Here is a 56,855-nt window from a genome sequence, read left to right on the forward strand (position 1 = left end):
GGGGGCATGGACAACGAGGTCGTGATCAAATCGATCGGCCCCGATACCGATTGGACGGCCGCGCTGGACGGCGTCGATGCCGTCGTTCACCTCGCCGCCCGCGTGCATCACAAGTACGAGGAGCACGCGGTCCAGCTCTACCGCAACGTCAACATCGCCGGCACGCTGCACCTGGCACGCTCCGCCGCGATGGCGGGCGTGCGCCACTTCATCTTCATCAGCACCGTTCTCGTCCATGGCCGGAGCAACGAGGGCCGGGCCCCGTTCAGCGAGGACGACATCCTGACGCCGCGCGGCCTCTATGGCATGTCCAAGGCCGCGGCCGAGGCGGGCCTGAGGACGCTGGCGCGCGACAGCAACATGAAGATCTCGGTGATCAGGCCGCCGCTGGTCTACGGCGCGGGTGCCAAGGGCAATTTCGCGTTGCTGTCCCGCGCGGTGAATTTGGGACTGCCGCTGCCCTTTGCCGCGATCCACAACCATCGTGCCTTCCTGGCCGTGCAGAACCTCTCGTCCTTCATCCAGCGCCGGCTCGCGCAAGGCGACCACGCGAGCAATTTCGAGATATTCCTGGTGGCCGACCGGGAGCAGGTCTCGACGCCGGAATTTGTCGAGCGTCTGGCGAGGGCGTCCGGCAAGAGTCCCCGTTTGTTCGGGATGTCGCCGAAGCTGCTGAGCTCCCTGCTCGTCATGCTCGGTCGGCAGGAAACGCATGACAGTCTGATCGGCTCGCTCGAGCTCGACGTCTCCAAGGCGATCGCAACGGGATGGCAGCCAGCGGTGTCGCTCGACGAGGGCTTGCAGCTGGCGCTGGCGGCTCAGGACGCCTGAGGGCGGGAGAACCGCCGCAGCACGACAGCGACGGCGATCGCGCCGGCGAGCAGGGCGAGCAGCGTGACCGTCGTCGAGCCGGCGTGAACGCTGAGGATGGCCAGCGCCGCCAGCAAGAGATTGAGCACGAACGCCTCGCCGATCACGCGCGGGACGCTGAAGCCGTTGTCGGTCGCGCGCTGGTAGAAGTGCGAGCGGTGCGCCGACCAGAATTGTTCGCGCCGTGCGATCCGGCGGAACAGCGTGATGGTGGAATCCGCGAGGTAGTAGGCCGGCAGCAGCAGCGCCGCGGCCGGTTGTCCCTGCCAGGCAAGCTCAAGCAGGCACCAGCCGAGCAGAAGGCCGATCGGCAGGCTGCCGACATCGCCGAGAAAGACTTTTGCGACCGGTTTGTTGAACGGCGCAAAGCCGAGCATTGCGCCGCAGAGTGCCGCTGCGAGCAGTACGGCCGGCCAGGACAAGTCCCCGAGCAGTCCGAGCAGCAACAGTGCGGCGCTGATTGGCACCATTTCGGCGACCGTCATCAGGTCCAGCCCGTCCATGAAGTTGACGAGGTTCACGAACCAGACACCGGCGAGCACGATCAGGCCGCGCTCCAGCGCCAGCGGCAGGGCAGGCACGATGCGCGCAGCGTCAGGCGCGGTGAACACGACAGCGCCGACGCAAGCGGCCTGCAGCACGAGCCGCACCAGCACCGGCAGCGAGACTATGTCGTCGGCGAACCCGACCAGCGCGATGATGATTGTTGCAATCACCAGCGCCGGCGGGATGGCAACGTTCGCCCATACCGCCCATCCGGAAGCGACGACGAGCGTCGCCGCGATCACCGCGATGCCCGCGCCTTGCGGGGTGGGGATACGATGCGAGGAACGCGCATTCGGCCGCGCCAATGCGTAGCGCTGCAGCAGGGGGCGGCTGATCCAGGTGATGAGCGCCGAGATCAGCGCGGCGATCGCGACGGCAAGCAGCGACGGCGCGATTGGAAGCGCGTTCACTCCGGGACCCCGAGCTGCGCCGAGCCCTGTGCGGCCTTCTCCGCGCTGAGGATCCAGACCAGGCCGCCGACGGCCCCGACGATGAAGAAAACCGCGCCGAATAGCAGGGAGACGTTGACGCCTTCGTTTGCGGCCAACCCGGCGAAGCCGAAGGCCAGGCCCATGCTCGCCTCGCGCACGCCCCAGCCGGCGATCGAGATCGGCATCAGCGTGATCAGCATCACGGGCGGCACCAGCAGGAAGACCTGCGCGAAGCTGACGGGCGCGTCGATCGACTTCACCACGCACCAGGCGATGACGACCGCGAGCACGTGAACCAGCAGCGACAGGATTGCGAGCATCGGTCCACGCCCGGGATTGAAGATCACGCGGTTGGCGATCACGGCGCAGGCGTGGAGGTGGTGAGTGGCCCACCACGTCTTCAGCCACCGCCACTTCAGCGCGCCGAAGATCAAGAAGCCGATGCCGCCCGCGAGTGCAGCGAAGTCGACGAGCAGCAGCGCCGAGCGGCCGCTGGAATCGGTGATGAGCTGATAGCTCCAGGGCAGGCTTGCGACGATCAGGACGGCGAGCGCGACGAGGCCGATCGCGCGATCGACGAAGATCGAATAGGTCGCCGCGCGCCACCCGGCGCCGGCACGCGCGACCAGCCACAGCCGGACCGCGTCGCCACCGATCGCGGACGGCAGGGTCTGGTTGAAGAAGGAACCGATCACGTTATAGCGCATGGCGCGGCCGAGCTCGAGCGGCGCTCCGCATGCGGCGCTGACCTCGCGCCACCGCAACACGCCGACGAAGATCTGCAGGAACGCCACCGCGATCGCCACGCCGATCCAGAACAGGCTGGTGGCCGTGAAGCGCGAGACCAGCTCGGTCAGGTCGACCTTGCGCAGCGCCAGATAGAGCAGCGCCGCAGAGATCAGGATTTTAGCCGTCGACAGCAGGATTCTGCGCATCTCGCCCGCATTGAACTGGGTTGGCGTAGGTTGAAGTTCACCCGACGCCGGGCGCCGAATTCGGCCGCTTTGGTATGGTTTTGGCGCCGATCTTGCAATAGCGCTGATGAAAATGGGCGCTGATGAAAATGGGCGCTGATGAAAAGGGCGCTGATGAAAGGGCGCCCATGGAAGCGGTTGTGAACGTCTGAGGGCTATTGCGCCCCCTCGATACCGGCTAAACTGGCCGCGGCGGGTCGGGCTTGGTGATCGCTTGGGAACAGGATGACGGATCAGGCGATTTTGGTCACGGGGGCGGCCGGTTTCATCGGCTTTCATGTTGCCCGCCAGCTGCTGGCGGAGGGGCGGGCGGTGGTCGGCCTCGACAATCTGAACAGCTATTACGATCCAGCGTTGAAACGGGCGCGTCTGGGGCTGCTCGGGAACGAGTCCCGCTTCTCCTTCGTGCAGGCTGATCTCGCCGACCGCGAGACGATGGCGGCGCTGTTTGCACGGCATCGCTTTGCGGAGGTCGTGCATCTCGCCGCCCAGGCCGGCGTGCGCTATTCGATCGAGCATCCGCAGAGTTACGTCGAATCCAATCTGCAGGGCTTTCTCAACGTGCTCGAAGGCTGCCGCAACAACGGCTGTCGTCATCTCGTCTACGCCTCGTCATCGTCCGTGTATGGCGCCAACACGAAACTGCCATTTTCCGAGCGGGACCGGACCGATCATCCCGTCAGCTTCTACGCCGCGAGCAAGAAGGCGAACGAGGTGATGGCGCAGTCCTACAGCCATCTGTACCGGCTGCCGGTGACGGGCTTGCGGTTTTTTACCATCTACGGTCCCTGGGGACGGCCTGATATGGCCATGTTTCTGTTCGTAAACGCCATCATGGCTGGCAAGCCGATCAGGCTTTTCAACCATGGCAGGATGCGCCGCGACTTCACCTATATCGACGACGTCACCCGTGTCGTATCCAAACTGATCGATCTCGTTCCTGTGGACGATCCGGCTGCCGCAAATGCGCCGTCTAAAGTCTACAATGTCGGAAATCACCGCCCCGAAGAGCTGATGCATGTCGTCGAGCTTCTGGAGCGGGAGCTGGGTCGGACGGCGATCAAAGAATTGCTGCCGATGCAGGCTGGAGATGTGGTGGAAACGTTCGCGGATGTCGAGGATTTGATGCGCGACACCGGCTTTGCACCGTCAACGCCGATCGAGCGCGGGGTCCACAATTTTGTCACCTGGTACCGCGACCACTACAAGGTTTGAAACGAAGATGGACAAACGCATTATCCCCCTGATCATGTGCGGCGGCGCCGGCACGCGGTTGTGGCCGGCTTCGCGTGAGGTGCGCCCGAAGCAGTTCCTGCCGCTGTTCGGGTCGCGCTCGACCTTCCAGGACGCGCTCTTGCGCGTCTCCGACGCCGCGCTGTTCGACCGCCCTGTCGTCATCACCAACGCCGCCTACCGCTTCATGGTGTTGGAGCAACTCGCCGAGATCGGTATCGAGGCCGACGTGATCCTCGAGCCGATGCGCCGCGACTCCGGTCCTGCGATCGGCGCTGGCGCGGCGTTTGCGCAAGCCCGCAGGAGTGAAGCGATCGTGCTCGCGCTCGCCGCCGACCACGTGGTCCGGGACAACGCCGCCTTCGTCGCGGCCTGCCGCGAAGGCCTCGCGGCCGCGAGCAAGGAACGCATCGTCACCTTCGGCGTCAAGCCGGAGCGGCCGGCGACGGAATACGGCTATATCAGCCCGGGCGAGGTGATATCAGGCGAGGTTCACGCCGTGGCGCGCTTCGTCGAGAAGCCGGATGCGGTGAAGGCCGCGGATTACGTCAATTCGGGCTATCTCTGGAACAGCGGCAACTTCATGTTTCCGGCCGCCTTGCTGCTCGACGAATATCGCAGGGTGGACGCGGCGAGCGTGGAGGCGGTGTCCAATGCGGTGACCAGCGCGGGGCGCGATCTCGGCTTCGTCACGCTGGAGCCTGAGGCGTTCGGCGCGGCCAAGGCGATCTCGATCGACTACGCCGTGATGGAAAAGACTTCGCGCGCGGCTGTCGTGCCGGTGTCCTGCGGTTGGTCCGACGTCGGCTCCTGGCGCGCGGTGTGGGAATTGTCCGACAAGGACGCGCAAGGCAATGCGGCGCACGGCGCCGCCGTGTTCGAGAATTCGCGCAACTGCAACGTCACGACCGATCACGCGCTGGTCGCGCTCGAAGGCGTCGACGATCTCGTCGTGGTCGCGACCGCGGATGCGGTTCTGGTCTCGCGCCAGCAGGATGCCGACGGCCTGAAGCGTCTCGTGACCAAGCTGAAGGCGGTCGCGCCCAAGGTCACCGAGGAGCATCTGAAGGTGCATCGCCCCTGGGGCAGCTACCAGTCGGTCGACAATGGCGAGCGCCACCAGGTCAAGCGCATCGTGGTGAAACCGGGCGGGCGATTGTCGTTGCAGAAGCACCACCACCGTGCCGAGCACTGGATCGTGGTCCGAGGTGCTGCGCGTGTCACCGTGAACGAGACCGTGAAGACCGTGCACGAGAACGAATCCATCTACATCCCGATGGGCGCGGTGCACCGGATGGAGAACCCCGGCAAGATCATGCTGGAACTGATCGAGGTCCAGACCGGATCCTATCTCGGGGAAGACGACATCATCCGGATTGAAGACGACTATCAAAGGTCGTAACCAGCAAACTCCGAATCACGCGATCCGGGCTCCAAAAACCCGCTTCTGGCGGCTAAGGCCCGGAGAACGTGTAATTTTTTGAATCAAATCGTGTCCGGTCAGTCAGGCCGACATTCGCCACATCTGTGGCACCCGTGCTAGAAGCGCCCGGGGATTTGCGTTGAATCGGGGTTCGATCAGATGAGTTCCATGGGATCACAGCCGGCAAGGGCCGGCTTGCGCGTCGGTGTGATCGGCGCCGGCGTGATGGGCAGCAACCACGCGCGCGTGCTGAGCGGCCTGCCCGGCGTCAGCCTGGTCGGCGTGGTCGATCCTTCGCCGGCTCATCGCGCGCGCGCGACCGAGCTTGCCGGATGCAACAGCTTTGAGACGCTCGACCAGCTCCTTGCCGAGGGCGTCGAAGCCGTCACCATCGCGGCGCCGACCCATCTGCATCACGAGGTCGCGCTCGCCTGTATCGCCAAGAATATCCACGTGCTGGTCGAGAAGCCGATCGCCTCGACGGTGGAAGAGGGCCGCGACATCGTCGCCGCCGCGCAAAAGGCCGGCGTCACGCTCATGGTCGGCCATGTCGAGCGCTTCAATCCGGCGGTCGCCGCCGTGAAGCAGGCGATCGCGGGCGAGGACATTCTCTCGATCGCGATCACGCGCGTCGGTCCGTTCCCCCCGCGCATGTCCAATGTCGGCGTCGTCATTGATCTGGCCGTGCACGACATCGACCTGATCCGCTGGTTCACCGAATCCGACATCGTCGACGTGCAGCCGCAGCTGTCGAGCGCGGTCGCCGAACGCGAGGACATCGCGCTGCTGCAATTCCGCACCGCCAGCGGTGTGCTCGCGCACATCAACACCAACTGGCTGACGCCGTTCAAGGCGCGCAGCGTCACGGTCGCGACCCGCGGCAAATACGTGATGGGCGATCTCCTGACGCGCCAGGTCACCGAATGCTTCGGCTTCAAGCCCGACGGCAGCTATTCGATGCGGCACCTGCCGGTCGGCCATGACGAGCCGCTGCGGGCCGAGCTGATCGCCTTCCTCAAGGCCGTGCGTAACGGCGAGACGCCGGCGGTCACCGGCGACGAGGGCGTCGCCAGCCTCGAGATCGCGACGCAATGCCTCGAGGCGCCCTCACGGCCCGCGGCCACATCGCCCGCCAGCAAGGCGCCGCGCCGCGTCGCCGGCTAAAACCCTTTCCATGTCGATCATTGAAGAAGGCGCCATGAACCAGCATCTTCGTTCCGAACCCATTCCCTTCATCGACGTCGCCTCGCAGCGCGTCCGGCTCGGCGCCTCGCTCGATGCAGCCGTCAAGCGCGTGATGGACCATTGCCAGTTCGTCAATGGCCCCGAGGTTTTCGAGCTTGAAAAGCAGCTTGCGGCCTATTGCGGCGCCAAGCATGTCGTCAGCTGCTCCAACGGCACCGATGCGCTTCTGATGGTGCTGATGGCGAAAAATGTCGGGCCAGGCGATGCCGTGCTGTGTCCCTCCTTCACCTTCATTGCGACTGCATCGCCGGCGGCACGCACCGGCGCGACGCCTGTGTATGTCGACGTCGACGAGACGACCTTCAACATGAGCCCGGAATCGCTCAGGCGCGGCATTGCGGCCGCGCGCAAGGCCGGATTGAAGCCGGTCGCGGTGATTCCGGTCGATCTGTTCGGCCAGCCCGCCGACCACGATGCCATCGCCGAGATCGCCGCGGACGAAGGCCTGTTCATCATCGATGACGCCGCGCAAGGTTTCGGCGCCAGCTACAAGGGTCGCAAGCTCGGCACCTTCGGGCTCGCCACCACGACCAGCTTCTTTCCCGCAAAGCCGCTCGGTTGCTTCGGCGACGGCGGTGCGATTCTGACCGATGACGACGAGCTCGCAGCGACGCTGCGCAGCATCCGCGTGCACGGGCAGGGCGTCGACAAATACGACAATGTCCGCCTCGGCCTGACCGGCCGGCTCGACACCATGCAGGCCGCGATCCTGATCGAGAAGCTGAAGATTTTCGACGACGAGATCGCCGCCCGCAACAAGGTCGCGGAGCGTTACGCACGCGGTCTGTCCAACGTGGTCACGGTGCCGCGCCTCAGCCCCGGCAATACCTCGGTCTGGGCGCAGTACACGATCCGCTTGCCCAAAGGCACCGACCGCGACGGCTTCGCCGCGGCGCTGAAGGCCCAGGGCGTGCCGACCGCGGTCTATTACGGCAAGTCGATGCATCAGCAGTCCGCCTACAAGCAATATCCAATCGCCGAGGGTGGCCTGCCTATTTGCGAGACCCTGTCGCAGGACGTCATCAGCCTGCCGATGCACGCTTATTTGACCGAAGCCGATCAGGAGCGGGTCATCGCCGCCGTCCGCGGCGCGCTCGCGGGGTGAGTTTGGTTCGCTCTCCCGCTTGCGGAGAGGTCGGATCCCGCAAGCGATCCGGGTGAGGGTTCTCTCCTCTGGGGGGATCTTCGTCGCCGAGACACCCTCTCCCCAACCCTCCCCCGCAAGCGGGGGAGGGAGCAAACCTCCGCCGTGGTTGGCACCTAGACCTAATCGCGCCATGCTCTAAAACAGACGCATGCTCGGACGCATCTTCACCGTTGGTGGTTACACGCTGCTCTCGCGGCTGACGGGATTTGCCCGCGACATCATGCTCGCGGCCATCCTCGGCGCGGGTCCGGTGGCCGATGCCTTTTTCGTGGCGCTGCGGCTGCCCAATCATTTCCGCGCGATCTTTGCCGAGGGCGCCTTCAACGCCGCCTGGGTGCCGGCCTATGCCCACGTCCATGGCGAGCGCGGGGAGGGGGCGGCACGGCTGTTCGCCGATCGCATCTTCACGCTGCTGCTGGCCTCCCAAGTGGTGCTGCTGATCGTCGCGTGGTTGTTCATGCCGCAGGCCATGAGCATTTTGGCGCCGGGCTTTAGTGAGGATGCCGAGCAGCGCAAGCTCGCGATCGAGCTGACCCGGATCACCTTTCCCTATCTGCTGCTGATCACGCTGGTGACGCTCTACGGCGGCATGCTCAACGTGATGCAGCGCTTTGCCAGCGCGGCTGCCGCGTCGATCTTCCTCAACGTCGCGATGATGATGACGCTGGCGCTTGCCGCCTGGTTTCCGACCGCGGGCCACGCCGCGGCCTGGGGCGTGCTGATCTCGGGCTTCCTGCAGTATTTCCTGCTCGCCGGCGATCTCGCGCGTCATGGCGGCCTGCCGCGCTTTGCGCCGCTCAAGCTCGACGAGGATGTCCGCGCTTTCTTTGGGGCGCTCGGGCCGGCGACGCTGGGTTCGATGGGCACGCAGGTCGCATTGTTCGCCGACACCATCATCGCGACCTTCCTGCCGGCCGGCGCGCTGTCGGCGCTGTACTACGCCGATCGTCTCAATCAATTGCCGATCGGCGTGATCGGCATCGCCATCGGCACGGTGCTGCTCCCGGAGATGTCGAAACGGATCACCGCCAACGACCATGACGGCGCGATGAAGGCGCAGCGCCGCGCCTTCGATTTCACGCTGCTGTTCTCGATCCCCTTCGTGGCCGCCTTCCTCACCGTGCCCGACGAGATCATGCGCGCGCTGTTCGCCCGCGGCGCGTTCTCCAAGGCCGATGCGGTTGCCGCCGGGGGCACGCTCGCGGCCTACGCCATCGGCCTGATCCCCTTCGTGCTGATCCGCAGCGCGGTCGCGACCTTCTATGCCCGCAAGGATACCGCGACGCCGGTTCGCGCGTCGCTGACCGGCATCGCCGTCAACGTCGCTCTGAAAGTTGCCTTGATGGGCTCGCTCGCCCAGATCGGCCTCGCGCTGGCAACCGCCGTCGGCGTCTGGACCAATCTGCTGCTGGTGCTGTTCTTCGCCGTGCGGCGCGGCTTTCTCGTGCTCGATCGCGCCTGGCTGATGTCGCTCGGCAAATTCCTGCTGACCGGGATCGTGCTCGCCGCCGCCTTTTGGCTGATCGCGCGCGTCAGCGGGGCATCGCTCGGCGCGATGCGCTTCCACGATGAGGTGACGCTGGTGCTGCTCGCCATCGGGGGCACGATCGTCTATGCCCTCGCCATCCTCGTGCTGTTCGGCCGTAGTTGGCTGGTCTCGCTGGTGCGCGGCTAGTCGCGAGCGAATGGCAAAGCGCCGGCCCGGGGCGTTTGGTCGCTGATCGGGCCGTTCTGCGCGATCAAGGATTGGCTGCCCCCGGTGGGTCAGTGCATCGAGGACGGCAAGGCGCCATCGACGCGCATTCTCGTCACGAAGGACGGGAAGGCCGCTTTCGTCGAGACGCAAGTTGCTCGGACTGAAGCCGAGTACAGCTACTCCTACAAGTTTCTGACGAGCCCTCTTCCCGTCTCGAACCACACCGCAACGATCAAGGTGACAAGCCAATGGCTCTTCCGCCGTGACCTGGAACGGCTATACTCCCGAGCGAGGGCAGGAGAAGGCCGCCAGCGATGCGTTGCTCGGGGTCTATGAAGCGGGCCTCGCTGAAATCCAGACAAGGTTCGCGAAACAGGGCCGAAGCTTCGGACGTCCAACCGATCGGATCAAGGAGATCGACATCATGACGATTTTCAGCGGCAAGTGCTTTTGTGGCGCGGTTGAAATCGAAGCGGAGGGAGCACCGGAGGCAATGGGATATTGCCATTGCTCGTCGTGCCGCTCCTGGTCGGCCGCCCCGGTGAACGCATTCACATTGTGGAAGCCGCAGAACGTGCGAGTGACCAAAGGCGCCGAACACGTCGCCACCTACGCACAATCGGAGCTGAGCCATCGGCAATACTGCAAGCGCTGCGGAGGGCATCTCATGTGCGACCATCCGCCGCTTGGGCTCGTCGACGTGTACGCAGCCACATTGCCGACGCTGAAGTTCGCGCCGGGCGTGCACGTCAACTATTCCGAGACGGTGTTGCCGATCAGGGACGGCCTCCCGAAACTGAAGGATTTTCCTGCCGAGTTCGGAGGCTCAGGTGTCGCCATTTCTGAATAGCGATCCTTCATGATCTCAGCTGAGCTCCTGCGCAAGAGCGGCCGTCTCGTCGGCTGGCGATCTCTTTTCCGCGGCGTGCGGCCGCGGAAAAGAGGCTTGCCTTGACCGGTCCCTGCAACGCCATTTTGGGTGCTCGCGAACACCTGTTGCGACTCGCCTCAAAGGAGTGCTTGGCTCCGATGCATCTCTTGATTTTGCACGGTTGCCGTGCTACTGGCAGCGCATGATTAAATGCTCGCGCAAAATGAACTTCTGGAACATGACCCGCTTCGGCCGGGCCGTGGAAGGAGTCGTGCGCTAGCATCTCGACGACGACATCTTTTCCACCAGGCCCCGCCGGCATCGGACGGGGCCTTTTGTTTGGCCACGCTCCCTGCCGGCACAACAGCAGGAGCGTACGATGCCACCACAACTAACGGATATTTCACCCGGACTTGAGGGCGCGGCCGCAAGGCGCGGCGTCAACCTTTCCATCGTGTCGGCCAAGAGCGCAGTCGACGCGGCGTTGGCGGCGCGCCTCGAGGCGTCCGCTGCGGCGCTGGACGACGCCCTGTCCGAAAAGAATGCTGCCCAACTACCGGCGCGAAGCGTCTTCAGCCTGCTCAAGCGGGCCTGGCTTGCGATTTGGGAGCGGCGCCGGGGCCGGCACCTCGGTTTGCAGGATTTGAGTGACAGGGAGCTGATGGATATCGGTCTGACGCGCAGCGAGGTTGACTACCTCTCGCCCCAGCGCGTGATCGATAATTTGAGGGACAGCACGCGCTATTTCTGGAATGGCGGTGGGATGTAGATGATCAGCCGCGAGATTTGGACGCGCATTCTGAGACCAAGCGGCGGTCAGCCCGGCGCTTGTTCTCAGGCGTGCCCGGCCCTGCGTGCTCGGCGACCATCCGGCTCGCCGGCGCGAGCGCATCCGACCAATCATCGATCTTCACAGGGAAATGACCGCGCCGGCTGCGACGCTCGAGGTCCTGGGCATTTTTTCGCGGGTCCCGCCTGCCTAAACCCGTTTGCCTTGCCAGTTTTTCCACGGCAATATGCCGCCAAAACAACCATGAGAAACGGGAAGATAGAATGGCAGCCCCCATCAAGTTCGGCGTTGGCCAAAGCGTGCTCCGCAAGGAGGACGACGCGCTGATCCGCGGCAAGGGCCGCTATACCGACGATTACGCGCCGCAGGCCGCGCTGCGCTGCCTGGTGCTGCGCTCGCCGCATGCCCATGCCAAGTTCACCATCGACGCGAGCCGCGCCCGCTCGCTTCCTGGTGTCGCGCTGATTCTGACCGCCGCCGAGGTCGCCGATCTCGGCAATCTGCCCTGCCTGTTCAATCTCGAGACCGATCCGTTCACCGGACCGCCGTACCCGATCCTGGCCAAGGACGAGGTGCGCCATGTCGGCGATTCCGTCGCCTTCGTCGTCGCCGAGACCATCGACCAGGGCCGCGACGCCATCGAGGCGATCGACGTCAAATGGAGCCCGCTGCCTGCCGTCACCGGCGTCGTCAACGCCGTCAAGACGGGCGCGCCGCAGGTCTGGCCGGACAAGCCGGGCAATGTGCTGTTCGACGTCTCGATCGGCGACAAGAAGGCGACTGAGGCTGCGTTCGCCAGGGCGCATGCGGTGGCCGAAATCTCCATCGTCAATCCGCGCGTGGTCGCGAGCTTCATGGAGACGCGCGCGGCGGTCTGCGAATACGATGCCAAGGCCGATCATCTGACGCTGACCGTCGGCAGCCAGGGCAGCCATCGGCTGCGCGACATCCTGTGCCAGAACGTGCTGAACATCCCGACAGACAAGATGCGGGTGATCTGCCCCGACGTCGGCGGCGGTTTCGGCACGAAGCTGTTTCCGTATCGCGAATACGCCCTGATGGCGGTCGCGGCGCGCAAGCTGAAGAAGGCGGTGAAGTGGTCGGCCGACCGCTCAGAGCATTTCATGGGCGACGCGCAGGGCCGCGACAACGTCACCACCGCGAAGATGGCGCTGGCCGAAGACGGAAAATTCCTCGCGATGGATTGCGACCTGATGGGCGACATGGGCGCATATCTGTCGACCTTCGGGCCCTACATTCCGCATGGCGGCGCCGGCATGCTGCCGGGCCTCTACGACATCCAGAACTTCCACTGCCGGGTGCGCACCATCTTCACCAACAGCGTGCCCGTCGATGCCTATCGCGGCGCGGGCCGGCCGGAGGCGGCTTACGTCATCGAGCGCCTGGTCGACGCGTGCGCGCGAAAACTGGAGATGACGCCGGACGCCATCCGCCGCAAGAACTTCATTCCGCCGAAGGCGCTCCCCTACAAGACGGCGACCGGCAAGGTCTATGATTCCGGCGATTTCGCCGCGCATCTCAAGCGCGCGATGGAGATCGCCGACTGGAAGGAGTTTTCGAAGCGCGCCAAGGCGGCCAAGAAAAACGGTCTGATCCGCGGCATTGGCCTAGCAAGCTACGTCGAGGTTTGCGGCACCATGGGAGAGGAAACCGCCAATGTGCGGATGGACCCCAATGGTGACATCACCGTCCTGATCGGCACGCAGTCGAGCGGGCAGGGCCACCAGACTGCCTATGCGCAGATCGTGGCCGAGCAGTTCGGCGTTGCGCCCGAGCGTGTACACGTCCACCAGGGCGACACCGCAATGATCGCCACCGGTCTTGGCACCGGCGGCTCGGCCTCGATCCCGTCGGGCGGGGTGAGCGTCGAGCGCGCCACGCGTGAGCTCGGCCAGAAGCTGAAAGAGATCGCGGCGCAGGCGCTGGAAGCCAGCGCCGGCGACCTCGAGATATCAGACGGCCTCGTGCGCATTGCCGGCACCGACCGTTCGATCTCGTTCGCCGATCTCGCCAAGCGCCCCGGCGCGGATCCATCCAAGCTGAACGCCAGCGCGACCTTTGCCAGCGCCGACGGCACCTATCCCAACGGCACGCATGTCGCCGAGGTCGAGATCGATCCGGCGACCGGCATCATCAGAATCGTCAATTACGTGATCGTCGACGATTTCGGCAAGACGCTCAATCCGCTGCTGCTGGCGGGCCAGGTGCATGGCGGCGCCATGCAAGGCATCGGCCAGGCGCTGATGGAGCAGGTGGTCTATGGCGCGACCGACGGCCAGCTCATCACCGCCACCTACATGGACTACGCCCTGCCGCGCGCCGCTGATGGTCCGTCCTTCGTGTTCGAGACCAACAACATTCCCTGCACGACCAACCCAATGGGCGTGAAGGGTGCGGGCGAGGCCGGCGCGATCGGCTCCTGTCCGGCCGTCGTCAACGCGATCGTTGACGGTCTCTGGCGCGAGTACAAGATCGATCATATCGACATGCCGGCGACGCCCGAGCGGGTATGGATCGCGATCAACGAGCACCATCGCCGCCACAGGCTGTGAGGCGGCGCATCGCCCGCGGGAATTAACGGCCCGCGGCCGGGTTCTATCCTCATGAGCATCCCCCAAAACCGACTTGCGAGCCGGAGTCACGAGCCGATGAAACGAACGTTGATTGTCGTGGGCACCCTTGTTCTGGGGGCAGGCGCCGTGATGGCGCAGCAGGAGATTGCCGTGCAGCAGGACAATCTGATGCGCTCGCAGGCCAAGAGCATGTACGGCGTCATCCTCAAGATGGCGAAGGGCGAGATTCCCTACAACCAGAAGGCCGCCGACGAGGCGATCGCCAATCTGGAGGCCGACGTCGCCAAGATCGCCAAGACTTTCGAGGTGAATCCCAAGCAGGCCGTCGTGAACGCGACCTATGGATCGTCGCCGAAAGTCTGGCAGAACAAGGCCGATTTCGATTCCAAGATCCCGCCGGTGCAGAAGGCGATCGCCGACGTCAAGGGCAAGATCCACGATGTGGCGAGCCTGAAGGCCGCCTACACCGCGATGAACGACCGTTGCAATGATTGCCACGAGACGTACCGGGTGAAGCTGAAGTAGGGCGGCACAGCCCGTTACTCCGTCTACGGGCATCATGCCTTTCTGATTCCATCAGCTAATTCTCCTCCATGGTCTGACGGATCGTCGTCAGAATGGTTATGTTTGCTTGCGCCGAGCGGCGTCGATGCCTCAGGTTCGGAGCTCCGACGCGCGGGCGGCGATCGCAGTCAACAGCGAGACAGGCCATGGCAAAACCGTTCCCGTCGAAAACCCATATTGGCAACCATATGCTGCATCCGGAAACGCTGATGCTGACCTATGGCTACGATCCGCAGCTGTCGGAAGGCGCCATCAAGCCGCCGGTGTTCCTGACCTCGACCTTCGTGTTCAAGACCGCCGAGGACGGCCAGGACTTCTTCGACTACGTCGCCGGCCGGCGCGAGCCGCCGGCGGGCATGGGCGCCGGCCTGGTCTATTCGCGCTTCAACCATCCCAACAGCGAGATCGTCGAGGACAGGCTCGCAGTCTACGAGCGCACCGAGGGCTGCGCGCTGTTCTCCTCAGGCATGGCGGCGATCTCGACCACGATTCTGGCGTTCGTGCGGCCCGGCGACGTCATCCTGCATTCACAGCCGCTTTATGGTGGCACCGAGACGCTGCTGACGAACACGCTGTCGCGGTTCTCGATCGGCGCGGTCGGCTTTGCCGATGGCATCGACGAAGCGACGGTCAATAGCGCCGCGGAGGAGGCGATGCGCAAGGGCCGGGTCTCGATGATTTTGGTCGAGACCCCCGCCAACCCGACCAACGGCCTCGTCGACATCGCGCTGATGCGCCGCGTCGCCGATGCCATCGGCAAGGCCCAGGGCCAGACGCCGATCATCGCCTGCGACAACACGCTGCTCGGCCCGGTGTTTCAGCGGCCGATCGAGCACGGCGCCGACATCTCGCTGTACTCGCTGACCAAATATGTCGGCGGGCACTCCGACCTGATCGCCGGCGCCGCGCTCGGCACCAAGGCGGTGATGAAGGGCGTCAAGGCGCTGCGCGGCGCCATCGGCACCCAGCTCGATCCGCATTCCTGCTGGATGATCAACCGCTCGCTCGAGACCTTGAGCCTGCGCATGGAGAAGGCCAACAGCAACGCGCGCCTCGTCGCGGATTATCTACGCGGTCACGCCAAGGTGGCGAAGGTCCATTATCTCGGTCACCACGAGGAGGACTCACCCTCGGGGCGCGTGTTCGCACGGCAATGCCTGGGGGCGGGATCGACATTCTCGTTCGACATCGTCGGCGGCCAGGCGGCGGCGGAGAAATTCCTCAACGGCTTGCAGATCTTCAAGCTCGCCGTGAGCCTTGGCGGAACGGAGTCGCTCGCCAGCCTCCCGGCGACGATGACCCATTCCGGTGTCCCCGCCGATATCAGGCACAAGATCGGCGTGCTCGATTGCACCATCCGGCTGTCGATCGGCATCGAAAATCCATCCGACCTGATCGCCGACCTCGAGCACGCATTGAGCGCGGCCTGAGCTACGGCAGATTCAGAATAGAAGGGGCCGAGCGCTGCTCGCGCCCGGCCCTCGCCGATGCGATTGCTATGAACTTACTTGGTCACCTGGCCGCGGATTTCGCCGCCCGGATTTGCCGCCGTGTGGACGTTGACATAGAGCTTGCCGGCGAGGAGATCGGAGGCCTGCGCGTCGGTCAGCGTCGCCGAGCCTTCGACCGGGCTGTTCGCGGCGCCGGGGATCGGCACCATGACGCCGGCGTTCTTGCCAGGCTCGGCCGGACCGTGGAAATGAGCGGCGGTGGCGGGGCCGGAGAGCCCGGAATAGGTCAGCTTCCAGGAGAGCTTCTTGCTGGCGGCGTCATAGTCGATGTCAGCCGTGCCGGTACCGGCGCTGGCATTGGCGGGGACTTCGGACTTGCCGTCCAGCGTCGCCTTCAATTTCTCCGCGCTGGCCGAGCCTGCGAATGCGACGGCGGCTCCGAGTGCCAGCGTGGCAAAAAGGGCTTTGTTCATGGGTCTCTCCCTGTTGACGCCTGATTGCGGTCAACCTGCAAACAGTGCGATTGCAAGTTTATTCCCGGATTCCGATCGAACCATCTAAATTATTCGTGGCTGGAGCGGCTGCGGGTTGATCCGTAAATTCGCCGGAGCACGATGGGATCCGCAATGCTGCGACGAACAATTTATGTCATTCTCGTCACGACCGTTGCAGCTGTTGCCGCTTATTGGTGGCTGACCGCGCCGACTGCGCTGGCCTTGCCGGCGCCGACGCGCGGGCCCGATCTCGCCAACGGGCAGGAGCTGTTCAACGCCGGGGGCTGCTCGTCCTGCCATGCCGTGCCCAACCAGCCGGATCGTCTGCGGCTCGGTGGCGGCCTGGCGCTCGGCTCGCCGTTCGGCACGTTCTATGTCCCGAACATTTCGCCCGATCCCAATGACGGCATCGGACGCTGGAGCGAGGCCGATTTCGTCAATGCGGTGACACGCGGCATTTCGCCAGAGGGCACACACTACTATCCGGCGTTTCCCTACACGTCCTACCACATCGCTGATATTAACGACGTCCGCGATCTCTTCGCTTACCTGAAGACGCTGCCGCAGGTCTCGGGCCGGGTGCGCGACCATGATCTGCCGTTTCCGTTCAACATCCGCCGCAATGTCGGCATCTGGAAATGGCTGTTCATGGATGTCAGGCCGTTCGTGCCAGATCCGGCACGTTCAGCGCAATGGAATCGCGGCGCCTATCTCGTCAACGGCTTTGGCCATTGCGCCGAGTGCCACAGCCCGCGCAATGTTCTCGGCGGCGTCATCGGCTCGCAGCGCTTCGCCGGCGGCCCCAATCCCGAAGGCGAGGGCTGGGTGCCGAACATCACTCAGAAGGGCTTGGGCAGCTGGAGTGAGAGCGACATCGCCGACTTCCTCGAGACCGGCGACATGCCCGAGGGCGACAGCGCATCGGGCTCGATGCGGCCGGTGATCAAGAACCTCGCGCAGCTCAAGCCTGAGGACCGCGCGGCGATGGCCGCCTATCTGAAGTCGCTGCCGCCCGTCGATGGCCCGACGCCGCCCAAGCGCAGGGAAGGTGGCGGCTAGCTGGCGCCGAACGCCTTGAAGGTGATGATGGTGAGGGTGTCCTGGATGCCCGGCAGCACCTGCACCTTCTCGTTCACGAAGTGGCCGATATCGGTGTCTTTGTCGACATAGAACTTCACCAGCAGATCGTATTGGCCTGCCGTGGAGTAGATCTCGGAGGCGATCTCGGCTTCGGCGAGCGCGTTGGCCACCGTATAGGACTGGCCGAGCTTGCATTTGATCTGGACGAAAAAAGGAACCATAGCAGTCACTCCGAAGGCCTGTTCCCGGCCAATAGGCCAAAACCGGCCCGATTTAGCAAGCCGCCAGCGGTCGCGACAAGTGCCACGAGGTCATCGACGCCGCGAGATTCGGCGGCTTGCTGGGGCTGTGGGAGGGCGCTAGGACAGGCGATGGCCGAGTTTTGTTCAAGCAAGCGTGTCCCGCGATGACGACATCAGTGGCGCTCACCATCGCCGGTTCCGATTCGAGCGGCGGCGCCGGCATCCAGGCCGACCTGAAGACCTTTGCCGCACTCGGCGTCTACGGCACCTCCGCGATCACCGCGTTGACCGCGCAAAACACCAAACGCGTCACCGGCATTCACCCGGTGCCCGCTGATTTCCTCACCGCGCAGATCGATGCGGTGTTCTCCGATCTCGACGTCGGCGCCGTCAAGATCGGCATGGTGGCGCAGGCAGGCAGCATCGATGCGATCGCCTCAGCGCTGTCGTACTGGAGGCCGCGCCATGTCGTGCTCGATCCCGTGATGGTCGCAAGTTCGGGCGATCGCTTGCTTGCCGCGGAGGCCGTCGAAGCGTTGCGCACGAAACTGATGCCGCTCGCGTCGGTGATCACGCCCAATCTGCCGGAGGCGGCTGCGCTGCTGGACGAGCCGGTCGCGCGAAGCGAGAGCGATGTCGAAAGCCAGGGGCGTCGCCTGCTTGGCCTCGGCTGCCGCGCCGTCCTGATCAAGGGCGGGCACGGCGAGGGAGCGGAGAGCACCGACTATCTGATCAGCGCCACCGCCATGATCGCGCTTGCTGCACCGCGCATCGCGACCCGCAACACGCACGGCACCGGCTGCTCGCTATCCTCAGCGGTTGCGGCAGGTCTTGCCAAGGGCGAAGATCTCGAAACGGCCGTGCGCAATGCCAAGAGCTGGATCAGCGCGGCGATCGCTTCTGCCGACCGCTTCAGCGTCGGTCACGGCCACGGGCCGATCCATCATTTCCACAGGTTTTACTGACGCTGATTTCGCGGCTCGCAAGCACCCGCCGGGACCATGGCTTCCCGGCATTTTGCGGGGCCCCATCGCGGGCCATGTCGCCTGTTTGTCGCATGCGGCTGATATTCGCGGGGAGGGCGAGGCAAGGTCCGATTCGTATCCGAGGGTGCCTCAAAGGTTCAATCGTCATCCCCCTGTCACGGGACATTGTTACAGGCTGTCGCATGGGAAGTTACGATGTGAGTGACGAAAGCCCGGAGCGGCGCTTTCGCACGTTGTTCATCTCCGACGTCCATCTCGGAGCCCGCGGCTCTCAAGCCGATCTTCTGCTGGACTTCCTGCGTTACCACGATGCCGATACGATCTATCTCGTCGGCGACATCGTGGATGGCTGGGCGTTGAAATCGAGCTGGCATTGGCCGCAATCGCATAACGACCTCGTCCAGAAGCTGCTGCGCAAGGCGCGCAAGGGTGCCAAGGTCGTCTACGTGCCCGGCAATCACGACGAGTTCCTGCGCAACTATTACGGCACGCATTTCGGCGGCATCGACGTCGTCGAGAACACCGTCCACACCGGCGTGGACGGCAAGCGATATCTCGTCATCCACGGCGACATCTTCGACCTCGTGGTGCAGAACGCGCGCTGGCTCGCCCATCTCGGCGACAAGGCCTACGACTTCGCGATCCAGATGAATCGCTTCGTCAACTTCTTCCGCCGCATGTTCAAGGTGCCCTATTGGTCGCTGTCGCAATGGGCCAAGCAGAAGGTCAAGAACGCGGTCAACTATATCGGCGCGTTCGAGCAGGCGCTCGCCGCCGAAGCACGGCGCCACGACGCGGATGGCGTGATCTGCGGCCACATCCACTACGCCGTGATCCGCGACGAGAACGGCATCCGCTACATGAACTGCGGCGACTGGGTCGAGAGCTGCACTGCGCTGGTCGAGCACGACGACGGCCGTTTCGAGATCATCACCTGGGCGGATCACCTGCAGAAGCCGGCAGAAGTGCCGCAGGTGGCAGCCAGAGCTGCTTGATGAGAGCTGCCTGATGCGCATCCTGGTCGCGACCGACGCCTGGCACCCGCAAGTCAACGGTGTGGTTCGGACGCTGACCAAGCTCGCTGACGCCGCGAAGGCGCTTCAAGTCGAAGGTCTTGGCGTCGAGTTCACGTTCCTGACGCCGCAATCGTTCCGCACCTTTGCGATGCCGAGCTATCGCGACGTGCGGCTGGCGATGCCGCGCCCGGCGCGCATTGCGAAGCTGATCGAGGAAGCCCGGCCCGACAGCATCCACATCGCGACGGAAGGACCGATCGGCGTGATGGTCCGCCGCTATTGCCGCCAGCGCAAGCTGCCGTTCACGACCAGCTTCCACACCCGCTTCCCCGAATATGTCCGCGCCCGCGTGCCGGTTCCGGGCTCGCTGATCTGGCGGGCGCTGCGCCGCTTCCACGGCCCGAGCCGGGCCGTGATGGCGGCGACGCCAGCGCTGGCCCGCGAACTCGGCGAGCGCGGTTTCGACAATGTCGTGCTGTGGCCACGCGGCGTCGATACGCATCTGTTCCACCCCCGCGCCATCGATCTTTGCCTGCCGGCCCCCGTCTTCCTTTCGGTCGGCCGCGTCGCGGTGGAGAAGAATCTCGAGGCGTTCCTCGATCTCGATCTGCCCGGCACCAAGGTCATCGTCGGCGACGGCCCGGCGCGCAACGCGCTGGAAGAGGCCTATCCCGATGCAATTTTCCTGGGCGAAAAGCACGGGGAGGAGCTGGCCGACATCTATGCGGCGGCCGATGTCTTCGTGTTTCCGAGCAAGACCGACACGTTCGGCCTGGTCCTGCTCGAGGCGCTCGCGAGCGGACTGCCGGTCGCGGCGTTCCCGCTGAAGGGGCCCCGCGACGTCATCGGCGATGCACCTGTCGGCGCGCTGGAGGATGATCTGCGTGACGCCTGCCTTGCGGCGCTCGACATCTCCAGGCAGGCCTGCGTCGAATTCGCCGCCGCCTATACCTGGGAGGCCTCGGCGCGGGCTTTTGTCGAGCGCATCCGCGCCGTTGGCGCCGTGCTGCCTGGCCGGGCTGGAGCGGAACGGCCGCGGTTCGTCGCCTGAGCGCAGAGGATCCTCGCCCGGAGGTGTCTTGCCCGCGGCTCGTCCGCCGCGATAAAATCACGCCATGTCCGAACAGCCCCTTCCGGTCGGCCCCGCCGATATCGACGCCGCAGCGCGCGTGCTCGCGCCCTTCGCCGTCCGCACCCCCTTGTTGTCCTTGCCCGTGCTCAACGAGCGCGTGGGTGCAAAAGTTTTCCTGAAGCCGGAGATGCTCCAGCGCACCGGCTCCTTCAAATTCCGCGGCGCCTTCAACAAGGTGTTCTCGATCCCGCAGGACAAGCGCCCGGGGGGCGTCGTCGCGTTCTCCTCCGGCAACCACGCCCAGGGCGTGGCGGCGGCAGCCAAGATCCTGGACATGCAGGCGACCATCGTGATGCCGGCGGACGCGCCGCTGTCGAAGCGCGAGCGCACCAAATCCTATGGCGCCGAAGTCGTGCTGTACGATCGCGACCGCGACGACCGCGAGGCGATCTCGCGCGGCATCGCCGAGAAGCGCGGCGCGACGCTGGTCCGGCCCTATGACGATCCGTTCGTGATCGCTGGCCAGGGCACCGCCGGCCGCGAGATCGCGGAAGACATGGCTGCGCTCGGCCTTGCGCCCGATGTCGTGGTGGCACCGGCCTCCGGCGGCGGCCTGATCGCGGGCGTCGCCACGGCGGTGAAGGCACGCTATCCGCAAGCCGAGATCGTGGTGGCCGAGCCCGAGGCGTTCGACGATCACGGCCTGTCGCTGACCGCAGGCCATCGCGAGCCGCATCCGCCCGCGGGCCGCACCATCTGCGACGCGCTGATGGCCTTGATCCCCGGTGAGTTGACGTTTGCGATCAACAGCAAGCTGCTCGCGCGCGGCGTGACGGCGTCCGACAAGGAGGTCGGCGCGGCGGTCGCCTTTGCCTATCGCGAGCTGAAGCTCGTGGTTGAACCCGGCGGCGCCGTGGGCCTCGCCGCGCTGCTCGCGGGGCGTCTCGATGTCGCCGGGAAGAACGTCGTCATCGTGCTCTCCGGCGGCAATGTCGATGCGGATCTGTTTGCCGAGCTGGTGGCGTGATTTTCCAATTTCGTGAGACAAACGAGGGGCAGAGCGTTTCCGCTCTGCCCCTTTGTACGTGTTGAGTTCGAGCTTGCCGCTTGCGCGGTGCAACCTCTCCCGCTTGCGGGGCAGGTCGGCGCGAAGCGCCGGGTGGGGGATGTCTCCTCTTGGGGATTGTCCCATTGTGGAGACACCCCACCCCGGCCCTCCCCGCAAGCGGGAGAGGGAGCGCACCTTTTTCGTGGCATCAGTGCATGAAGCCGCGGTGGTTGTTGCCGCCGTTCATGTTTGACTGGTTCATCGATTGACGGACATTGTTGCCGCCGCTCACGATCCGGTTGGTCGCGTTGAGCTGCGGGCGGGTGTTCTGCACCTGCACCTTGTTCACCGGGTTGTTGTTGAGCCCGACGCCGTTGTTGATATGGATCGGGTTGTTCTGCGTCGGGACGTTCGCGGGCTTCGCGCCGACCGTCGTGCCGGCCTTGCCGATCGTCACCGGCATGCTCAAGGCCTTGCCCGCCGCGCCGGTATTGGTGTTGGTCACCGGCAGCGTCACGATCTTGCCGATGCTGTTGTTGTTTGCTGCCGTGTTGGTCGGTGCGGGCAGGGTGACGATCTTGCCGAGGTTGCCCTCGACCGGCTTCTGCACGACAGGCAGGTTCACGTTGGTCTGCGCGCCATTGCCCTGCTGGATCAGCGGCATGTATTTGGGCTGGCCGAGATTGCCGATCTTGAGCGTCGGGGCAATGTTCTGCGGGGCGAGGAATTGCGTCGCCTGCATCAGGGGAATCAGCTTCGGCTGTGCCTCGAGCTTCAGCGCGACTTGCGCGTAGGGGCTGTTGCCGTAGCTGTCGTAGAAGGCCTTGTAGCCGAGCGGCGAGTTCGCCAGCACCGCCTGGTGCCAGGCCTGCGTGAGCAAGAGGTTCGCAAGCAGCCAGCGGATGTGATCGCACAGCGGGTCGTGCGGATACATCGCGACGAACTCCTGATAGTATTCAGGCTTGCCCTCCGACAGCACATAGTCATAGGCTTGGCGCGCCGTGCGGCTCGGCAGGTTGGATGCCATCTGCACGACAGGCGCATGCACCGGCGCGCGGTTGGCGGCGACGGCCGTGTCGCCGAAAAAGGTGAAGTCGGAGGTGAGCGAGGAACTCTCCCAGGGCACTTGCGCGCCGCTGGTGGTCTGGTTGACCGCCAGGCGCACGCGCTTGAACAACGGCTCGATCGGCACGTTGGGCTCGCGCGCGATGTTCAGGAAGGCCTGCGTGTAGGGGCTGTGGCCATTGGTGCCGTCGAGCGCCTCGGCGCCCGGCGCAGTCGAATAGCCGACGATCGAGCCGTTCGGCGCGTCAACGATGGCAAGGCCCCGGCCGGCGTCGTTGACGCCGGGGAACGGGTTGTTGCGGCAGGCATCGAGGATGACGATACGCATCCGGCTCGGGATCGTCTCGAGCGTTGACATGACGTCGACCAGGCGGACCGAGTCGTTGACGAGCTCGGTTGGCTTCGACACCTTCGCGTCGACAGGGACGAGGTAGTTCTCGCCGGCAAGCTGCACGCCATGACCGGCGTAATAGACCATCGCCACCGTGTTCGGGCCGCGCGCGGACACCTTGGCCGAGAAATCCTGCACGACGCGCAGCATGTCGCTCTGGCCGAGGTCGGTGGCCGAGATCACCTCGAAGCCGGCCGAGTTGAGGAATTGCGCCATCGACTGCGCGTCATTGTCGGGATTGGCGAGCTGCGGCGCGTTCTGGTAGTTCGAATTGCCGATCACCAGCGCCACGCGCTGTTCCGGGCCTTGCAGCGTGGTCGGGGCGGGTTCGACAGGGGCGACTTGCGCGGAAGCCGTGCCGCAGGCGAAGCCGAACAGGCTTCCCAGCAGGCCAGCCGTCATCAGGGCGGATGTCATGCGGAACATGGGGTGTGCTCCCTCGGGGCTGATCTCGATGCGAGATTGGTTGCGAGGAAGCTAGGTCGCGTTCGAATCCTGGTCCGTGATCGCAATCACGATGGCGCGCTGCGTGATCTGAATCACACTCGGGAGCCGGCATCTTCATTCAGTTTGGAAGCGCAGGCCCCCAACTTGCCGTGACGTTGCCGTCGAGACGTGGATTGGTCAGGGGCCTCCTGGCATTGAGGATGGGCAGCAGGCGCGGATCGTGAAAGCGGGCGTAGTACGGCTCCATCCAGGCGAGATCTCCCTGAAAGGTCCACGGGAAGAGCTGCTGTGGATCGTGAGTCGGCATGCTGAAACTTTGCTGGTTTTGAACCGCGCGAATGATCAATTCGGCGAGGCGCTGGATCGCCCTGTCGTTCTCCGCGTAGAGATCGATCTTCCGGCGGCTTGCCAGCTCGGCACAGAACACCAGCGGGATGAGTGCCGACGCTCCGGTGCGCTCCAAATCTGTTCCCACTCCGTCATGCGAGCGCAGCGAAGCAATCCAGAATCCCTCCGCGGAAAGACTCTGGATTGCTTCGGCGGAGAGCGCGTTCCCCTTACGAGAAGAACGCGATCTTCTCGGCCTGGGTCATGCGGCGGATCGGCGCCAGCGCATCGTTTGCGGCCGGGCGGGGCTTTTGCACGATGCCGCTGGCGAGGATGGTGGCGCCGAGCGAGGGCTCGGGAAGGGGGGACGGCATCGGCAGGTTCGCGGACGGCGCTGCGGCGAAGGTAGCCACGGCCGCCATCGCGGGCGCCGGCTGCTCCATCATTTCGGCGGCGGCTTCCGCGATGGCCTCGGTGAGGCGCGCGAGCGATTCCATCGCGATCGGGGCGTCGGTGACCGGCTGCTCGGCGACCGGCTCCTCAACGTGTGGCGCGGTGGGCGCCTCCATGGCGACCGGCTCCGCGACCTCCGCAATCATCGGCTCGGGAACGGCTGCTCCCACCTCCATGGGCTCGGCGATCGCGTCGAACTCCGGATCGGGCGCGGCCATCTCCAGCGCGATCGCCTCGAGGATGGCTTCGTCCTCGGCTTCCGCGGCAGCATCGAACGGGAATTCGTCGGTGACCCCGGCGACGCCCACGGGATCGGCGAGGCTGTCCTCGAGCGCAGCAAGACTCTCTTCCGCGACGGCGTGGCTGTCGGCGATCTCGGGCGCGCCGGCGACGTCCATCGTCTCCCCGGCGGTGCCGCTCAGGTCGGCGGCGGCCTCGGGCTCGGGTGCGATCTCCTGTGGCGCCTCCGTAAAAGCCACGGGCGCTTCACCCGCCATCGCAGCCGGCGCCTCGACAATTGGGGCTTCTGCCACCGGCGCTGTGGACTGGGCGGGCGCAGGTCGCGCCGCGGCCTGCGGCACCGTGACGCCATCTGCTTCGGTCTGCTCGATCCGGTCCTTGAGCAGATCGAAGGCAGCCTTGAGGTCGCCGCGCGGGTCGATCGCCGACACCTGGGCGCAGGCCGCCTCGATCGAGGCGAGCTGCGAATCAATCAGGTCGCAGATTCGCCCATCGGCGCCGATCTCGCGCCAGCGCCAGGAGATCTCCTTGATGATGCGCACGCCGCGCGTGACAGGTGCGAGGCCGGCTTCGATCGCGGCAGGATCGAACGCCTTGCCGGCGGCGCTTTCGGCGTCCTCGACCGCGCGGCGGATCGCGGCCAGGGCTTCGGGCAGGCGGTCCACCACGACGGGTTGTCGCTGTGCCGCAAGGGTTTCCTCGATTTTCGCGACCGCATCGAGCACCATGCGCGTGTCGGCGTTGCGGTTGCGCTTGGCGTATTCGCCGAGGAACCAGCGTCCGCGCGCGGTCTCCATGAAGGCTTCGCGGATCGCGTCGTAATCCTGCTCGTTCGGCTCGGCCGCGCGGGCAGACATAGGCGAAAGGGCGAATGCTTCAGAGGCCATGTCAATCTCGTCGCGCAAATCACTGCGCGTTACTGTAACGATCACCACGATATCGACCGAATCGCAATTGGTTTGATGCTACCCGAATCACAAATCCCCATCGCAGCCTCGGTCAAGCGGCGATTCGCCGTGCGGCTCGCGCTGTTCTATTCGGCAGTGTTCGCGGTATCAGGGACGCATCTGCCGTTCTTCCCGCTCTGGCTCAAGGCGATCGGCATCGACGCCTCCTGGATCGGCCTCATCAATGCGCTGCCGGCGCTCACGCGCTTCACCACGTTGCCGCAGGTCACCGCCATTGCCGAAAAGCGGCATGCCATTCGCGGCGGCATGATGATCTCGGTGCTGGGGACGGCAATCGGCTTTGCTGCCGTCGGCTTGCAGCAGCAGCCGTTGGAGCTGTTCGTGATCTACGCACTCACCTGCATGATGTGGACGCCGACGACGCCGCTCACCGATGCCTATGCGCTGCGGGGCGTTGCGCGTTACGGGCTCGACTACGGTCCCCTGAGGCTGTGGGGCTCGGCGGCGTTTGCGGCCGCGGCGCTCGCCTGCGGTTATCTCGTCGACATCATCGCGGCGCGCGATCTGATCTGGATCATCGTTGCGTGGGCCGTCGTCACGGTCCTGGTCAGCCTGCTGCTGCAACCGCTCGACGATGCCAGGCGCAAGACGACCGGGACGCAAGCCGATAATGCGCTGCTGCGCGATGGCGGCTTGTGGGCGGTGATCGCATCAGCTGCGCTGATCCAGGGCAGCCACGTCGCCTACTACACGTTCTCCGCCATCAACTGGCAACTCCACGGCTTGAGCGGGCTGACGATCGCGGGATTGTGGACGCTGGGCGTGATCGCCGAGATCATCGTGTTCGCGCTGTCGCCGCGCTTCTCGCTTCATCCATCATCGCTGATGGCGATCGGGGGCTTGAGCGCCGTTCTGCGCTGGATCGTGACCGCGAACGAGCCGCCGCTCGCACTGCTCGCGATCGCCCAGCTCGGTCATGGCCTCACGTTCGGCATGACCGTCGTCGGCACCATGAATCTGCTGGTGCAGCGCGTGCCGTCGCATCAGATCGCGCGCGGACAAGGCTATTACGCCGCATGCAGCGGATTGTTGAGCGCAACGACGTCGATCGCGTCAGGCGCGATCTATGCCCGCATCGGCGATGGCCTGTATTACGTCATGGCCGCGATGGCCGCCGCCGGCGCGCTCGTGATCTGGTCGGCGCGGCACCGGCTGGCCGCTCAGCCCCAGAGCGAAGCGTCCGGCGGATAGACCAGGCTCTCGTCATAACGCAGTCCATGATCGCGATCGCGCGCCAGTAGCAAGGGACCATCGAGATCGACGAAGCGTGCCTGCGGCGTCACCAGCATGGCGGGCGCCATCGACAGCGAGGTCGCGACCATGCAGCCGATCATGATCTCGAAGCCGAGCGCCTGCGCGGCATCGGCCATGGCTAGCGCCTCGGTGAGGCCGCCGGTCTTGTCGAGCTTGATGTTCACGGCGTCGTAGCGCGCACGCAGCGGTGCAAGGGACTTGCGGTCGTGGACGCTCTCGTCGGCACAGACGGTGAGCGGTCGCTTAATCCGCGCCAGCGCATCGTCCTTCCCCGCCGGCAGCGGTTGCTCCACCAGGGTGACGCCGACAGCGGCACAGGCGGCGAGGTTGGCTTCCAGATTGGCCTCGGTCCAGGCCTCGTTGGCATCGACGATCAGTTCGGACTCGGGCGCTGCCATGCGCACCGCGGTGATTCGCCGTGGATCGCCGTCGCCGCCGAGCTTGATCTTGAGGAGCGGCCGGTGTGCAGCCTTGGCGGTCGCCGCAGCCATGGCCTCGGGCGTGCCCAGCGAGATTGTATAGGCGGTGGTGCGCTCCCCGGGCACGGGGCGGTCCAGCAGGCTCCAGGCCCGCCGGCCTGATGCCTTGGCCTCGAGGTCGATCAGGGCGCAATCCAGCGCGTTGCGAGCGGCTCCGGGCGGCATGGCGGCCTGGAGGGCCTGCCGCGTCAGCCCATCCGCCATGGCCGCCTGCATGGCCTGGATCGCGGCCAGGGTCGCCTCGGGCGTCTCGCCGTAGCGGGGATAAGGCACGCATTCGCCGCGGCCGGTCAGGCCATTTTGCCTCACTTCGGCCACGACGGTGACCGCTTCCGTCTTGGCGCCCCGGCTGATCGTGAAACTGCCGGCGATGGGAAACCGCTCGATTCGCGCGGCGAGGACGGGAACTTTGCTGGAAGTCATTTTGAACTCTGGCGAAAACTGAACCTGCTGGTTACCTCTAACAACTAACATTAACCAGTTGGGGATACCTTTTCTGGGTAAGGGCGCGTGCGCAACGATCTGATTTCCTCCGCCCTGGTATGGGAGCGGATACCTTGAGCGGCGATCCGAAGCTGGAACGGATTGCCAAAGGCAACGCGCTGGCCCTCTGCGCCACCGGAACCTGGACCGCGAGCTTCGCGCCGGTCCTGGAGCGGATGGTGGCCGACGCCGAGAAACTTGCCGGCGGCCCGCAAAGCATTTTCATCGACGTCTCCGAGGTCGCCAAGCTCGACACGTTCGGCGCCTGGCTGATCGAGCGGCTGCGCCGCAGCCTGACCAAAGGCGCCGTCGAGGCCCAGATCGCCGGGCTGTCCGCGAACTATGCGAGCCTCGTCGACGAGGTGCGCCGGGTCCGGGCGACCCCGGTGGTCGAAACCTCCGCGATCACCATCACCGGCATGCTGGAACAGATCGGCCGCGGCGTCGCGGGCCTTGGCGGCACCATCGCGAGCCTGGTCGACATGCTGGGTGCGGTGCTCGCGGCGGGCGCACATGTGCTGATCCATCCGCGCTCGTTCCGCCTGACCTCGACCGTGCACCATCTGGAGCAGGTTTGCTGGCGCGCGGTGCCGATCATCGTGCTGATCACCTTCCTGATCGGCTGCATCATCGCCCAGCAGGGCATCTTCCATTTCCGCCGCTTCGGCGCCGACATCTTCGTCGTCGACATGCTCGGGGTGCTGGTCTTGCGCGAGATCGGCGTGCTCCTGGTCGCGATCATGGTCGCGGGCCGCTCGGGCAGTGCCTACACTGCCGAGCTCGGCTCGATGAAGATGCGTGAGGAGATCGACGCGCTGCGCACCATGGGCTTCGACCCGATCGAGGTGCTGGTGCTGCCGCGCATGCTGGCGCTGGTGCTGGCGCTGCCGATCCTCGCCTTTCTCGGCGCCATGGCCGCGCTCTATGGCGGCGGCCTCGTCGCCTGGCTCTATGGCGGCGTCGATCCCGAAGCGTTCCTGCTGCGCCTGCGCGATGCCATCTCGATCGACCATTTCATCGTCGGCATGGTGAAGGCGCCCGTGATGGCCGCGGTGATCGGCATCGTCGCCTGCGTCGAGGGACTTGCGGTGCAAGGCAGCGCGGAGTCGCTCGGACAGCACACCACGGCGTCCGTGGTGAAGGGCATCTTCTTCGTCATCGTCATGGACGGCGTGTTCGCGATCTTCTTCGCCTCGATCGGGATGTGACGATGGCGCAAGAAACTCAAAACGAAATTCAGAACCCCATCATCCGCGTTCGCGACATCACCGTGCAGTTCGGCGCGACACGTGTGCTCGATGGTCTCGACCTCGACGTCAAGCGCGGCGAGATTTTGGGCTTTGTCGGTCCTTCAGGCGCCGGCAAGTCGGTGCTGACCCGCACGATCATCGGCCTGGTGCCGAAGGTCGCAGGCTCGATCGAAGTGTTCGGCGTCGATCTGGATTCCTCCAATACGTCGCAGCGCCGCAACGTCGAGCGGCGCTGGGGCGTGCTGTTCCAGCAGGGCGCGCTGTTCTCCTCGCTCACCGTGCGGCAGAACATCCAGTTTCCGATGCGCGAATATCTGCGGGTGTCGCAGCGGCTGATGGACGAGATCACCATGGCCAAGCTCGCCATGGTCGGTCTCAAGCCCGAAGTGGCCGAGCGTTTTCCGTCGGAGCTCTCAGGCGGCATGATCAAACGTGTCGCGCTGGCCCGCGCGTTGTCGCTCGATCCCGATCTCGTCTTTCTCGACGAGCCGACCTCGGGCCTGGATCCGATCGGCGCCGGGGACTTCGACGAGCTGGTCAGGACGCTGCAGCGGACTTTGGGACTGACGGTTTTCATGGTAACCCACGACCTCGACAGCCTTTACACAGCTTGCGACCGCATCGCCGTTCTAGGGAACGGCAAGATCATTGCGGCAGGGTCGATTGCCGACATGCAGGCCTCGCAGCATCCCTGGCTGAGGCAATATTTCCATGGCAAGCGCGCCCGCGCGGTAATGAGTTGAGTAGCCGGAGCACCTGATGGAAACGCGGGCGAACTACGTATTGATCGGATCCTTCACGCTGGCGGTGATCGCAGCTGCGATCGGCTTCGTGCTGTGGTTCCAGTCGCTGCACACCACCAAGCAGCGGATGCCGTTCCGCGTCGTGTTCGAGGGACCGGCCGCGGGCCTGCGCAACGGCGGCAGCGTCAACTTCAACGGTATCCGGGTCGGCGAGGTGGTCTCGGTGAAGCTCGACAATCCGCGGCGGGTTGTCGCGCTCGCCATGATCGAGAACAACACGCCGCTGCGCAAGGACACTCTGGTCGGCCTCGAATTCCAGGGCCTGACCGGCGTCGCCGCGATCTCGCTCAAGGGCGGCGAGGAAGCCGCACCGCCGCCGCCGCTCGACGAGGACGGCATTCCGACGCTGACGGCCGATCCGAACAAGCTCCAGGACGTCACCGAGGCGATCCGCGGCACGCTGCAGAACATCAACAAGATCGTTGCCGACAATCAGGATTCGGTGAAGAACTCGCTGAAAAATCTGGAGACCTTCACCAACTCGCTCGCGCGCAACTCCGAGAAGATCGACGGCGTGATGGCCAAGGTCGACGGCGTGATTCTCAAGGCCGACGGTGTGATGCTCAAGGCCGACAACCTCATGCTCGGCCTCAACACCCTTGCCGGCGGCAAGGATGGCGGCGAGCTGTTCCTGACGGTCAAATCGATCCGCGAGCTCGCCGAGGATTTCGACAAGCGCTCCGGCGCGCTGATGACCGACGGCCGTCGCACCCTCGGCGACATCAGCCGCGCCGTGAACAATTTCGACCGCAACCCGACCCGCGTGCTGTTCGGCGCCAGCAACAGCAGCGCACAACCGGCGCCGCCGCCGGCCGAACCGGCGAAGCCGGCGCCGGCCGCGAGTGGCAGGCGGCAGTAGAGTTTCATCGGCGGACCTCGGGCCATGGACCCCAATCCGGGTTCTTTGCTCGCCTTGCAATGACGAGCTGAAACGAAAACGGAGGCCGTGAGGCCTCCGTTTGCATTCGCTATCGGCTGGGGGTCGCGTCTTACCCCAACCGTCCCGCCGCATGCGCGAGCAGGGTGTAGACCAGACCCGTCTCCGAGGTCAGGTGGCTGCGCAGCTCCTGCGGGCCACGACCATCGCTGGCGACCTCGTCGAGCAGGCGTTCGAACTCGCTGATGTAGCGGTCCACCGTGCCCTTGAAGTTGCGATCGGCGCGGTACTTGCGGGCGACCTCGTCGAAGGCCTTCTGGCCGGCGGGCGTGTACAGGCGCTTGGTGAAGGCCTTGTTCTCGCCGCGCTGGTAGCGGTCCCACATCTCGGCGGCGAGATTGCGGTCCATCAGCCGGCCGATGTCGAGCGACAGCGATTCCAGCGGATTGCCGCTGCTCTGCGCGGCCTGCGGCAGCGGAGCAGGCGCAGCCTGGCGGACGCGCGGAGCCTCACGGCCGGCCGGAGCAGGCGGGTTGGCATCGGTGCGGTTCAACAGGTCCGACAGCCAGCCGTCGCGGCCCTGGTCGTTGCCGCCGGGGGCGACCGGCGGAGCCTCGGCGCGGCGCGAGGCGGCGGGCATGCCGAGGTCCGGCGGCGGCAGCGTCGAGGCACTGCCGGTGTCGCGCATGCGGGTCTCCGTGCCGCGAGCTGCAGTCGCCATCACCGGCTCTTCCTGCCGCTGGACGGCGACGGACGCACGGCCCGTCGTGGTGACGTCGAGGCCGCGGCCGTGCTGGGCCACGATGCGGTTGAGCTCGGCGAGCGCCTCGATCTGGTCGACGATCACCTTGCGCATCTGCGCGGTGCTCTCGGCGGCCTCCTGTGGCATCTCGAGCACGCCGCGGCGCAGTTCGTTGCGGGTGGCCTCGAGCTCGTTGTGCATCTCCAAGGCCATCTGCTTCATGCTGGAGACGAGGTTGCTGAACTTCTCGGTCGACTGCTTGAACATCGCATCCGCCTCGTCGGTGGTTTGGCGGTAGATGTCGTGCATGGCCTCGAGGGTCTGCCGGTGCTCCTCTTCGGAGGCCGCCCGCACTGCCTCGAACTGGCGGGTGATCGCGGCCGAACCTGCGCCGGCGGTCTCGGCGACCACGCGGGCGATGTCGCGCGCACGCTCTTCGGCTGCAGCGAGCGACTCGTCGAGCAGCCCGGTGAAGCGCGACAGGCGCTGGTCGAGGTCGGCGGTCCGCAGGTCGATCGTGGTGACGAGCGATTCCAACGCCGCCTTGCGTTCGGCAAGCGAGGCAGTGGTATTCTTGTTGCTCTGCTCGACGACCTGAGCGGCATCGACCAGCGCCTTGCCGTGTGCGTCGAACTGGGTCGACAGCTCGCCGAGATCCTGCAGCGCCCGGGTGGTCTTGCTGTTGAACACGTTGAGCTGGTCTTCGAGGTTCTGCGTCGCAGCACCGTTGCGCGAGGTGACGTCGTTCATCGCCGACACGAAGTCGGCAACGCGCGTCACCAGCGCCCGCTCGAGCGAGTTCAGGTTGTCGTGCGCACCGGTCAGCACCTCCTGGAGCAGGATGTTGCCTTCGCGCAGGCGCTCGAACAGCGCGACCGTGTCGGTGCGCAGGATCTTGCTGGTCTCCTGCATCTCGGTGACGGCCGCGATCGAGACCTGACGCGACTGGTCGATCGCCGCGCGCGAGGCCGACTCGAGGTCCTTGAGCGACTTGCTGACCGCGCCGGTCGCGATCTCGCTCGCCGCGTTGATGGTGCGGGCGACTTCGTTGCCGTTGCCCATCATGGTCTGCGAGAAGGCCTGGCCGCGCGTCTCGATCGACTTCAGCGCGTCGGAGGTGACGCGGTCGATGTCGAGCGTGAGCTGGCTGGTCTTCGAGCCGATCGCGTCGACGAGCGAGCCGCGCTTGGCGTCGATCATGTTCGAGAGGCGGTCGGCCTGCTGCTGCACATAGGTGACGATCTCGTCCGTCTTGCCGGTCATGGCCTGGCCGAAGCTGGAACTGGCGGCGAGCACCGAGCGCTCGACGTCGGCCGAGCTCGACTTGACCCGCGAGCTCGCCTCGTTGGAGGCGGAGATCAGGGCGTTCTGGGCGTTGAGCGCGCTGGTCTGGATGTCGTTGGTCGCATTCGCCGTGGCCGTGCTCAGCGCGCGCTCGATCTCGGTCGAGATCATGCGGATCTGGCTTGCGGCGTCCGCCGAGGTCGAGGTCAGCGAGGTCTGGGCCTCGCGTGCGCTGTTGAGGATGGTGGAGGCGGTGTCGGCGCCGACCGAGGTCAGGGTACGCTCGATGTCCGTCGTCAGCGACTTGATCTGGCTCGCCGCGTCGGTCGAGGCGGTGATGAGCGTGCCCTGGGCCTCGCGCACGCCGCTGGTGAGCGCCTCGATGGTGGCTCCGCCGGCGGTCGCCAGCGCGCGCTGCATTTCGGCTGCGAGCGAGCGGACCTGGCCGGTCTGTTCCGCCGAAACCGCGAGCAGGGTGCTCTGGGCGTCGCGGGCGCTGGCCGTGATCGTCTCGGCCGTGGTCTGGCCGACCTGCGAAAGCGAGCGGTGCACTTCGGCCGCGAGCGACTTGACCTGGCTCGCCGCCTCCGCGGACGCGTTGACCAGGGTGCTCTGCGCCTCGCGGGCGCCGCCCAGGATGCTCTCTGCTGTCGATGTGCCAGCCATGGAGAGCGACCGCTGCACGTCGGCGGTAAGAGCCTTGACTTGGTTTGCCGCATCCGCAGATCCGGCGACGAGCGTGCTCTGGGCCTCGCGCGCGCCCGTCATGATGGTCTCGGCGGTCGAGGTGCCGGCCATCGAGAGCGAGCGCTGCACGTCGGAGGACAACGCCTTGATCTGGTTGGCGGTCTCGGTCGAGGCCGTGATCAGCATGCCCTGCGCGTCGCGGGCGCCGGCCGTGATCGCTTCCGCCGTGGAGGTGCCGGCCATCGACAGCGAGCGCTGCACGTCGGCGGTGAGCGACTTGACGTGGTTGGCCGCATCCGAGGAGGCGCTGACGAGCGTGGTCTGCACCTCGCGGGCGCCGGCCAGGATCGAGGCCGCGGTGGCCGAGCCGGCCGCGGACAGAGTGCGCTCGACGTCGGCCGCGAGCCCCTTGATCTGGTTGGCGGCATCGCCCGAGGCGGCGACGAGGGACGACTGCGCTTCGCGGGCGCTGGTCAGGATCGAGTTCGCGGCACCCGTGCCGACGGCGGTCAGCGCGCGCTCGACCTCGGCGGAGGTCATCTTGAGCTGGGCGTTGACGTCGGAGGAGACGGTCATGAGCGACTGTTGCGCGGTGCGCGCACCGGTCTGGATCGTCTCGCTGGTGTTGACCACGAGATTGGTGAGCGAACGCTCGGCGTCTTCGACATGCGAGCGGATCGCGGTCGAGATCATCTCGGCCCGGGACATCATGTCCTCGCTGGCCTGGCGGCCGCTGCTTTCGATGCGGCCGGCGACGGCCTCGACACGCGAGCCGAGCAGGTCCTCGAACTGCGCCACGCGGACGTCGATGTCGCTCGCGACCGAACCGACCTTGGTTTCGATCGCCTGCTGGATGTCCTGGAAGCGCGCCGTGACCGTGTCGGTCAGGTGCATGCTGCGGCCGTCGATGAGGTCGGCGACGCTGGTAATGCGGCGGTCGACTGCCTCGATCGCCTGCGCCGTGCCGTCCGTGAGCGTCGAGGTAAGCAGGGTGAGGCGGGTGTCGATCGACTGCACCGCCTGCGAGGCGCCGCTGGTCAAGGCGCTCGTCAGATAGCTGAGGCGGCTGTCCACGGACTCCAGCGCCTGCGATGCACCGCTGTTGAACGTCGTCGTCAGATGCGTCAGGCGCGTATCGATTGCCTGGATCGTCTGCGAGGCGCCCTCGGTCAGCGTCGTCGTGAGGTGGGTGAGGCGGCCATCGATGGATTCGAGCGCCTGCGCCGCGCCGCCGGTGAGCGTCGTCGTGAGATGCGTCAAGCGCGTATCAACCGACTGGATCGCCTGGGCCGCACCATCGGTCAGCGACGTCGAGAGCGTGTTGAGGCGTTCGTCGATGGTTTCGGTTACCGACTTCGCACGCGCGTCGAACGACTGCTCGAGCGCGCCGACGCGCCCGCCGAGCTGCTGGTCGAACGTCTTGATGTGGCCTTCGATGGTGCCGTCGAGGCTGGCGATCTTGTCATTCAGCGAGGCGTCCAGATTGGCGACGCGTTCGCCGATCGTGGTCTCGAACTGCACCAGGCGCTCGTCGAGCACGGCCGTGATGGCGCCGCCGTTCGAGGTGAAGCGAGTGTCGAAATTATCGACATAGGTCTTCAGCGACTCGTGGATGTCCTGGGTGCGCTGGCCCAAGCGCTCGACGATCTCGCCGCCGAAGGTCTTCACGGTGCGGTCGAATTCGGAGATGTGGCGCGTGATCAGGGCACCCAGGGTGCCGGAATCGCGGGCGAACTTCTCGATCAGCTCGGACCCCTGGTTCTTCACCAGCTCGTCGAACGCGCTCATCTGCAGCGACAGAGAATCGTGCGCGGTCTCGGTCTGGCTGACGACCTTGGCGACCAGCGTGTTGACGGTGGCGTCGAGCGCCTCGCTCGCCTTGTCGCCCGAGGTCATGATCTGGCCGGCGAGGCGGTTGCCGGCGTCGTCGATCTTGGCGGAGATGTCGTTGGAGCGCAGCTCGAGCTCGAGCAGCAGCGAGTCCGACGAGTTCTTCAGGCTGTCGTGCACCTGCTCGGTGCGCTCGGAGATGCCGTCGACGATCGCGGCGGAACGCTGCTCGAACTCGCCGGTGATGCGGTCGATGCGTTCGTTCAGCATCTCGTGGACGCGGTCGGCGAGGTCGACGAACTCGTCGTGGACGTGGCCGGTCTTGAAGTTGAGGCTGGTGGTCAGTCGCTCGCTGGCGTCGAGCACCGCGCGCGTGGTCTCGGCGCTGGCTTCCTCGAGCCGGTCGAGCAGGTCGCCGCCGCGCTCGCCCAGCGCGAGGATCATGTTGTCGCCGGCGTGGCTCAGGGCGCCCGTGATGTGAGCGCCGCGCTCTTCCAGCGCGCCGGTGATGGATTTCGCGACCTCGTCGACGCGAGAGGCGATCGCGTCCGAGATCAGCGCGATGTCGTGACGAAGGTCGATCTGCACGCCGGAAATGGCGCTGCGGACCTGCTCGGCCTGGCCGACCAGGTTGTCGCGCTGATGCGCGATGTCCTGGAGCAGGGCGCGGATGCGGACCTCGTTGTCGGAATAGGCGCGTTCGAGCGCGGCGACCTCGTTTGCGACGAGTGTTTCGAGTTCGCCTGCCCGCGCGATGGCGCGCTCGATGCCGTCGCCCATTGCCGCGACCTCGCGGCGGATGGCCTGGCCGACCGTGACCATGGAATCCGACGCCGAACCTTCCGGCTCGGAGAAGCGGATCGCAACCTGCGCCATCGCCTGCGCGACCTGGCTCATCTGCTGGCCGCGCCAGACCAGGCTGGCGAGGAAGTAGAACAGCATGATCGGCGCGAAGAACATGGTGACGAGGCCGGCGATCGCCAGCACGCCGCCGCTCTCGCCCATGGCGGCCCGGATCGAGGGCAGGAAGCCGACCGTCAGGGCGGCACAGGCGGCGAGCCAGATCACGGTGAAGATGGTCGCGCCGGTGTAGATGTTGCGCGCGGGGCGGCCCGTTTGCAGCGATTGGAGCAGCTGGCCGATGGTCGCGCGGTCGTCGTTGGCGGCGCGGCGCGAGGTGCGCGGTTCCTCGATCGGATCGAACACGGCGCGCTCGTTGGCGGCAGGCCGCGGCTCGAAGGCGGGCTCGCCGTCGAACACGGGGGGCGCGGGCGGTGGGACCGGCGGCGCCGTTTCGTTGCGCATCGCGGCGTTGCGGCTGGTATCGGCAGCCGTGTCGCTGATGTTGAGGGCTTCCTGGATCGCAGAAAGCGCAACTTCTGTGGGGTCTTTGACCTTTTTGGGAGTATTGGCCATGTTCAGTCCGAGCCCTCGTTACTTTTACGCGTTCCCCCGCGAGCCCTGCGCGCTACGCAAGCCCACAGACCGGATCATGCCGCTTGGGCGGATCTCCAAGCCGTCCCCACCCGGACGGCTTGTCCGCCAATTTCCGCAACATCCTATTGGCAGAGCGTCGCGAATGAAATGCCCGCGATTAAGACATTCTTAATCATCGTTAACAGGAAAAGGCCGTAACGCCTTAGCCCTAAATGAAATTCTCCACCGGACTCAGCCGATTGCGGCAACTTTTCGTCATTAAACGGGCGGTTTTGCGTAAATCGGCCGAAACGCTTCGTTAACCATTTCCATGCTTCGGTGGTCGGAACCGCCGGACCGGCGGACTATCGCGCGATGCCGGGGCCTGCGCCATGATGCCTGAACTGCAACGGATGGACTGGATGCCCTCGCCGCCGCTTGCGCCCTTCGACAGCCCTCTCGATCTCGACCATCTCTCGCGCATGACGCTGGGCGATTCCGAGCTCGAGCAGGAAGTGCTTGCAATGTTCGCAGAGCAGGCGGTCCGCCTGATCGCCGCGATGACGGCGTTGCCGGCCGAGACCGGGGCGCTTGCGCACAAGCTCAAGGGCTCGGCACGCGGGATCGGCGCCTTTGCGGTCGCCGATGCGGCCGCCAGCCTGGAGACCGCGATCCGGATCGGCCAGAACCAGCCCCACGCCCTCGCCGCGCTGAAAGAGGCGGTCGCCGAGGTTCGCGCGGCTATTGCCGCGATGCTCAAGCACTGAGCCGGATCTCGCCGGAGCCGGTCCGGGCTGCGCACACACCCGTCTTGTGTTTCGACGCATTTTCCGCCCGCGAACCGGTATCCACTTCGCTTGAAAACGCTATGGCGCGGTCCGGATCGACCCGTTATAGGACAACCCGAACCTCCTTTTCCCCAGATCGCGGCAGCACGAGCACAATGGCCAAAATTCACTTTGTCGACCACAAGGGCGAAACCCGCACGGTGGAAATCGAGAACGGCGCGACCGTGATGGAAGCCGCCATCCGTAACAGCATTCCCGGCATCGAGGCCGAGTGCGGCGGCGCCTGCGCCTGCGCGACCTGCCATGTCTATGTCGACGAAGCCTGGCGCGAGAAGGTCGGCAGCCCGACGCCGATGGAAGAGGACATGCTCGACTTCGGCTTCGACGTGCGCCCGAACTCGCGCCTGTCATGCCAGATCAAGGTCTCCGACGAACTCGACGGGCTCGTGGTGGGCACGCCGGAACGTCAGGCCTGATCCTTGCTGCTCAAGTGCGCGGCGGCGCGACCTCGATGCCGCGCTTGTGCCAGGGCCTGAATTTCTCGACCACTTCCGCAGTCAGCGGTGCTGGCCGGCGCGTCGCCTCGTCGAGCAAGACGCCGACCGAGGTCGCCGAAGCGATGCACTTCCCTTCCGAAAACACGACCTGCTCGAAGGTCACCGACGTGCGCCCGAGCTTCACCACGCCGAGGCCGAGCTCGATCGTGTTCGGCCAGTGCAGCTCGGCGCGGAAATGGATGTCGAGCCGCACCATGATCCAGGCGAGGCCCGGCGGTGTCAGCCCGTACTCCGGACTCTTCATCAGCGTGACGCGGCCGGTCTCGAAATAGGTGGCATAGACCGCGTTGTTGACGTGCTGGTTCGGGTCGAGATCGCCGAAGCGGACGTTGTCGCTGAGGCGAAACGGGAAGTCCTCGAGGCGTGGCGTCGTATCGAGGCGGCTTGGTGCGTTCACCTGATGATCTCCGTCATATCCAGCCTCGTTACAGCCCAGTTATTTTGACCCGGCAAGTGGGTGTGCTTGCGGGGCGCTCCCGCTTTTATGCCTTCCCTGATCCATTCCCGTTGGCTAGACAGGCAGGGTCACCTCGGCCCGCCGGGCGCCGTCCAACCGATAATGACCGATAAAGAGACGACATGAGCGACGTGATCAAAACCGACGTGCTGATTATTGGCGCCGGCCCTTGCGGTCTGTTCGCCGCCTTCGAGCTTGGCCTTCTCGACATGAAGGCGCACTTCATCGACATCCTCGACAAGGTCGGCGGCCAGTGCGCCGAGCTCTATCCGGAAAAGCCGATCTACGACATTCCCGGCATTCCGCAGGTATCGGGGCAAGGCCTCACCGACGCGCTGATGGAGCAGATCAAGCCGTTCCATCCGACCTTCCATCTCGGCGAGATGGTCGAGACCGTCGAAAAGATCGGCGATCCCCTGTTTCGCTGCACCACCGACGCGGGCAAGGTGTTCGAATGCAAGGTCGTGGTGATCGCGGCCGGCGGCGGCTCGTTCCAGCCCAAGCGTCCGCCGGTGCCGGGTATCGAAGCCTATGAAGGCACCTCGGTGCACTACGCCGTGCGCAAGATGGAATCGTTCCGCGACAAGAACGTGCTGATCGTCGGGGGCGGCGATTCCGCGCTCGACTGGACGCTCAATCTGCATCCGGTCGCCAAGCGCATCACGCTCTTGCACCGTCGTGACGATTTTCGCGCTGCCCCTCACAGCGTCGAGCAGATGCGCGCGCTGGTCGCCGACGGCAAGATGGATCTGCGGCTCGGTCAGGTCACCGCGCTCTCCGGCGCCGACGGCAAGCTGACCGGCGCCACCGTCAAGGGCAACGACAATGCCGTCAGCGATATTGCCTGCGACGCCATGCTGCCGTTCTTCGGCCTGACCATGAAGCTCGGTCCGGTCGCGAATTGGGGCATTGCGCTCGAGAACAATCTGGTGCCGGTCGAGACGTCGGCATTCGAAACCAACGTGCCGGGCATCTTCGCCATCGGCGACATCAACACCTATCCGGGCAAGATCAAGCTGATCCTGTGCGGCTTCCACGAAGGCGCGCTGATGTCGCAAAAAGCCCACCGCTACGTCTATCCGGAGAAGCGGCTCGTGTTCCAGTACACGACCTCATCCTCGAGCCTGCAAAAGAAACTCGGTGTCAACTGACCGCGGCGCGAACGGGGCCGAGCGTCCCATGTTTCTGGTGCTGGAACCGTTCGCGAAATCGCCGTAGTCTGCGGCCATTGCAGTGGCGGCTTAGCAAGGTGATCATAATGCGGAATCTCGTTTCCAGCTTTCGGCTGCTCTCGCTGCTTACGCTGGGTCTCGTGCTGTCGCTCGGCGCAACAGGAAAGGCTGCCGCACAACAGCCGACCGCTGCGGGCTTGTGGCAGAAGGTCGAGGACGGCAAGCCCGTGGGCTGGTTCCTCTTCATCGACCATAACGGCATTTTCGAAGGCGTGATTGCCAAGACGTTTCCGCGCCCCGGCGACAATCCGAGCGAGGTTTGCGCGAAGTGCACGGACGATCGCAAGAATCAGCCGGTGCTCGGGCTCTCTTTCATCCGCGACATGAAGCGTGACGGGTTGAAATATGAAGGCGGCAACGTCGTCAATCCGCGCGACGGCAACATCTGGAAGGCCAAGATGACGGTGAGTCCGGACGGTCAGGTCCTGACCATGCGCGGCTTCCTCGGCATCTCTCTGTTCGGCAAGGACGAGACCTGGCAGCGCCTGCCGGATTCCAGCATGGCCGAGGTCGATCCCGCGATCATCGCCAAATATCTCCCCGCGCAGGCCGCCGCGCCCGCGCCGAAGGCCGCACCCGCGGTCAAGAAGGGCGGCGCGATGATGATGGCGCCAGCGGCGAAGAAGTAGGCCGCCCGGCCGGGCCTTCGAGGCACCTGTTCCCCTGGACGGACGCGGTGTCGGGCGCTCAGGTCACCGGCGCCGGATTGAACAGCGTGAGGTCGTTGTGGATGCCCCAGCGATCCGACCACGGCTTGGTGCGGCCGGAGGCAACCTCGAGGATCAGGCGGAAGAGGTCCCAGCCGGTTTCCTCGATGGTCTTTGCGCCGGTGGCGATGCCGCCTGCGTCGAAATCGATCAAATCCTTCCAGCGGCGCGCCAGCTCGGTGCGGGTTGCGACCTTGATCACGGGCGCGGCCGCCAGGCCATAGGGCGTGCCGCGGCCGGTGGTGAACACCTGCAAGGTCATGCCGGAGGCGAGCTGGAGCGTGCCGCAGATGAAGTCTGACGCCGGCGTTGCCGCGAACAGCATGCCCTTCTGCGTCGCCTTCTGGCCGGGCGAGAGCACGCCGGTGATCGCTGATGAGCCTGATTTGACGATCGAGCCGAGAGATTTTTCGACGATGTTGGCGAGGCCGCCCTTCTTGTTGCCGGGGGTTGTGTTGGCGCTGCGATCGGCGCCGCCACGGGCGAGATATGAATCGTACCAGGCCATCTCGCGCACCAGCGCCCGGCCGACGTCTTCGTTGATGGCGCGGCGGGTGAGGAGCTGGATGGCGTCGCGCACCTCCGTCACTTCCGAGAACATCACGGTGGCGCCGGCGCGCACCAAGAGGTCGGCGGCAAAGCCAAGCGCGGGGTTCGCAGTGACGCCCGAGAAAGCGTCGCTGCCGCCGCATTGCAGGCCGACCACGAGATCGGACGCGGGGCAGGTCTCGCGGGTGCGTTTGTCGAGGATCTTCAGGCGGGCCTCGGCTTGCGTCATGATGGCATCGACGATCGCGCCAAATCCGTCGAAGGCTTCGTCCTGCATGCGGACGATGGCATCGCTGACGCCCTCCGGCACCAGCCGTTCGGGCGCGAGTTTTTCACATCCCAAGCTGATGACCAGAATCTCGCCGCCGAAATTCGGATTGAGCGCGAGGTTTTGCAGCGTGCGGATCGGCACGACGGCATCGGGCGCGGTGATGGCGACGCCGCAGCCATAAGCATGCGTCAATGGCACGACGTCGTCGACGTTCGGATAGTTCGGCAGCAGCTCGGCGCGGATGCGTTTCACCGCATATTCCATCGTGCCCTTGACGCATTGCACCGAGGAGGAGATGCCGAGGATGTTCTTGGTGCCGACGGATCCGTCCGGATTGCGAAAGCCCTCGAAGGTGAAACCTTCGAGCGGCGGCAGCGGTGCGGGAACGGCGGTGGAGATTTCGAGCTTGTCGAGGGCAGGGGCCTCAGGCATGCGGATGCGCGCCTCATCCACCCACTCACCGGCCAGAATCGGCGAGAGCGCGTAGCCGATCACCTCACCGTAGCGGATGATCGGCGCGTCCTGCGCGATGTCGACCAGAGCGGTCTTGTGCCCTTGCGGCACAAAGGCACGCAGCGTCAGCCCGCACGCAAAGCGGGAGCCGGCAGGGAGCCCGAAATCATTGACGACGATCGCGACATTGTCGCGCTCGTTGAGCTTGATGTAGCGGGGCTGCTCTTTCGCTGCGACGTCCTGGTCCATGGAGGACTCCAAAGTGTAGGGTGGCTAGCCCTGCGATTGCGCGGAGCGCAATCGCAGGGCGTAACCCACCAAGGTCTCTGTCCGCGGAAGCAGAAGAGGTCGGTTACGCCGGCGGACCGCGCTTTGCGCAGCCGCTGCGCCAACCCACCCTGCGATCGTGGCCCGTCAACCCGGATAGGTATAGGCGGTCTTCACCGTCGTATAGAACTCGCGTGCGTAGGAGCCCTGCTCGCGGGCGCCGTAGCTCGAGCCCTTCCGGCCGCCGAACGGCACGTGATAGTCGACGCCGGCGGTGGGCAGATTGACCATCACCATGCCGGACTCGCTGTTGCGCTTGTAGTGCGAGGCGTATTTCAGGCTTGATGTGCAGATGCCGGAGGCGAGGCCGAACTCGGTGTCGTTGGAGATCGCCAGCGCTTCCTCGTAGTTCTTGGCGCGGATGACGGCGGCGACGGGCCCGAATATCTCCTCGCGCGCGATGCGCATGTTGTTGTTGGCTTCGGTGAACAGCGCCGGTTGCAGGTAGTGGCCGGGGTTGTCGCGCTTGAGCAGCTCGCCGCCGAAGGCGAGCCTGGCGCCCTCGTCCTGACCGATCTTGATGTAGCGCAGGTCCTGGTCCAGCTGGCTCTGGTCGACCACGGGGCCGATATGCACGCCGGCCTTGAGCGCGTCGTCCACCGAGAGGCTGTTCAGGCGCTCGGCCACCGCGGCAACGAAGCGGTCATGGATGCCTTCGGTGACGATCAGCCGAGACGATGCCGTGCAGCGCTGACCGGTCGAGAAGTAGGCGCCGTTGACGGCGACTTCGACAGCGGTCTTCAGGTCGGCGTCATCGAGCACGACCAGCGGATTCTTGCCGCCCATCTCCAGCTGGAATTTCTTCATCGGGTTGGAGAGCACGCAGGCCTGCGCGATCTTGCGGCCGGTTTGCACCGAGCCGGTGAAGGAGATCGCGGCCACATCGGGATGATCGAGCAGGGTCTGGCCGACCACGGAGCCGGAGCCGACCACGAGGTTGAACACGCCGGCCGGAAGGCCTGAGCGGGAGATGATCTCGGCGAGCGCGTGTCCCGAGCCGGGCACCAACTCGGCCGGCTTGAACACCACCGTGTTGCCGTAGCAGAGCGCGGGCGCAATCTTCCAGGCCGGGATGGCGATCGGAAAATTCCAGGGCGTGATCATGCCGATGACGCCGACCGGCTCTCGCGTGAGCTCGACGTCGATGCCGGGACGGACGGACGCGCCCTTCTCGCCGATCAGACGAAGGGCTTCGCCGGCGAAGAACGCGAAGATCTGGCCGGCGCGGGCGACCTCGCCGATACCCTCGGGCAGCGTCTTGCCTTCCTCGCGGGCGAGCAGGCGGCCGAGCTCTTCCTTGCGGGCGAGGATTTCGGTGGAGATCTTGTTCAGTGCATCGTAGCGCACTTGCGGCGTCGACTGCGCCCAGGCGGGGAAGGCGGCTTTCGCTGCCGCGATCGCCTTCTCGGTCTGCGCCTTGTCGGCCTTGGCATATTCGCCGACGAGGTCGTTGGTGTTGGAGGGGTTGATGTTCTTGGTGACGCCGGAGCCGTCGACCCATTCACCGCCGATGAAGTTTTTCAGGATCGCAGTCATCTCTTCCTCCAGAGTTATTTAACGCACGAGGCAGGGCCGCTTGTCGTCAAACGTCCAGCCGGGGATCAGGTCCTGCATGGCCATGGCATCATCTCGGGCGCCGAGTCCATGCTGCTTGTAGAGTTCATGCGCGGCCTCGATGGCCGCACGGTCGATCTCGATGCCGAGGCCCGGACGATCCGGGACCGCGATCCTGCCGCCCTTGATCCGGAGCGGCTCCTTCGTCAGTGCCTGGCCATCCTGCCAGATCCAGTGGGTGTCGATCGCGGTGACCTTGCCGGGGGCGGCCGCGCCGACATGGGTGAACATCGCGAGCGAGATGTCGAAATGGTTGTTGGAGTGCGAGCCCCAAGTCAAGCCGTTGTCACGGCAGGTCTGGGCAACGCGCACTGAGCCTTGCATGGTCCAGAAATGGGGGTCGGCGAGCGGAATGTCCACCGCACCGAGCCGCAGCGCATGGCTGAGCTGACGCCAGTCGGTCGCGATCATGTTGGTCGCAGTGGGCAGGCCGGTGGCGCGGCGGAACTCGGCCATGATCTCCCGACCGGAGAAGCCGGCCTCGGCGCCGCAGGGATCCTCGGCATAGGCGAGGATGCCGTGCATGTTCTTGCAGAGGCCGATGGCCTCGTCGAGCGACCAGGCGCCGTTCGGATCCAGTGTGACGCGGGCATTGGGGAAGCGCCTGGCGATGGCCGTGACCGCCTCGATCTCCTGCTCGCCGCGGAGCACGCCGCCCTTGAGCTTGAAATCGGCAAAGCCGTAATGGTCCTGCGTGGCTTCCGCGAGCCGTACCACCGCCTCCGGCGTCATTGCCTCCTGATGGCGAAGGTTGAACCAGTCGGGCTTGCCGGTCTCGCCCTTGACGTAGTCGAGCTTGGACTTGTTCCGGTCACCGACGAAGAAGAGATAGCCGAGCGTCTCGACGCTCTTGCGCTGCTGGCCTTCGCCGAGGAGCGCTGCGACCGGCAGATTGAGATGCTGGCCGAGCAGATCGAGCAGGGCGGATTCGATCGCAGTGACGGCGTGGATCATCACGCGCAGATCGAAGGTCTGCTTGCCGCGGCCGCCGACATCCCGGTCGGCAAAGGTCGTCCTGACGTCGGCGAGGATGTTGTTCATCGCGCCGACGGTCTTGCCGATCACGAGATCCCTGGCGTCCTGCAGCGTCTGCCAGATCTTCTGCCCGCCTGGCACCTCGCCGACGCCGGTGTGGCCGGCATTGTCGGTGAGGATGACGATGTTACGGGTGAAGAACGGTGCATGCGCCCCGCTCAAATTGAGGAGCATGCTGTCGCGGCCTGCGACCGGGATCACCTGCATCGTTGTGACGACCGGCGCGCCGGGGATCGGCACCCCGGAGATCTCAGTCTGGGCCATTGCACGCTCCTCCCTGCATCCTCGAGTTATTCTGCGGCCTGTTGTGTCGATCCTGCGGCAGGCAGGTTCCTCACCAGCGCGGCCAGTTCCGCCATCTCCTGCTCGGTGAGATCGGTCAGCGGCGAGCGGACCGGGCCGGAATCGCGGCCGATCACCTTCATGCCGGCCTTGATGATCGAGACCGCATAGCCCTTCTTGCGGTTGCGGATCTCGATCAGCGGCAGGATGAAATTCTTCAAGCCGGCGCGGATGGTCGCGTGATCGCGGCTGCGCACCGCGGCGTAGAACTTGGTGGCGAACTCAGGCACGAAGTTGAATACGGCCGACGAGTACGTCGTCACGCCCATGTCGAGATAGGGCAGCGCGAAGGTCTCGGCGGTCGGCAGGCCGCCGACATAAGTGAGGCGGTCGCCGAGCTTGGTGTAAACGCGAGTCATCAGCTCGATGTCGCCGATGCCGTCCTTGTAGCCGACGAGGTTCGGGCAGCGCTCGGCGAGGCGGGCGAGCGTGTCGGGCTGGAGGATGGCATTGTCGCGGTTATAGACGATGACGCCGATCTTCACGGAGGCGCAGACGGCCTCGACGTGGGCGGCAAGGCCTTCCTGCTCGGAATGGGTCAGATAAGGCGGCAGCAGCAGCAGGCCGTCGGCGCCGGCCTTTTCCGCGCCGATTGCGATCTCGCGGGCGATGGCAGTGCCATAGCCGGTGCCGGCGAGCACGGGCACGCGGCCCTTGGTCTCGTCGACGGCGACCTTGACGACGGCGGGCACTTCGGTCGGGGTCAGCGAGAAGAACTCGCCGGTGCCGCCGGCGGCGAACAGGCCTGCAACGTCATAGCCGCACAGCCAATCCATGTTGGCGCGGTAGGTCGCTTCGTCGAACGAATAGTCTGCCTTGAACGGCGTGACGGGGAAGGACAGGAGGCCGGAACCGATCTTCTGGGCCATTTCCTGCGGGGTCATCTTGCTCACGGGCGCTGCTCCCTGCTCTCGTGTTGTCGGGGACGCAAGTGAAATCCGCGCGTCCATGCGCTGGTGTTTAGGAGACGGTTCGATGCGCGTCCAAGCCAAAGCCTATATCAACTGATACGGATTCAGCATCAATCTTCCATGACGTCCGCGGAGGACAATTCGCTCGCGATTTTGACCAGCGCGGACAGCAGCGGATTCTCGTCGTCGCGGCGCCACACCATGAAAAGCTCGACCGGAACGCGGGTGCGCAGCTTCAGGGGACGCAGCCGGACATCGGAGATTTTCAGCCCGGCGGCGGCGGCCGGCACGATGGCGAGGCCAAGGCCGGCGCGCACCATCGCGAGGATCGAGTGGATCTGGCTGAGGTGCTGGACGTAGCGCGGCAGGATGTCGGCGCGGGTGAACAGCGCCACCAGCAGATCGTGGAAATAGCGGCTCTCATAGGGCGAATACATCACGAAGGGCTGGCCGTCGAAATCCTTGATCGTGATGCTGTCGGCATTGGCCAGCGGATGCTTCTTCGGGATCGCGGCGAGCAGGGGCTCGGCGACGACGCGGCGGCTGGCAACCTCGGGCCGCGCGATCGGCGGCCGCAGCAGGCCGGCGTCGATCTGGCCCGAGGTCAGCGCCTCGAACTGGTCGCCGGAGACCATTTCCTTCAGCGAGAAATCGACCTCCGGCAGCTTGGCACGGCAGGCCGCGACCAGTTCGGGCAGGAAGCCGTAGGCGGCGGCCGCGGTAAAGCCGATCTTGAGCGAGCCGGTCTTGCCGAGCGCGATGCGGCGGGCAACCTGCGAGGCGCTTTCCGCAAGCTTCAGGATGCGGCGGGCCTCGGGGAGGAAGCTGCGGCCGGCCGGGGTCAGGCGCACCGAGCGGCTGGTGCGCTCCAGCAGCGGCGCGTCGATGATGTGCTCGAGCACCTGGATTTGCCGCGACAGCGGCGGCTGAGTCATGTTCAGCCGCGCGGCGGCGCGGCCGAAATGCAGTTCTTCCGCCACCGTGACGAACACAGCGGAGCTGGTTGAGGTCGAACATCGATACATGTCTTAGATGAATAAGGCGTTTCCCCAGCACTTCTAGCATCGATCATCCCCAAAACAAAGACGGCGGCCTTTTAGAGCCGCCGTTGAGTTGCCTGACCCACTCCGATGACTCGGAGCGCTCAGGAGGAGCGTTTGAGCACCACCCGCTCGATCTTGCCGACGACCACGAGATAGGCGACCGCAGCCACCAGCGCGTTGATGCCGACGAACACCAGAGCCCCGTTGAACGAGCCGGTCGCGGCCACGATGTAGCCGATCACGATGGGCGTGGTGATGGAGGAGAGGTTGCCGAAGGAGTTGAACAGGCCGCCGGAGACGCCGCCGGCCTCCTTGGGCGAGGTGTCGGAGACCACAGCCCAGCCGAGCGCGCCGATGCCCTTGCCGAAGAAGGCGAGCGCCATGAAGCCGACCACCAGCGCCTGGCCGTCGACATAGTTGCAGGCGATGATCGACATCGACAGCAGCATTCCTCCGACGATCGGGATCTTGCGCGCCATGGTCAGCGAACCGGACTTGCGCAGGATGGCGTCGGAAATGACCCCGCCGAGCACGCCGCCGATGAAGCCGCAGAGCGCCGGCAGTGTCGCCACGAAGCCGGCCTGCAGGATCGACAGGCCGCGCTCCTTGACCAGGTACACCGGAAACCAGGTCAGGAAGAAGTAAGTCAGCGTGTTGATGCAGTACTGGCCGAGATAGACGCCGATCATCATGCGATTGGAGAGCAATTGGCGGATATGGTCCCATTTCGGGCCGGAGTTCGCCGCACGCGCGTCCTTCAGATCGTTCTTGGGCGCATCGAGATCGACCAGCGCGCCACCTTCCTTGATGTAATCGAACTCGGCCTCGTTGATCGAGGGATGCTCCTTCGGACTGTAGACGGTCTTGATCCAGACGAGGCCCATGATGATGCCGAGCCCGCCCATCACTGAGAACACGTAGCGCCAGCCGTAGTCATGGGCGATCCAGCCCATCAGCGGTGCGAAGATCACGGTGGCGAAATATTGCCCCGAATTGAAGAAGGCCGATGCGGTGCCGCGCTCGTTGCCGGGAAACCAGGCCGCGACGATGCGGGCGTTGGCAGGGAAGGACGGCGCTTCCGCGACGCCGACGAGAAGCCGAAGCGCAAACAGCACGACGACGGCAGCGCCGGCGCTGAGGAAGCCGATCCAGCCCTGCATCATCGTGAACAGGGACCAGACGATGATGCTGAAGGCATAGACGAGGCGTGAGCCGTAACGGTCGAGCAGCCAGCCGCCTGGTACCTGCGCGACGACATAGGACCAGCCGAACGCCGAGAAGATCCAGCCCATGGCGACGGGATCGAGACGGAGCTCCTTGGACAGCGCGGAGCCGGCGATCGAGAGCGTGGCGCGGTCGGCGTAATTGACGGTCGTGACCAGGAACAGCATGGTCACGATGAACAGCCTGACGCGAGACCTCCTCACGTCCGTCGCGGACACCACTGCGCTCATCGTGCGCCTCCTTGGACCTTGAAATGTTTCCTCACGGCGACTCCTAGAGGCGCGCGCGGGAAAGTGTCCAAGTTCAAGGGAGTATCGATTGATGCCGTTTTTAAATTGATGGAACGGCAGGCCGGTGGCCGCGAGCACGCCGAATGGGTCTCGTCCGGGCTGGCTATACCAATGCCAGGTTCGTCGGGTGCACGCCGGTGAAGATGCGCTGGATGCTGTCGTTGCCGAGACCGAAGACGTGGCCGAACAGATCTGCAAACAGCGCGCGATAGTCGGTCAGAACCGGATAGTCGCGGTTCTGGAACAGATGCGGCTGCTCGACCTTGACCTGCTCGCCGAGAATGCGGCCGCCGTTGATGCCGCCACCGAGCACCCAATAGACGCTGCCATGACCGTGATCGGTGCCGCGGTCCCCGTTTTCCCGGAAGGTGCGGCCGAATTCGGAGATGACGACCACCACCGTATCGCGCCACGCCGTCGGCCCGACCTCCTCGGAGAAGCCGACGAGGGCGCGTCCGAGTTCGCCGAGCCGGTCGGCGAGATAGCCGTTGGCGGCGCCCTGGTTGACATGCGTGTCCCAGCCGCCAACGTCGACGAAACCAAGATTGAACTGCTCGCGCATCAATCGGCCGATGCGCCGTGCCGATAATTCGAAACCGCGCGGCGAGACGGCGCCGCGGTTGGCCGCATTCATCTCTTCGGAGACCGAGCGATAGACGTCGTCGCGTACGCGAAAACCCTCCGACACCGAGGCCGCCAGGTTGGACTGGACGTACATCTTCTTGATCAGATCGGCCTGACGATCGTCGACGCCGGGCTTGCCGACGTTGCTGATCCCAGTGTTCGGCACCTGCGACTTGCCTCGGAAGATGAGCGGAAGCTGTTCGGTGAACGCAATCGGCTTGACCCGCGTCAGCTCGCCTGCGAGCCGGCTCATGAAGCCGGAACGATAGTCGCGCGTCCCCCCCGCGGACTGGCCGAGTTCGATCGTGTCCTGGGTCTCGAAATGGCTCCGGGTCAGATCGTCGCTGGTCCCGGCGAACGGAATGAAGGCGATCTCGCGCCTGGCCCAGAGCGGATAGATGCTGTCGCGCAGGGCCGGATGCAGTCCCCAATCGGCGTCGAGCGCCAGCGCCGCGTTGGGGTTGCCGACCTCGGGCCTGGCGATGGCGAGCGTTGGTCGCGAGACACGGTAGAAATCACTCGAAACCGGCACGACGACATTCGCCGCGTCATAGGCGCCGCGCAAGAACACGACCAGCATGCGGGCATCGGTCGCGGGCGCTGCCCAGACGCGGCCTGCCACGGTGAGCGGAGCGAGGGCGGCAAAGGTCTTGATCAGCTCGCGACGGTTCATGGCAATCTTCCGTGCTCAGTGCATGAATTCCGGTGACGACAGGAACAGCGTGTTCCAGTCCTGCGGTGAGATCGCCCTGTCGAGCGATGCCAGCGTTGCGGGGCCGAGAGTGTTGCGAAGGCCGTTGAAGTAGAGCGCGTTCTGCAGTTGCGGGAACGCGGGCAACTCGACCGGATTCGGCCCGTCGGATTTGAACAGGCCGGACGATCCGGATCCGATCTGGCGTGCGATCTCGAAGCGAACCATCATCTGACCGGGGCCGTTCCACGACGCCGAGGTCAGCGGGTAGCCGTCCGGCGTCTCTTGGTTGAACAGGCCTTCGCCGAGGCGATTGATCCAGCCCTGGATCGGCGCCGTGTTCAATATGACCCGGTCGTCATAGGCGAGACGGACCGCCGAGAGCACGTATTGCACGGGATCCTTGAAGCGCGTGCCCGGCTTCAGCGCGGCCTCGAATTCGGGTGAATGGACCATCGTGGCGAGTATCGCGGCAATGTCGCCACCAGTGGATTTGAAGGTCTGCGCCATCCGCTGTACCAGCGCTTCCGGCGGATTGTCGGAGACGAAATAGGTCGCGATCTTGCGCGATACATGATTTGCGGTCGCGGGATGGTGGACCAGGATGTCAATGGCCTCGTCGACCTCGGCGAGCCCACGGCCCTTGATGGTGTGACCGAGGAAGGCCTTGTCGCTGTAATCGTGACGGGACGGGTTGAACTCGAAGGCGCCCTCGCGCACGAGCTGGGATTGCAATTCCGGCTTGAGCTTCGGGTCTTCCGGCTTGGTGTCGATGCCGACGCCCGTGAGGATCTTCGCCAGCGCTTCCACGTCGGCCTGGGTGTAGCCGGAGCCGACGCCCATGGTGTGCAGCTCCATGATCTCGCGGGCGTAGTTCTCGTTCAGATGGCCCGCCGCGTTGTCGGCATTGTCGAGATAGCGCAGCATCGCGGGATGACGAACGGTCGCCGCGAGCAGGTCGTGAAACTTGCCCAGCGAGTTGGGACGAAGGGCATGATCGACGTAGTCGCCGACCAGCACGCGCAGATTCGATTTGTACTGGTGGACGTTGAAATGATTGAACCAGAACCAGACCATGCGCTCACGCAGCTGGTCGGGCGCGTAGAGCGCGCGCAGGATGGTGCGCGCCGCCGCCTGCTTGGCGCGATCGTTCATCGCCTGCTGGAACACCTGCTGCGCGGCTTTCTTCTGCTCGGGGTCGATGACCTGGCTGGCGCTCTTGGACTGCTGCTCGAAGGCGACCGCAATGTCGAACGGGAAGCTGTGGACGTCGGGCATCGCTTCGATCTGCGCCTTGGCCGCGTCGGGCAAGGGAGGGTTGCCGGCCGGGTGCAATTGCTCCTGCAGCCAGCGTTCCGCACCCATCCCCTGCATGTGTGCGGCACTCGAGGTGCTGACACCGAAGCTCAGCCGATCGAGCAGAGCGAGATCGTGCGGATTGAGATCGTCGGCACGGGAGATGTTCGGTGTCAGGCCTGTGGCTAACGCCACGAGCGCCGCGATGCGCGACCATTGCAGCCGACGATATGCGCTTCTGCTATCCACGATAGGTCCCGTCCCATGACGCGGGCATATCATGCGCGGTGCGGCTGAACCTGCCCTGAATGGAATGGACTCAATTCACGGTAGTGCCATCAAATTCCAGCGAGCGGCGACAGTGCGCTGTTTCCGGTTTCCTACTTCTGCGCGCCCGGCAGGAGCGGAGCCAAGAGGCTGCGCGTGAAGCCGGGCGGCACGGCGTCCAGCCCCAGCACGGAGCTTGCGGCCGGGAGAGTGGCATCCGCCATCGCGGCATGGCCTTCGGCACTCGGATGCACGGCGCCGCCATAGACGGCCGAGAGCACGCCCCAGGTCGCGTCGTGGATGTCGGTCGGCTGGCTCGCCGCCGGCAACCCCTGCGGATAGGTCATCGCCGCGAAATAGCTGTCGTTGGCGTCGCGAATCCAGCGTGCGCGCGGCAGATAGGCGCGGTACTCCGACGCGCCGCGGCCGCACAGCATCGGCTGGCTCGCCGCGCTGACGATGTCAGGGTTGAAGCTCTCTCCGTTCTCGGCAAAGCAAGTGCGGTCGAACTCGGGATCGTTGCCGGAGTGAGCACAAAATCCGTGATCGGCGAATGCGGACTGGTGCGCATCGACGAAGGTCATACGGTCGGCCTCGGGATCACGGCACAGCGCGCCCCGCGTGCAGGTGGCCAGCCCCTTCAGCTGCGGCAGGAACTCGGTGTCGACGAAAGTCGAGACGCGGGCGAGGCGCTGTGGGTCGGCGTTGAAGGCGGGATGGATGTCGAAACCGGCGCGGCCGCCGCGGCAGGGCACGCCGCCGTCGGCAAGGGCCGGGTTGGCGTAGGAGACGTAGACCACGTGCGAGAGATCGCCGCCGACCAGCGGTTTCAGCGCCTCGCGCAGCTTGACGAAATTCTGCGGCAGCTCGCGTTGTAGCGCGTCGCGGGATTCGTCGACGCTCGCCATCACGCCGGAGCGGCGGAACAGCGCGCGCTCGGTCGCGGTCTCGACGATGACGTCGGCGACGAGGCCGGAAAAGTAGACGTCATTGGCCCCGATCGAGAGCAGCACGAGATCGAGATTGCGATCCGGCTGCCGCTTCTTCGCCGCGGTCAGCGCTTCGCGCAGCTCGGCGACCTGGGCATTCACGCTGGTGTTGCAGACGCCGCTCTTGCCGGGCGGGCATTCGCGGGCGCGCTGCGAGCCGAGCAGCCCGTCGCTGATGCTGGCGCCGGTGCAGGCGAGCGGCAGATAGGTCACGGCGATATGGGTGTAGCGCACCGCGAGCGCGAGCGCCGTGCGGGCCTGATAGCTGTAGAGGGAGCGGTGGCAGGGCGAGTTGAACCACAGCGCGCCGAAACGTTGCCAGTTGCCGAGCGTGTCCGGTGCCTCGCAGGCGCGGCCGCCCTTGAAGCCGGCGCGGCTCGGCCGGTAATATTGTGTGCCAGCGGTGCCGAGATAGGAGCGGAAGCAGAAACCCTCGTCGGATAGCGCCAGCGGTCGGTCCGGATTGCCTTCGCCGGAGGCGATGCTGTCGCCAAGGCCGGCGATAAGGATGTCGCGGACCTGGATCTCGGTCTGGATGCGCTGGGTCGGATCGGAGCCGGAGGAAACGTCGACGGTCGCGACCGTCTGCTTGCCGTAGCGGACGCGCAGATTGACCGGCTCGGCGCAGTCGAAAGTCGAGGCCTGCGGCCCGTCGCCGTCGTCGAACGACCAGGCGCAAGTGGCCCCGACCGGCACCGCGCCGGCCAGGCGTACGGTGATGGGGTGGTCGATCGGCGTGAGGTAGTTCTCTTTGACGTTGTCGCGGGTACAGGGCTGGTTAACCCGGCCCTGCAGGTCGATGCAGAGGCGGTTGACCATGTTCCGGGCCCAGCCGCGGCCCTCGCTCTGCAGCTCGAGAGACTGCTCGGCGGCGAGGATGCTGCGGTTACGCGCATTCTCGACATGCAACAGGAAATCGCGCTCCTCGCGGAACAGGCGGAAGCGGTTGCGGACCTCCCAATTGATCTGCATGGCCCCCGCATCCTGCGCGACTGCGCGTTGGGGCGGCAAAACGGCGAGGGACCCGGCCAGCAGCAGGGCGGCTAGAAGAAAAGTACGAAGGGAAACAGGGATCATGGCCCGCGTCTTCAACGGCAAAGTTGAGGCGGAAATAAGAGAGATCGCTGCGCCGCCCGCAACCTCTTGTCTGCAGAGCTCCCGGAACGTAAGCGTCGGCCGGCCTTAACGCTTGCTGGCCTGACGCACCAGCCGCTCGCGCTCCATCGGCGTCACCTCCTTGGGCAGATTGGCCTGCGCGCAGGCTTCCGCCAGCCGACGGCGCTCCTGCCAGGGCCGGACCACATTCATCCAGAGCTCGCGGGTGCCCATGATGGAGATGGCGAGACCAAACGGGATCACGAAATAGAGGATGCGGAAGACCAGCAGCGTCGCCAGCAGCTGCTCGCGCCCGAATTCGGGCAACGCCACCAGCATGGCGGCGTCGAACACGCCGATCGAGCCGGGGGCATGGCTGGCGAAGCCCAGGAGCGTCGCCAGGATGAACACCACGGCGAGGGACAGGAAGTCGATCGGCGGATTGGCCGGAACCAACAGGTACATCGCCAACGCGCAAAATCCGAGGTCGACCACGCCGATCAGGATCTGCACCAGCGTCAGCGGCGCCGACGGCAGCACCACCTTCCAGCCCTTCTGGCCGAGCTCGCGGCGCTTCTCGCCCATGCAAAGCCAGACCAGATAGGCGCCGATCGAGGCGAGGCCGCCGATCGCGATCAGACGATTGATCGACGATGGCAGCTGATCCATGTAGGAAGCTGCATCCGGATGGATCGACATGCCGATCGAGAGCACGAAGATGTTACCGAGCCAGAAGGTCAGGCCGGAGAGGAAGCAGATTTTTGCGACGTCGATCGCGTTCAGCCCATAGTCCGAATAAATCCGGAAACGGATCGCACCGCCCGTGAACACGGTGGCGCCGATGTTGTGGCCGATCGAATAGGACGTGAAGCTGGAGAGTGCTGCGATGCGATAGGGTACGTGTTTCTTGCCTATCGTTCGCAGCGCAAAAAAATCGTAGAAGGTCAGCGTACAGAACGCCAAGAACACACAGAGCGCAGCCAGGCCGATATTGCCACGAGGGATATCGGCAAGCCCCGTGAGGATGGCGTTCCGATCGATCCCATGGAGCGTTCGCACGAGCGTGGTGACCGCGAAGGCGATGATCATCACGCTCGCGGCAATGCCCAGCCGTCGCCAGCCGATCCATCTCGTGAAGCCGCGTTTCAGCGCGGGCAGCAGTCCGTGCATTCATCCTCCCGGCAGGGGGCAAGGCCGACCGGGCCAGACATTGGACGGTCGGTTGCGATCACTGCCCGAACTGGGCGTCGATCGCTAGGCATGATGTAGCTCATTTAAGGCAAAAACAGAGACTTGTGCAGCCCTTGACAAGGACGGGATCCGCACGGAAGCGGCTCGTTTTGTCATATCTGCTTCACATGGGGCGCACGTTAAGCATATGAGTCGAGCGTCAGGCTTCGATTGCGCGTCGGTATGTTCAGATGGTTTTCACATCCCCCCGCTGCAAGCATTGTTCCGGCGCAAAAGGCTGAGGGTTTCCTTTGGAACGACGGCGCCGTCGACAGGTTAGCGCCCCATCAGCAACCGAACACGGCGAAACAAGCGGCTTTCGTGCAAGCCTGTGCCCGTCGTGTTCCCGAGACCCGCGAGGATCAGAACGATGGGACTGTTCACAAAAGACATCAAGACCATGAACGACCTGTTCGTGCATCAGCTACAGGACATCTATTACGCCGAGCAACAGCTCACCAAGGCGCTGCCGAAAATGGCAGATAAGGCGACGGATCCGCAGCTGAAGCAGGGCTTTTTGACGCACCTTGAAGAAACCAAGCAGCACGTCACGCGGCTCGAGGAAGTATTCAAGATGCACGGCGCCCAACTGAAGGCGGTCGATTGTCCGGCCATCGACGGCATCATCGAGGAGGCTGATGAAACCGCGGGCGACGTCGCCGACAAGGCGGTGCTCGATGCGGCCCTGATCAATGCGGCGCAGGCCGCCGAACATTACGAGATCGTTCGCTATGGCAGCCTGATCGCCTGGGCCAAGCAGCTCGGCCGCACCGACTGCGCCGCTGTGCTCGCCAAGACACTCGAGGAAGAGAAGGCGACGGACAAGAAATTGACATCGCTGGCCGAGAGCAAGGTGAACCTGAGGGCAGCGAGCTAACAGCGAGATAGCTTCCGCCTGGAGACGCCGTGCATTCCGCACGGCGTCGCTTTTTTCGGCTGCGCCTAGCCGGCCTGGTATTTCAGGCCGAACACCAGCGCGACCAGCGCGAACATCGCAATGGTCACGGCGAAGACCAGGCTCGCCACAGTCGAGCTGATCAGGGTCGCGAGGACGCCGATACCGATCACCGGAAGCGCGTTGCCGAGAAAGCAGCAGATGAAATAGGCCGAAACCACTTCGGCGCGGCGGTCATCCGGTGCGATCTGGTTCACCACCTGAAGGCTGCCGCGATAACCGAGGCCCGCTGCTACGCCGCAGATCGCGGTCGCCGCGATCATGACGCCGAGTGATTCTGCGAATTGTGCGGTGACGAGCAGGGCTAGGCTCGGCAGCATCAGGCCGATCGACCACAGCATCGCGGCGCGGCTCGACAGCGCCGCCGGCCGACCTGATCGGACATCCGGCCGAAGATCATGAGTGCCGTCAGGTTTCCGACGACGTAGACGGCGTAGATCAGGGTCAACGTGATCTGCGAGAAACCCAGCTGTTGTTTGTAGATGACGTAGAGCGGGGTTGCGACCGTGCTGCCGGCGAACAGTGCGCCGATCAGGCAGGAGACAGCAATGACGGTTGCGGTCTTGCCGAACTGTGATCCTGCAACCGAGGGAACCGAGGTGTTGCCAACTCTTGCCATGACTGTCGGCTCCATGACTGTCGGCTCCATGACTGTCGCTGCCTCGACGAGCAGACAGGCGGCTCAACACGAAGCAATCTGACGTTGTTCCCATGCCTCTGCGCCGAGCGGACCTGCATCGCGGGCAGAGCGTCGCGAGTTTCCGGGGCTGATTACAATCGACTTCGCGGCGACGTTTCGATCAGAACCGAAGCGTTGTCACGCAACGAAGGCCTAACGGTGGCGTTCCCCCTCCAAACACGAGGTGGATCATGTCGGCAGAATTTCTTCAGATGGATTCCTTTCCGAAAGCGTGGAGCAGGCGAGGTGCGCAAGCATCGTCCGCTCTGACACTCACTGCAATGAGCCTCGGCTATGGTGTGGTGCAGCTCGACGTCACCATCGTCAACACCGCACTCGACGCGATGGGCAAGTCGCTCGGTGGTGGCGTCGCCGAGTTGCAATGGGTGGTCAGCGCATACACCATCGCCTTTGCTGCCTTCATCCTGACCGCCGGCGCACTCGGCGACCGGATCGGTGC

Annotated in this window: 48 protein-coding genes and 1 pseudogene (2 of these 49 running past the window's edge); 27 read left to right on the top strand and 22 right to left on the bottom strand. The window is 65.1% G+C overall.

Going from position 1 to position 56,855, the window contains the following annotated elements:
- Positions 1–831 carry the 3' portion of an NAD-dependent epimerase/dehydratase family protein gene (locus ACVWZ4_RS23725; protein ID WP_456741341.1) on the top strand. The gene continues 117 nt to the left of window position 1, outside the view, so the window shows 831 of its 948 coding nt (coding positions 118–948); its start codon lies off the left edge, out of view; its stop codon occupies positions 829–831.
- Here ACVWZ4_RS23725 and ACVWZ4_RS23730 read toward each other — a convergent pair.
- Positions 819–1,826: an MraY family glycosyltransferase gene (locus tag ACVWZ4_RS23730; RefSeq protein ID WP_456735712.1), complete on the bottom strand. Its 1,008-nt coding sequence runs from the start codon at positions 1,824–1,826 to the stop codon at positions 819–821. The two genes, ACVWZ4_RS23725 and ACVWZ4_RS23730, sit on opposite strands and share 13 nt — an antisense overlap.
- Positions 1,823–2,782 (bottom strand): lysylphosphatidylglycerol synthase transmembrane domain-containing protein, encoded by a 960-nt coding sequence (locus ACVWZ4_RS23735; protein WP_456704591.1) that lies wholly within the window; start codon positions 2,780–2,782, stop codon positions 1,823–1,825. Before ACVWZ4_RS23735 ends, ACVWZ4_RS23730 begins: the two co-directional genes overlap by 4 nt.
- A gap of 264 nt (positions 2,783–3,046) precedes the next feature.
- Here ACVWZ4_RS23735 and ACVWZ4_RS23740 point away from each other — a divergent pair, with 264 nt between their 5' ends.
- The 11 genes from ACVWZ4_RS23740 to ACVWZ4_RS23790 all read left to right on the top strand — a co-directional run bounded on the left by ACVWZ4_RS23740 (position 3,047) and on the right by ACVWZ4_RS23790 (position 15,814).
- Positions 3,047–4,036: an NAD-dependent epimerase gene (locus tag ACVWZ4_RS23740; RefSeq protein WP_456735711.1), complete on the top strand. Its 990-nt coding sequence runs from the start codon at positions 3,047–3,049 to the stop codon at positions 4,034–4,036.
- 7 nt (positions 4,037–4,043) lie between these two features.
- Positions 4,044–5,456 (top strand): mannose-1-phosphate guanylyltransferase/mannose-6-phosphate isomerase, encoded by a 1,413-nt coding sequence (locus ACVWZ4_RS23745; RefSeq protein ID WP_456741342.1) that lies wholly within the window; start codon positions 4,044–4,046, stop codon positions 5,454–5,456.
- Between the two features lie 180 nt (positions 5,457–5,636).
- Positions 5,637–6,641 carry a Gfo/Idh/MocA family oxidoreductase gene (locus ACVWZ4_RS23750; protein WP_456704588.1) on the top strand — a complete coding sequence of 335 codons (1,005 nt, stop codon included), beginning with the start codon at positions 5,637–5,639 and terminating at the stop codon, positions 6,639–6,641.
- 34 nt (positions 6,642–6,675) lie between these two features.
- Entirely contained in the window at positions 6,676–7,827 is a 1,152-nt protein-coding gene (locus tag ACVWZ4_RS23755; RefSeq protein ID WP_456704587.1) for a DegT/DnrJ/EryC1/StrS family aminotransferase, read from the top strand.
- Between the two features lie 190 nt (positions 7,828–8,017).
- Positions 8,018–9,544 (top strand): murein biosynthesis integral membrane protein MurJ, encoded by a 1,527-nt coding sequence (gene murJ, locus ACVWZ4_RS23760; RefSeq protein ID WP_456741343.1) that lies wholly within the window; start codon positions 8,018–8,020, stop codon positions 9,542–9,544.
- Positions 9,545–9,619: 75 nt separating this feature from the next.
- Complete coding sequence (locus ACVWZ4_RS23765) at positions 9,620–9,901, top strand: hypothetical protein (RefSeq protein ID WP_456742259.1); 282 nt, start codon at positions 9,620–9,622, stop codon at positions 9,899–9,901.
- A gap of 88 nt (positions 9,902–9,989) precedes the next feature.
- Positions 9,990–10,415: a GFA family protein gene (locus ACVWZ4_RS23770; protein WP_456705331.1), complete on the top strand. Its 426-nt coding sequence runs from the start codon at positions 9,990–9,992 to the stop codon at positions 10,413–10,415.
- 400 nt (positions 10,416–10,815) lie between these two features.
- On the top strand, positions 10,816–11,205 hold the full coding sequence (locus tag ACVWZ4_RS23775) for a DUF1127 domain-containing protein (protein WP_456741344.1): 390 nt from the start codon (positions 10,816–10,818) through the stop codon (positions 11,203–11,205).
- Between the two features lie 284 nt (positions 11,206–11,489).
- Positions 11,490–13,799, top strand: a complete 2,310-nt coding sequence (locus ACVWZ4_RS23780; RefSeq protein WP_456735707.1) for a xanthine dehydrogenase family protein molybdopterin-binding subunit — start codon at positions 11,490–11,492, stop codon at positions 13,797–13,799.
- Between the two features lie 96 nt (positions 13,800–13,895).
- Positions 13,896–14,345 carry a c-type cytochrome gene (locus ACVWZ4_RS23785; protein ID WP_456704583.1) on the top strand — a complete coding sequence of 150 codons (450 nt, stop codon included), beginning with the start codon at positions 13,896–13,898 and terminating at the stop codon, positions 14,343–14,345.
- A gap of 185 nt (positions 14,346–14,530) precedes the next feature.
- A complete protein-coding gene (locus ACVWZ4_RS23790) occupies positions 14,531–15,814 on the top strand; it encodes a cystathionine gamma-synthase family protein (protein ID WP_456704582.1) in 1,284 nt (427 codons plus the stop codon).
- A gap of 74 nt (positions 15,815–15,888) precedes the next feature.
- On the opposite strand, the gene ACVWZ4_RS23795 is transcribed toward ACVWZ4_RS23790, so the two are convergent.
- A complete protein-coding gene (locus ACVWZ4_RS23795) occupies positions 15,889–16,308 on the bottom strand; it encodes a CHRD domain-containing protein (RefSeq protein ID WP_456704581.1) in 420 nt (139 codons plus the stop codon).
- Positions 16,309–16,461: 153 nt separating this feature from the next.
- On the opposite strand from ACVWZ4_RS23795, the gene ACVWZ4_RS23800 reads away from it, so the two are divergent.
- Positions 16,462–17,388 (top strand): c-type cytochrome, encoded by a 927-nt coding sequence (locus ACVWZ4_RS23800; RefSeq protein WP_456704580.1) that lies wholly within the window; start codon positions 16,462–16,464, stop codon positions 17,386–17,388.
- Here the strand turns inward: ACVWZ4_RS23800 and ACVWZ4_RS23805 are convergent.
- Positions 17,385–17,630 (bottom strand): Lrp/AsnC ligand binding domain-containing protein, encoded by a 246-nt coding sequence (locus tag ACVWZ4_RS23805; RefSeq protein WP_018317369.1) that lies wholly within the window; start codon positions 17,628–17,630, stop codon positions 17,385–17,387. The genes ACVWZ4_RS23800 and ACVWZ4_RS23805 overlap by 4 nt on opposite strands.
- Positions 17,631–17,815: 185 nt before the next feature.
- Here ACVWZ4_RS23805 and thiD point away from each other — a divergent pair, with 185 nt between their 5' ends.
- The 4 genes from thiD (at position 17,816) to ACVWZ4_RS23825 (ending at position 21,752) form a co-directional block, all read left to right on the top strand.
- Entirely contained in the window at positions 17,816–18,616 is an 801-nt protein-coding gene (gene thiD / locus ACVWZ4_RS23810; protein WP_456741345.1) for a bifunctional hydroxymethylpyrimidine kinase/phosphomethylpyrimidine kinase, read from the top strand.
- 203 nt (positions 18,617–18,819) lie between these two features.
- A complete protein-coding gene (locus ACVWZ4_RS23815) occupies positions 18,820–19,632 on the top strand; it encodes a UDP-2,3-diacylglucosamine diphosphatase (protein ID WP_092239754.1) in 813 nt (270 codons plus the stop codon).
- A 13-nt stretch (positions 19,633–19,645) separates the two neighbouring features.
- A complete protein-coding gene (locus tag ACVWZ4_RS23820) occupies positions 19,646–20,704 on the top strand; it encodes a glycosyltransferase family 4 protein (protein WP_456741346.1) in 1,059 nt (352 codons plus the stop codon).
- 64 nt (positions 20,705–20,768) lie between these two features.
- Complete coding sequence (locus ACVWZ4_RS23825; RefSeq protein WP_456704577.1) at positions 20,769–21,752, top strand: threonine/serine dehydratase; 984 nt, start codon at positions 20,769–20,771, stop codon at positions 21,750–21,752.
- A gap of 229 nt (positions 21,753–21,981) precedes the next feature.
- Here the strand turns inward: ACVWZ4_RS23825 and ACVWZ4_RS23830 are convergent, their stop codons facing one another.
- From ACVWZ4_RS23830 to ACVWZ4_RS23840, 3 genes are all read right to left on the bottom strand, one after another.
- Positions 21,982–23,655: a caspase family protein gene (locus ACVWZ4_RS23830; RefSeq protein ID WP_456741347.1), complete on the bottom strand. Its 1,674-nt coding sequence runs from the start codon at positions 23,653–23,655 to the stop codon at positions 21,982–21,984.
- Positions 23,656–23,794: 139 nt separating this feature from the next.
- The gene (locus ACVWZ4_RS23835) at positions 23,795–24,139 is read right to left on the bottom strand and encodes an alginate lyase family protein (RefSeq protein WP_456741348.1); all 345 of its coding nucleotides are present in this window, start codon (positions 24,137–24,139) and stop codon (positions 23,795–23,797) included.
- A 94-nt stretch (positions 24,140–24,233) separates the two neighbouring features.
- The gene (locus tag ACVWZ4_RS23840; RefSeq protein ID WP_456741349.1) at positions 24,234–25,583 is read right to left on the bottom strand and encodes a hypothetical protein; all 1,350 of its coding nucleotides are present in this window, start codon (positions 25,581–25,583) and stop codon (positions 24,234–24,236) included.
- A gap of 75 nt (positions 25,584–25,658) precedes the next feature.
- Between ACVWZ4_RS23840 and ACVWZ4_RS23845 the strand changes: the two genes are divergently transcribed.
- Complete coding sequence (locus ACVWZ4_RS23845) at positions 25,659–26,855, top strand: MFS transporter (protein ID WP_456741350.1); 1,197 nt, start codon at positions 25,659–25,661, stop codon at positions 26,853–26,855.
- Here ACVWZ4_RS23845 and dgcA read toward each other — a convergent pair.
- On the bottom strand, positions 26,825–27,820 hold the full coding sequence (dgcA, locus tag ACVWZ4_RS23850) for an N-acetyl-D-Glu racemase DgcA (RefSeq protein WP_456741351.1): 996 nt from the start codon (positions 27,818–27,820) through the stop codon (positions 26,825–26,827). The genes ACVWZ4_RS23845 and dgcA overlap by 31 nt on opposite strands.
- A gap of 134 nt (positions 27,821–27,954) precedes the next feature.
- Between dgcA and ACVWZ4_RS23855 the strand changes: the two genes are divergently transcribed.
- Genes ACVWZ4_RS23855 through ACVWZ4_RS23865 form a run of 3 tightly spaced genes read left to right on the top strand, consistent with a single transcriptional unit; the run spans position 27,955 to position 30,792 of the window.
- Positions 27,955–29,088 carry an MlaE family ABC transporter permease gene (locus ACVWZ4_RS23855; RefSeq protein WP_456704571.1) on the top strand — a complete coding sequence of 378 codons (1,134 nt, stop codon included), beginning with the start codon at positions 27,955–27,957 and terminating at the stop codon, positions 29,086–29,088.
- Positions 29,089–29,090: 2 nt separating this feature from the next.
- Entirely contained in the window at positions 29,091–29,873 is a 783-nt protein-coding gene (locus ACVWZ4_RS23860) for an ABC transporter ATP-binding protein (RefSeq protein WP_456704570.1), read from the top strand.
- 16 nt (positions 29,874–29,889) lie between these two features.
- Complete coding sequence (locus tag ACVWZ4_RS23865; RefSeq protein WP_456741352.1) at positions 29,890–30,792, top strand: MlaD family protein; 903 nt, start codon at positions 29,890–29,892, stop codon at positions 30,790–30,792.
- Between the two features lie 130 nt (positions 30,793–30,922).
- Here ACVWZ4_RS23865 and ACVWZ4_RS23870 read toward each other — a convergent pair whose 3' ends face one another.
- Complete coding sequence (locus ACVWZ4_RS23870; RefSeq protein WP_456741353.1) at positions 30,923–36,769, bottom strand: apolipoprotein A-IV repeat region-like domain-containing protein; 5,847 nt, start codon at positions 36,767–36,769, stop codon at positions 30,923–30,925.
- Positions 36,770–37,161: 392 nt separating this feature from the next.
- Between ACVWZ4_RS23870 and ACVWZ4_RS23875 the strand changes: the two genes are divergently transcribed.
- On the top strand, positions 37,162–37,536 hold the full coding sequence (locus ACVWZ4_RS23875) for an Hpt domain-containing protein (protein WP_456741354.1): 375 nt from the start codon (positions 37,162–37,164) through the stop codon (positions 37,534–37,536).
- Positions 37,537–37,712: 176 nt separating this feature from the next.
- Entirely contained in the window at positions 37,713–38,033 is a 321-nt protein-coding gene (locus ACVWZ4_RS23880; RefSeq protein ID WP_092228188.1) for a 2Fe-2S iron-sulfur cluster-binding protein, read from the top strand.
- Positions 38,034–38,043: 10 nt separating this feature from the next.
- Here ACVWZ4_RS23880 and ACVWZ4_RS23885 read toward each other — a convergent pair whose 3' ends face one another.
- Positions 38,044–38,511 carry an acyl-CoA thioesterase gene (locus ACVWZ4_RS23885; protein ID WP_456704566.1) on the bottom strand — a complete coding sequence of 156 codons (468 nt, stop codon included), beginning with the start codon at positions 38,509–38,511 and terminating at the stop codon, positions 38,044–38,046.
- A 182-nt stretch (positions 38,512–38,693) separates the two neighbouring features.
- On the opposite strand from ACVWZ4_RS23885, the gene ACVWZ4_RS23890 reads away from it, so the two are divergent.
- Both ACVWZ4_RS23890 and ACVWZ4_RS23895 read left to right on the top strand, forming a co-directional pair.
- Positions 38,694–39,722, top strand: a complete 1,029-nt coding sequence (locus ACVWZ4_RS23890) for an NAD(P)/FAD-dependent oxidoreductase (RefSeq protein WP_456741355.1) — start codon at positions 38,694–38,696, stop codon at positions 39,720–39,722.
- A 107-nt stretch (positions 39,723–39,829) separates the two neighbouring features.
- Entirely contained in the window at positions 39,830–40,432 is a 603-nt protein-coding gene (locus tag ACVWZ4_RS23895; protein WP_456704564.1) for a DUF2147 domain-containing protein, read from the top strand.
- Positions 40,433–40,490: 58 nt separating this feature from the next.
- Here ACVWZ4_RS23895 and garD read toward each other — a convergent pair whose 3' ends face one another.
- The 10 genes and pseudogenes from garD to ACVWZ4_RS23945 all read right to left on the bottom strand — a co-directional run bounded on the left by garD (position 40,491) and on the right by ACVWZ4_RS23945 (position 54,701).
- Positions 40,491–42,032: a galactarate dehydratase gene (gene garD, locus ACVWZ4_RS23900; RefSeq protein ID WP_456704563.1), complete on the bottom strand. Its 1,542-nt coding sequence runs from the start codon at positions 42,030–42,032 to the stop codon at positions 40,491–40,493.
- A 165-nt stretch (positions 42,033–42,197) separates the two neighbouring features.
- A complete protein-coding gene (locus ACVWZ4_RS23905) occupies positions 42,198–43,646 on the bottom strand; it encodes an aldehyde dehydrogenase family protein (protein ID WP_456790373.1) in 1,449 nt (482 codons plus the stop codon).
- 18 nt (positions 43,647–43,664) lie between these two features.
- The gene (gene gudD / locus ACVWZ4_RS23910; RefSeq protein WP_456741356.1) at positions 43,665–45,023 is read right to left on the bottom strand and encodes a glucarate dehydratase; all 1,359 of its coding nucleotides are present in this window, start codon (positions 45,021–45,023) and stop codon (positions 43,665–43,667) included.
- Positions 45,024–45,049: 26 nt separating this feature from the next.
- Positions 45,050–45,994 carry a 5-dehydro-4-deoxyglucarate dehydratase gene (kdgD, locus tag ACVWZ4_RS23915; RefSeq protein ID WP_456704560.1) on the bottom strand — a complete coding sequence of 315 codons (945 nt, stop codon included), beginning with the start codon at positions 45,992–45,994 and terminating at the stop codon, positions 45,050–45,052.
- A gap of 128 nt (positions 45,995–46,122) precedes the next feature.
- Positions 46,123–47,029, bottom strand: a pseudogene (locus ACVWZ4_RS23920) (LysR substrate-binding domain-containing protein).
- Positions 47,030–47,156: 127 nt separating this feature from the next.
- The gene (locus tag ACVWZ4_RS23925) at positions 47,157–48,509 is read right to left on the bottom strand and encodes an MFS transporter (RefSeq protein WP_456741357.1); all 1,353 of its coding nucleotides are present in this window, start codon (positions 48,507–48,509) and stop codon (positions 47,157–47,159) included.
- A 163-nt stretch (positions 48,510–48,672) separates the two neighbouring features.
- Positions 48,673–49,866, bottom strand: coding sequence for a DUF1501 domain-containing protein (locus tag ACVWZ4_RS23930; RefSeq protein ID WP_456741358.1), 1,194 nt, complete (start codon positions 49,864–49,866; stop codon positions 48,673–48,675).
- A 15-nt stretch (positions 49,867–49,881) separates the two neighbouring features.
- Positions 49,882–51,462: a DUF1800 domain-containing protein gene (locus ACVWZ4_RS23935; protein ID WP_456741359.1), complete on the bottom strand. Its 1,581-nt coding sequence runs from the start codon at positions 51,460–51,462 to the stop codon at positions 49,882–49,884.
- Between the two features lie 98 nt (positions 51,463–51,560).
- Positions 51,561–53,513: a hypothetical protein gene (locus ACVWZ4_RS23940; protein WP_456741360.1), complete on the bottom strand. Its 1,953-nt coding sequence runs from the start codon at positions 53,511–53,513 to the stop codon at positions 51,561–51,563.
- Between the two features lie 105 nt (positions 53,514–53,618).
- Entirely contained in the window at positions 53,619–54,701 is a 1,083-nt protein-coding gene (locus tag ACVWZ4_RS23945) for a lysylphosphatidylglycerol synthase transmembrane domain-containing protein (RefSeq protein ID WP_456704554.1), read from the bottom strand.
- A gap of 430 nt (positions 54,702–55,131) precedes the next feature.
- Between ACVWZ4_RS23945 and ACVWZ4_RS23950 the strand changes: the two genes are divergently transcribed.
- Positions 55,132–55,638, top strand: coding sequence for a YciE/YciF ferroxidase family protein (locus ACVWZ4_RS23950; protein ID WP_456704553.1), 507 nt, complete (start codon positions 55,132–55,134; stop codon positions 55,636–55,638).
- A gap of 65 nt (positions 55,639–55,703) precedes the next feature.
- Here the strand turns inward: ACVWZ4_RS23950 and ACVWZ4_RS23955 are convergent, their stop codons facing one another.
- Complete coding sequence (locus tag ACVWZ4_RS23955; protein WP_456741361.1) at positions 55,704–56,057, bottom strand: hypothetical protein; 354 nt, start codon at positions 56,055–56,057, stop codon at positions 55,704–55,706.
- The gene (locus ACVWZ4_RS23960; protein ID WP_456741362.1) at positions 56,036–56,335 is read right to left on the bottom strand and encodes a hypothetical protein; all 300 of its coding nucleotides are present in this window, start codon (positions 56,333–56,335) and stop codon (positions 56,036–56,038) included. The genes ACVWZ4_RS23955 and ACVWZ4_RS23960 overlap by 22 nt, the downstream gene beginning before the upstream one ends.
- A gap of 272 nt (positions 56,336–56,607) precedes the next feature.
- On the opposite strand from ACVWZ4_RS23960, the gene ACVWZ4_RS23965 reads away from it, so the two are divergent.
- Positions 56,608–56,855, top strand: the start of a protein-coding gene (locus ACVWZ4_RS23965) for an MFS transporter (RefSeq protein ID WP_456742260.1). It continues 1,144 nt past the right edge of the window; the window shows 248 of its 1,392 coding nt (coding positions 1–248); the start codon lies at positions 56,608–56,610; its stop codon lies off the right edge, out of view.

The sequence above is a fragment of the Bradyrhizobium sp. USDA 4472 genome, from assembly GCF_054058595.1.

Excerpts from the sequence above, each read along its gene's own strand:
- ACVWZ4_RS23930 (WP_456741358.1), bottom strand. The coding sequence starts at position 49,866 with ATGAACCGTCGCGAGCTGATCAAGACCTTTGCCGCCCTCGCTCCGCTC.
- ACVWZ4_RS23805 (WP_018317369.1), bottom strand. The coding sequence starts at position 17,630 with ATGGTTCCTTTTTTCGTCCAGATCAAATGCAAGCTCGGCCAGTCCTAT.
- ACVWZ4_RS23740 (WP_456735711.1), top strand. The coding sequence starts at position 3,047 with ATGACGGATCAGGCGATTTTGGTCACGGGGGCGGCCGGTTTCATCGGC.
- murJ (WP_456741343.1), top strand. The coding sequence starts at position 8,018 with ATGCTCGGACGCATCTTCACCGTTGGTGGTTACACGCTGCTCTCGCGG.
- ACVWZ4_RS23745 (WP_456741342.1), top strand. The coding sequence starts at position 4,044 with ATGGACAAACGCATTATCCCCCTGATCATGTGCGGCGGCGCCGGCACG.
- ACVWZ4_RS23790 (WP_456704582.1), top strand. The coding sequence starts at position 14,531 with ATGGCAAAACCGTTCCCGTCGAAAACCCATATTGGCAACCATATGCTG.
- ACVWZ4_RS23775 (WP_456741344.1), top strand. The coding sequence starts at position 10,816 with ATGCCACCACAACTAACGGATATTTCACCCGGACTTGAGGGCGCGGCC.
- ACVWZ4_RS23895 (WP_456704564.1), top strand. The coding sequence starts at position 39,830 with ATGCGGAATCTCGTTTCCAGCTTTCGGCTGCTCTCGCTGCTTACGCTG.
- ACVWZ4_RS23880 (WP_092228188.1), top strand. The coding sequence starts at position 37,713 with ATGGCCAAAATTCACTTTGTCGACCACAAGGGCGAAACCCGCACGGTG.
- ACVWZ4_RS23935 (WP_456741359.1), bottom strand. The coding sequence starts at position 51,462 with ATGATATGCCCGCGTCATGGGACGGGACCTATCGTGGATAGCAGAAGC.
- ACVWZ4_RS23840 (WP_456741349.1), bottom strand. The coding sequence starts at position 25,583 with ATGGCCTCTGAAGCATTCGCCCTTTCGCCTATGTCTGCCCGCGCGGCC.
- ACVWZ4_RS23795 (WP_456704581.1), bottom strand. The coding sequence starts at position 16,308 with ATGAACAAAGCCCTTTTTGCCACGCTGGCACTCGGAGCCGCCGTCGCA.
- ACVWZ4_RS23785 (WP_456704583.1), top strand. The coding sequence starts at position 13,896 with ATGAAACGAACGTTGATTGTCGTGGGCACCCTTGTTCTGGGGGCAGGC.
- ACVWZ4_RS23820 (WP_456741346.1), top strand. The coding sequence starts at position 19,646 with ATGCGCATCCTGGTCGCGACCGACGCCTGGCACCCGCAAGTCAACGGT.
- ACVWZ4_RS23755 (WP_456704587.1), top strand. The coding sequence starts at position 6,676 with ATGAACCAGCATCTTCGTTCCGAACCCATTCCCTTCATCGACGTCGCC.
- ACVWZ4_RS23950 (WP_456704553.1), top strand. The coding sequence starts at position 55,132 with ATGGGACTGTTCACAAAAGACATCAAGACCATGAACGACCTGTTCGTG.
- ACVWZ4_RS23945 (WP_456704554.1), bottom strand. The coding sequence starts at position 54,701 with ATGCACGGACTGCTGCCCGCGCTGAAACGCGGCTTCACGAGATGGATC.
- ACVWZ4_RS23940 (WP_456741360.1), bottom strand. The coding sequence starts at position 53,513 with ATGATCCCTGTTTCCCTTCGTACTTTTCTTCTAGCCGCCCTGCTGCTG.
- ACVWZ4_RS23960 (WP_456741362.1), bottom strand. The coding sequence starts at position 56,335 with ATGGCAAGAGTTGGCAACACCTCGGTTCCCTCGGTTGCAGGATCACAG.
- ACVWZ4_RS23870 (WP_456741353.1), bottom strand. The coding sequence starts at position 36,769 with ATGGCCAATACTCCCAAAAAGGTCAAAGACCCCACAGAAGTTGCGCTT.
- ACVWZ4_RS23890 (WP_456741355.1), top strand. The coding sequence starts at position 38,694 with ATGAGCGACGTGATCAAAACCGACGTGCTGATTATTGGCGCCGGCCCT.
- dgcA (WP_456741351.1), bottom strand. The coding sequence starts at position 27,820 with ATGACTTCCAGCAAAGTTCCCGTCCTCGCCGCGCGAATCGAGCGGTTT.
- gudD (WP_456741356.1), bottom strand. The coding sequence starts at position 45,023 with ATGGCCCAGACTGAGATCTCCGGGGTGCCGATCCCCGGCGCGCCGGTC.
- ACVWZ4_RS23865 (WP_456741352.1), top strand. The coding sequence starts at position 29,890 with ATGGAAACGCGGGCGAACTACGTATTGATCGGATCCTTCACGCTGGCG.
- ACVWZ4_RS23815 (WP_092239754.1), top strand. The coding sequence starts at position 18,820 with ATGGGAAGTTACGATGTGAGTGACGAAAGCCCGGAGCGGCGCTTTCGC.
- ACVWZ4_RS23735 (WP_456704591.1), bottom strand. The coding sequence starts at position 2,782 with ATGCGCAGAATCCTGCTGTCGACGGCTAAAATCCTGATCTCTGCGGCG.
- ACVWZ4_RS23860 (WP_456704570.1), top strand. The coding sequence starts at position 29,091 with ATGGCGCAAGAAACTCAAAACGAAATTCAGAACCCCATCATCCGCGTT.
- ACVWZ4_RS23955 (WP_456741361.1), bottom strand. The coding sequence starts at position 56,057 with ATGCTGTGGTCGATCGGCCTGATGCTGCCGAGCCTAGCCCTGCTCGTC.
- ACVWZ4_RS23845 (WP_456741350.1), top strand. The coding sequence starts at position 25,659 with ATGCTACCCGAATCACAAATCCCCATCGCAGCCTCGGTCAAGCGGCGA.
- ACVWZ4_RS23750 (WP_456704588.1), top strand. The coding sequence starts at position 5,637 with ATGAGTTCCATGGGATCACAGCCGGCAAGGGCCGGCTTGCGCGTCGGT.
- ACVWZ4_RS23830 (WP_456741347.1), bottom strand. The coding sequence starts at position 23,655 with ATGTTCCGCATGACATCCGCCCTGATGACGGCTGGCCTGCTGGGAAGC.
- ACVWZ4_RS23770 (WP_456705331.1), top strand. The coding sequence starts at position 9,990 with ATGACGATTTTCAGCGGCAAGTGCTTTTGTGGCGCGGTTGAAATCGAA.
- ACVWZ4_RS23905 (WP_456790373.1), bottom strand. The coding sequence starts at position 43,646 with ATGACTGCGATCCTGAAAAACTTCATCGGCGGTGAATGGGTCGACGGC.
- ACVWZ4_RS23875 (WP_456741354.1), top strand. The coding sequence starts at position 37,162 with ATGATGCCTGAACTGCAACGGATGGACTGGATGCCCTCGCCGCCGCTT.
- garD (WP_456704563.1), bottom strand. The coding sequence starts at position 42,032 with ATGGACCAGGACGTCGCAGCGAAAGAGCAGCCCCGCTACATCAAGCTC.
- ACVWZ4_RS23780 (WP_456735707.1), top strand. The coding sequence starts at position 11,490 with ATGGCAGCCCCCATCAAGTTCGGCGTTGGCCAAAGCGTGCTCCGCAAG.
- ACVWZ4_RS23825 (WP_456704577.1), top strand. The coding sequence starts at position 20,769 with ATGTCCGAACAGCCCCTTCCGGTCGGCCCCGCCGATATCGACGCCGCA.
- thiD (WP_456741345.1), top strand. The coding sequence starts at position 17,816 with ATGACGACATCAGTGGCGCTCACCATCGCCGGTTCCGATTCGAGCGGC.
- ACVWZ4_RS23925 (WP_456741357.1), bottom strand. The coding sequence starts at position 48,509 with ATGAGCGCAGTGGTGTCCGCGACGGACGTGAGGAGGTCTCGCGTCAGG.
- ACVWZ4_RS23800 (WP_456704580.1), top strand. The coding sequence starts at position 16,462 with ATGCTGCGACGAACAATTTATGTCATTCTCGTCACGACCGTTGCAGCT.